This window comes from Streptomyces sp. NPDC047974 (genome assembly GCF_040653375.1).
GTDB lineage: Bacteria > Actinomycetota > Actinomycetes > Streptomycetales > Streptomycetaceae > Streptomyces.
The window spans coordinates 1-56810 of record NZ_JBEZNU010000009.1 but is presented as its reverse complement, the minus strand read 5'-3'; the positions used below and the strand labels follow the sequence as shown (position 1 = coordinate 56810).

At 74.5% G+C, this 56810-nt stretch carries 51 protein-coding genes and 2 pseudogenes (1 of these 53 running past the window's edge); 29 read left to right on the top strand and 24 right to left on the bottom strand.

The genetic code is table 11. The features are described from left to right. From AB0E19_RS15160 to AB0E19_RS15145, 4 genes are all read left to right on the top strand, one after another. A protein-coding gene (locus AB0E19_RS15160) for an MDR family MFS transporter (protein ID WP_362179441.1) crosses the window boundary here: on the top strand, window positions 1-958 show its 3' portion. 605 nt of this gene lie to the left of the window's left edge; 958 of the gene's 1563 nt are visible here — the last part of the coding sequence; its start codon lies beyond the left edge, outside the window; the stop codon is at window positions 956-958. A 177-nt stretch (window positions 959-1135) separates the two neighbouring features. Next, window positions 1136-2410 (top strand): amidohydrolase family protein, encoded by a 1275-nt coding sequence (locus tag AB0E19_RS15155; RefSeq protein ID WP_362178913.1) that lies wholly within the window; start codon window positions 1136-1138, stop codon window positions 2408-2410. Window positions 2411-2504: 94 nt separating this feature from the next. Beyond that, window positions 2505-3836, top strand: a complete 1332-nt coding sequence (locus tag AB0E19_RS15150; RefSeq protein ID WP_362178905.1) for an amidohydrolase — start codon at window positions 2505-2507, stop codon at window positions 3834-3836. A 519-nt stretch (window positions 3837-4355) separates the two neighbouring features. Further along, window positions 4356-5267, top strand: coding sequence for a S1 family peptidase (locus tag AB0E19_RS15145; RefSeq protein WP_362178902.1), 912 nt, complete (start codon window positions 4356-4358; stop codon window positions 5265-5267). A gap of 418 nt (window positions 5268-5685) precedes the next feature. Here the strand turns inward: AB0E19_RS15145 and AB0E19_RS15140 are convergent. From AB0E19_RS15140 to AB0E19_RS15125, 4 genes and pseudogenes are all read right to left on the bottom strand, one after another. Next, a pseudogene (locus AB0E19_RS15140) lies at window positions 5686-6187 on the bottom strand (Scr1 family TA system antitoxin-like transcriptional regulator). 214 nt (window positions 6188-6401) lie between these two features. After that, on the bottom strand, window positions 6402-6755 hold the full coding sequence (locus AB0E19_RS15135) for an ASCH domain-containing protein (protein ID WP_362178899.1): 354 nt from the start codon (window positions 6753-6755) through the stop codon (window positions 6402-6404). Continuing rightward, a complete protein-coding gene (locus tag AB0E19_RS15130; protein WP_362178896.1) occupies window positions 6752-7762 on the bottom strand; it encodes a hypothetical protein in 1011 nt (336 codons plus the stop codon). Before AB0E19_RS15130 ends, AB0E19_RS15135 begins: the two co-directional genes overlap by 4 nt. 26 nt (window positions 7763-7788) lie before the next feature. Continuing rightward, window positions 7789-8130, bottom strand: a complete 342-nt coding sequence (locus AB0E19_RS15125; RefSeq protein WP_362178893.1) for a hypothetical protein — start codon at window positions 8128-8130, stop codon at window positions 7789-7791. Window positions 8131-8476: 346 nt separating this feature from the next. Between AB0E19_RS15125 and AB0E19_RS15120 the strand changes: the two genes are divergently transcribed. Next, complete coding sequence (locus AB0E19_RS15120) at window positions 8477-10249, top strand: amidohydrolase (RefSeq protein ID WP_362178890.1); 1773 nt, start codon at window positions 8477-8479, stop codon at window positions 10247-10249. A gap of 31 nt (window positions 10250-10280) precedes the next feature. Then, a complete protein-coding gene (locus tag AB0E19_RS15115; RefSeq protein WP_362178888.1) occupies window positions 10281-11027 on the top strand; it encodes a LuxR C-terminal-related transcriptional regulator in 747 nt (248 codons plus the stop codon). Between the two features lie 86 nt (window positions 11028-11113). On the opposite strand, the gene AB0E19_RS15110 is transcribed toward AB0E19_RS15115, so the two are convergent. From AB0E19_RS15110 to AB0E19_RS15100, 3 genes are all read right to left on the bottom strand, one after another. Beyond that, on the bottom strand, window positions 11114-12004 hold the full coding sequence (locus tag AB0E19_RS15110) for an NAD-dependent protein deacetylase (RefSeq protein WP_362179438.1): 891 nt from the start codon (window positions 12002-12004) through the stop codon (window positions 11114-11116). Window positions 12005-12049: 45 nt separating this feature from the next. Beyond that, window positions 12050-12460 (bottom strand): VOC family protein, encoded by a 411-nt coding sequence (locus AB0E19_RS15105; RefSeq protein ID WP_362178883.1) that lies wholly within the window; start codon window positions 12458-12460, stop codon window positions 12050-12052. A gap of 124 nt (window positions 12461-12584) precedes the next feature. Beyond that, the gene (locus AB0E19_RS15100; RefSeq protein WP_362178880.1) at window positions 12585-12938 is read right to left on the bottom strand and encodes a hypothetical protein; all 354 of its coding nucleotides are present in this window, start codon (window positions 12936-12938) and stop codon (window positions 12585-12587) included. Window positions 12939-13145: 207 nt separating this feature from the next. On the opposite strand from AB0E19_RS15100, the gene AB0E19_RS15095 reads away from it, so the two are divergent. From AB0E19_RS15095 to AB0E19_RS15085, 3 genes are all read left to right on the top strand, one after another. Further along, window positions 13146-14666 (top strand): carboxylesterase family protein, encoded by a 1521-nt coding sequence (locus tag AB0E19_RS15095; protein ID WP_362178876.1) that lies wholly within the window; start codon window positions 13146-13148, stop codon window positions 14664-14666. A 132-nt stretch (window positions 14667-14798) separates the two neighbouring features. After that, on the top strand, window positions 14799-15002 hold the full coding sequence (locus AB0E19_RS15090) for a hypothetical protein (protein ID WP_362178873.1): 204 nt from the start codon (window positions 14799-14801) through the stop codon (window positions 15000-15002). Window positions 15003-15088: 86 nt separating this feature from the next. Further along, window positions 15089-15622, top strand: coding sequence for a hypothetical protein (locus AB0E19_RS15085; RefSeq protein WP_362178870.1), 534 nt, complete (start codon window positions 15089-15091; stop codon window positions 15620-15622). Between the two features lie 38 nt (window positions 15623-15660). Here the strand turns inward: AB0E19_RS15085 and AB0E19_RS15080 are convergent, their stop codons facing one another. Beyond that, window positions 15661-16917 carry a glycosyltransferase gene (locus AB0E19_RS15080; protein ID WP_362179435.1) on the bottom strand — a complete coding sequence of 419 codons (1257 nt, stop codon included), beginning with the start codon at window positions 16915-16917 and terminating at the stop codon, window positions 15661-15663. A gap of 158 nt (window positions 16918-17075) precedes the next feature. Here AB0E19_RS15080 and AB0E19_RS15075 point away from each other — a divergent pair, with 158 nt between their 5' ends. The 5 genes from AB0E19_RS15075 to AB0E19_RS15055 all read left to right on the top strand — a co-directional run bounded on the left by AB0E19_RS15075 (window position 17076) and on the right by AB0E19_RS15055 (window position 24381). Beyond that, entirely contained in the window at window positions 17076-18053 is a 978-nt protein-coding gene (locus AB0E19_RS15075) for a hypothetical protein (protein ID WP_362178867.1), read from the top strand. A gap of 348 nt (window positions 18054-18401) precedes the next feature. After that, window positions 18402-20303, top strand: coding sequence for an HSP90 family protein (locus AB0E19_RS15070; protein ID WP_362178864.1), 1902 nt, complete (start codon window positions 18402-18404; stop codon window positions 20301-20303). After that, window positions 20304-23432 (top strand): hypothetical protein, encoded by a 3129-nt coding sequence (locus tag AB0E19_RS15065; RefSeq protein WP_362178861.1) that lies wholly within the window; start codon window positions 20304-20306, stop codon window positions 23430-23432. 26 nt (window positions 23433-23458) lie between these two features. Continuing rightward, on the top strand, window positions 23459-23881 hold the full coding sequence (locus tag AB0E19_RS15060; RefSeq protein ID WP_362178858.1) for a hypothetical protein: 423 nt from the start codon (window positions 23459-23461) through the stop codon (window positions 23879-23881). Between the two features lie 41 nt (window positions 23882-23922). After that, window positions 23923-24381 carry a hypothetical protein gene (locus AB0E19_RS15055; protein WP_362178855.1) on the top strand — a complete coding sequence of 153 codons (459 nt, stop codon included), beginning with the start codon at window positions 23923-23925 and terminating at the stop codon, window positions 24379-24381. 22 nt (window positions 24382-24403) lie between these two features. On the opposite strand, the gene AB0E19_RS15050 is transcribed toward AB0E19_RS15055, so the two are convergent. Next, a complete protein-coding gene (locus AB0E19_RS15050; protein ID WP_362178852.1) occupies window positions 24404-25429 on the bottom strand; it encodes a TetR/AcrR family transcriptional regulator C-terminal domain-containing protein in 1026 nt (341 codons plus the stop codon). Window positions 25430-25616: 187 nt separating this feature from the next. On the opposite strand from AB0E19_RS15050, the gene AB0E19_RS15045 reads away from it, so the two are divergent. Beyond that, complete coding sequence (locus tag AB0E19_RS15045) at window positions 25617-26861, top strand: FAD-dependent monooxygenase (protein ID WP_362178849.1); 1245 nt, start codon at window positions 25617-25619, stop codon at window positions 26859-26861. 19 nt (window positions 26862-26880) lie between these two features. Here AB0E19_RS15045 and AB0E19_RS15040 read toward each other — a convergent pair whose 3' ends face one another. From AB0E19_RS15040 to AB0E19_RS15010, 7 genes and pseudogenes are all read right to left on the bottom strand, one after another. Continuing rightward, window positions 26881-27921, bottom strand: coding sequence for a vWA domain-containing protein (locus AB0E19_RS15040; protein WP_362178846.1), 1041 nt, complete (start codon window positions 27919-27921; stop codon window positions 26881-26883). A 226-nt stretch (window positions 27922-28147) separates the two neighbouring features. Beyond that, window positions 28148-28438 (bottom strand): annotated as a pseudogene (locus AB0E19_RS15035) (threonine--tRNA ligase); the annotation flags it as partial. A gap of 233 nt (window positions 28439-28671) precedes the next feature. Continuing rightward, a complete protein-coding gene (locus AB0E19_RS15030; protein ID WP_362178843.1) occupies window positions 28672-29544 on the bottom strand; it encodes a hypothetical protein in 873 nt (290 codons plus the stop codon). Between the two features lie 372 nt (window positions 29545-29916). Next, window positions 29917-30450 (bottom strand): GNAT family N-acetyltransferase, encoded by a 534-nt coding sequence (locus tag AB0E19_RS15025; RefSeq protein ID WP_362178840.1) that lies wholly within the window; start codon window positions 30448-30450, stop codon window positions 29917-29919. 104 nt (window positions 30451-30554) lie between these two features. Continuing rightward, window positions 30555-31412 carry an ABC transporter permease subunit gene (locus tag AB0E19_RS15020; RefSeq protein WP_362178837.1) on the bottom strand — a complete coding sequence of 286 codons (858 nt, stop codon included), beginning with the start codon at window positions 31410-31412 and terminating at the stop codon, window positions 30555-30557. Continuing rightward, window positions 31409-32980, bottom strand: a complete 1572-nt coding sequence (locus AB0E19_RS15015; RefSeq protein ID WP_362178834.1) for an ABC transporter permease subunit — start codon at window positions 32978-32980, stop codon at window positions 31409-31411. Before AB0E19_RS15015 ends, AB0E19_RS15020 begins: the two co-directional genes overlap by 4 nt. Continuing rightward, window positions 32977-33960, bottom strand: coding sequence for an ATP-binding cassette domain-containing protein (locus AB0E19_RS15010; RefSeq protein WP_362178831.1), 984 nt, complete (start codon window positions 33958-33960; stop codon window positions 32977-32979). The genes AB0E19_RS15015 and AB0E19_RS15010 overlap by 4 nt, the downstream gene beginning before the upstream one ends. A gap of 139 nt (window positions 33961-34099) precedes the next feature. Between AB0E19_RS15010 and AB0E19_RS15005 the strand changes: the two genes are divergently transcribed. After that, window positions 34100-35404, top strand: coding sequence for a HAMP domain-containing sensor histidine kinase (locus AB0E19_RS15005; protein WP_362178828.1), 1305 nt, complete (start codon window positions 34100-34102; stop codon window positions 35402-35404). After that, window positions 35401-36081 carry a response regulator transcription factor gene (locus AB0E19_RS15000; RefSeq protein WP_362178825.1) on the top strand — a complete coding sequence of 227 codons (681 nt, stop codon included), beginning with the start codon at window positions 35401-35403 and terminating at the stop codon, window positions 36079-36081. Before AB0E19_RS15005 ends, AB0E19_RS15000 begins: the two co-directional genes overlap by 4 nt. A gap of 94 nt (window positions 36082-36175) precedes the next feature. Here AB0E19_RS15000 and AB0E19_RS14995 read toward each other — a convergent pair whose 3' ends face one another. Continuing rightward, window positions 36176-37609, bottom strand: a complete 1434-nt coding sequence (locus AB0E19_RS14995) for a polysaccharide lyase 6 family protein (RefSeq protein WP_362178822.1) — start codon at window positions 37607-37609, stop codon at window positions 36176-36178. 117 nt (window positions 37610-37726) lie between these two features. Between AB0E19_RS14995 and AB0E19_RS14990 the strand changes: the two genes are divergently transcribed. Continuing rightward, complete coding sequence (locus AB0E19_RS14990; protein ID WP_362178818.1) at window positions 37727-39007, top strand: hypothetical protein; 1281 nt, start codon at window positions 37727-37729, stop codon at window positions 39005-39007. Between the two features lie 52 nt (window positions 39008-39059). Here the strand turns inward: AB0E19_RS14990 and AB0E19_RS14985 are convergent, their stop codons facing one another. Next, window positions 39060-42488 carry a hypothetical protein gene (locus AB0E19_RS14985; RefSeq protein WP_362178815.1) on the bottom strand — a complete coding sequence of 1143 codons (3429 nt, stop codon included), beginning with the start codon at window positions 42486-42488 and terminating at the stop codon, window positions 39060-39062. A 145-nt stretch (window positions 42489-42633) separates the two neighbouring features. Between AB0E19_RS14985 and AB0E19_RS14980 the strand changes: the two genes are divergently transcribed. From AB0E19_RS14980 to AB0E19_RS14965, 4 genes are all read left to right on the top strand, one after another. Further along, window positions 42634-43455: an isocitrate lyase/phosphoenolpyruvate mutase family protein gene (locus AB0E19_RS14980; RefSeq protein WP_362178812.1), complete on the top strand. Its 822-nt coding sequence runs from the start codon at window positions 42634-42636 to the stop codon at window positions 43453-43455. A 118-nt stretch (window positions 43456-43573) separates the two neighbouring features. Next, on the top strand, window positions 43574-44128 hold the full coding sequence (locus AB0E19_RS14975; RefSeq protein WP_362178808.1) for a GNAT family N-acetyltransferase: 555 nt from the start codon (window positions 43574-43576) through the stop codon (window positions 44126-44128). Window positions 44129-44139: 11 nt separating this feature from the next. Beyond that, the gene (locus AB0E19_RS14970; protein WP_362178803.1) at window positions 44140-44934 is read left to right on the top strand and encodes a hypothetical protein; all 795 of its coding nucleotides are present in this window, start codon (window positions 44140-44142) and stop codon (window positions 44932-44934) included. Between the two features lie 74 nt (window positions 44935-45008). Next, window positions 45009-45515: a DinB family protein gene (locus AB0E19_RS14965; protein WP_362178800.1), complete on the top strand. Its 507-nt coding sequence runs from the start codon at window positions 45009-45011 to the stop codon at window positions 45513-45515. Window positions 45516-45545: 30 nt separating this feature from the next. Here AB0E19_RS14965 and AB0E19_RS14960 read toward each other — a convergent pair whose 3' ends face one another. The 3 genes from AB0E19_RS14960 to AB0E19_RS14950 are packed head-to-tail and all read right to left on the bottom strand — an operon-like array spanning window position 45546 to window position 48066. Next, entirely contained in the window at window positions 45546-46637 is a 1092-nt protein-coding gene (locus tag AB0E19_RS14960) for a HAMP domain-containing sensor histidine kinase (protein WP_362178797.1), read from the bottom strand. Further along, window positions 46630-47346 (bottom strand): response regulator transcription factor, encoded by a 717-nt coding sequence (locus AB0E19_RS14955; RefSeq protein WP_362178794.1) that lies wholly within the window; start codon window positions 47344-47346, stop codon window positions 46630-46632. Before AB0E19_RS14955 ends, AB0E19_RS14960 begins: the two co-directional genes overlap by 8 nt. Before the next feature lie 9 nt (window positions 47347-47355). Beyond that, entirely contained in the window at window positions 47356-48066 is a 711-nt protein-coding gene (locus tag AB0E19_RS14950) for a VanZ family protein (protein WP_362178791.1), read from the bottom strand. A gap of 207 nt (window positions 48067-48273) precedes the next feature. Here AB0E19_RS14950 and AB0E19_RS14945 point away from each other — a divergent pair, with 207 nt between their 5' ends. Continuing rightward, complete coding sequence (locus AB0E19_RS14945) at window positions 48274-48459, top strand: hypothetical protein (RefSeq protein WP_362178788.1); 186 nt, start codon at window positions 48274-48276, stop codon at window positions 48457-48459. A gap of 12 nt (window positions 48460-48471) precedes the next feature. On the opposite strand, the gene AB0E19_RS14940 is transcribed toward AB0E19_RS14945, so the two are convergent. Both AB0E19_RS14940 and AB0E19_RS14935 read right to left on the bottom strand, forming a co-directional pair. After that, window positions 48472-48750 carry a hypothetical protein gene (locus AB0E19_RS14940; RefSeq protein WP_362178785.1) on the bottom strand — a complete coding sequence of 93 codons (279 nt, stop codon included), beginning with the start codon at window positions 48748-48750 and terminating at the stop codon, window positions 48472-48474. Continuing rightward, on the bottom strand, window positions 48747-49064 hold the full coding sequence (locus AB0E19_RS14935) for a hypothetical protein (protein ID WP_362178782.1): 318 nt from the start codon (window positions 49062-49064) through the stop codon (window positions 48747-48749). Before AB0E19_RS14935 ends, AB0E19_RS14940 begins: the two co-directional genes overlap by 4 nt. Window positions 49065-49258: 194 nt before the next feature. Here AB0E19_RS14935 and AB0E19_RS14930 point away from each other — a divergent pair, with 194 nt between their 5' ends. The 5 genes from AB0E19_RS14930 to AB0E19_RS14910 all read left to right on the top strand — a co-directional run bounded on the left by AB0E19_RS14930 (window position 49259) and on the right by AB0E19_RS14910 (window position 54435). Then, window positions 49259-49825, top strand: a complete 567-nt coding sequence (locus tag AB0E19_RS14930) for a dihydrofolate reductase family protein (RefSeq protein WP_362178779.1) — start codon at window positions 49259-49261, stop codon at window positions 49823-49825. A gap of 62 nt (window positions 49826-49887) precedes the next feature. Further along, a complete protein-coding gene (locus tag AB0E19_RS14925) occupies window positions 49888-50532 on the top strand; it encodes a hypothetical protein (protein WP_362178776.1) in 645 nt (214 codons plus the stop codon). Window positions 50533-50659: 127 nt separating this feature from the next. Further along, window positions 50660-51766, top strand: coding sequence for a hypothetical protein (locus tag AB0E19_RS14920; RefSeq protein WP_362178773.1), 1107 nt, complete (start codon window positions 50660-50662; stop codon window positions 51764-51766). An 87-nt stretch (window positions 51767-51853) separates the two neighbouring features. After that, window positions 51854-53197, top strand: a complete 1344-nt coding sequence (locus AB0E19_RS14915; RefSeq protein ID WP_362178770.1) for a GH1 family beta-glucosidase — start codon at window positions 51854-51856, stop codon at window positions 53195-53197. Beyond that, window positions 53194-54435: an MFS transporter gene (locus tag AB0E19_RS14910; RefSeq protein ID WP_362178767.1), complete on the top strand. Its 1242-nt coding sequence runs from the start codon at window positions 53194-53196 to the stop codon at window positions 54433-54435. The genes AB0E19_RS14915 and AB0E19_RS14910 overlap by 4 nt, the downstream gene beginning before the upstream one ends. 36 nt (window positions 54436-54471) lie before the next feature. Here AB0E19_RS14910 and AB0E19_RS14905 read toward each other — a convergent pair whose 3' ends face one another. After that, window positions 54472-55188: a flavodoxin family protein gene (locus AB0E19_RS14905; protein ID WP_362178764.1), complete on the bottom strand. Its 717-nt coding sequence runs from the start codon at window positions 55186-55188 to the stop codon at window positions 54472-54474. Between the two features lie 317 nt (window positions 55189-55505). On the opposite strand from AB0E19_RS14905, the gene AB0E19_RS14900 reads away from it, so the two are divergent. Then, a partial coding sequence (locus tag AB0E19_RS14900; protein ID WP_362178761.1) for an aminotransferase class V-fold PLP-dependent enzyme occupies window positions 55506-56810 on the top strand: 1305 nt, incomplete at its 3' end.

Genomic DNA, 56810 nt, shown 5'->3' with positions numbered 1-56810 from the left:
CCTGATCGTCGCCGGCGTCTGCGCCCTCCTCATCTGGGTGTCGCTCGCCGGCAACAGCTTCGACTGGGCCTCCTGGCAGACCGCGGCCCTGACCGGCGGCGGACTGCTCCTGCTCGTCGCGGCGGTCTTCGTCGAGTCCCGGGTCGCCGAGCCGATCATCCCGCTCGGCATCTTCCGCAACCGCACCGTGTCGCTCACGACCGTCGCCAGCCTCTTCGTCGGCCTCGCCATGTTCGGCGGCACGGTCTTCCTCTCGCAGTACTTCCAGATCTCCCTGGGGAAGTCCCCGACGGTCGCCGGCCTCATGAGCCTGCCCATGATCCTCGGCCTCCTGGTCTCCTCCACCGTCGCCGGACAGATCATCAGCAGGACCGGCCGCTGGAAGGTCTACCTGGTCGCCGGTGCCCTCACCATGACGGCCGGTCTCGGGCTCCTCTCCACGATCGACTCCGGCACGCACTTCGGCGTGACCAGCGTCTACATGGCCGTGATGGGCATCGGCGTCGGCATGCTGATGCAGAACCTCGTCCTGGCCGCGCAGAACGACGTGCAGGCCGGCGAGCTCGGCGCCGCCACCTCCGTCCTCTCCTTCTTCCGCAGCCTCGGCGGCACCATCGGCACCAGCGTGCTCGGCGCCATCCTGGCGAACCGCGTCGCCACGGAGACGACCCAGGGCCTCGCGGACGCCGGAGTGCCGGCCGGGGGCGGCTCGGCCGGACACGGCGCGGTGCCCGACATGGCGACCCTCCCGGCCCCGATCCGCGAGATCGTGGAGCACGCCTACGGCGTCGCCACCGCCGAACTCTTCCTCATCGCGACCCCCTTCGCCGCGCTCGCGCTGCTCTGCGTCCTCTTCGTGAAGGAGAAGCCGCTGAAGACCACCAGCGGCATGCAGCGACTCGCCGAGGAGGCCGAGGAAACCGGTCCCGCCCGCACCGCGGCCGACGCTCCGGCGTAGCCCGGGAAGCAGCACCGACAGGACGAACCACATGCGCCGCCGAGCTGAGGCTCGGCGGCGCATTGCGTATACCAAACCACCCTCCGCCTTCGATTCGGAACGAGAACCCTTGTTCCGCATCCTCGATTTGGCATACAAAACAGGGACCCGTGGTCGTCCTGCCACCAAGGAGTCCTCATGTGCGTCGACGCCACCCAGCCCGTCCCCGCCGGCCTGACCCGCCGCGGCGTACTCGTCGGCGCCGCCGTGCTCGCCGGAACCATGACCGCGAGCGGCACCGCCGCGGCCGCTTCCGGAGCCGGGGAAGGCGGAGCCCCCACGGGGGCCGGTGACCTGGTCATCAGGGGAGGTGCGCTGCTCGATCCCGCGACCGGGCACGTCACCGAGGACGCCGTGGTCGTCATCCGGCGCGGCACCGTCACCGCCGTCGGCCGCGCCGGTTCCGTACGGGTTCCGGACGGCCCGCCGGTCCTGGACGCGGACGGGCGCTGGATCCTGCCGGGGCTCACCGACGCCCACACACACCTCGGTACCACCGCCGAGGCGCGCGCCGCGCTCCGCTGCGGAGTGACGAGCGCGCGCAGCGGCTCGACCTCCTTCTACCAGGACATCGCCGTCCGCGATCTGGCCCGGCACAGCCCCCGGCTCGCGCCCCGGCTGCGCGCCGCCGGCGTCTTCGTCACCCCCGAGCTCGGCGACACGGTCCTGGCCGACCCCGACCTCACCCCCCTCGCGCGGTCGAAGGCCGGCGTCCGTTCGGCCGAGGCGCTGCGCCGCGTGGTCGATGTCAACGCCGCCCGCGGCGCCGACGTCATCAAGACGCGGGTCGACGAACGCGCGGGCCTGCCCGACCAGGACCCCCTCACCCAGGTCTACTCGCGCGAGCAGCTGTCCGAGACCGTCGCGGCGGCCCGCCGTCACGGCAAGGGAGTGCTCTGCCACGGCTACAGCGAGAAGGGCTGCCACGACGCCGTCACCGCGGGCGTCCGCTCCCTGGAGCACGGCGTCTTCGTCGGCGAACGCACCCTCCACGAGATGCGACGCCGCGACACGTACCTCACCCCGACGCTCACGGCCATCGCCGGGCTCGCCGACGACCCGGACCCGGTCCTCGCCGAACGCGGCCGCGCCTTCCTGCCGGTCCTGAAGCGGGCCGTGCGCGCCGCGTACGAGCTCGGCGTCCCGCTCGCGGCCGGCACCGACTCCTCGGGCGGCACGGTCGACCCCGTCGGCCGTGAGGTGGAACTCATGCACGCCGCCGGCCTCCCGGCCCTCGACGCCCTCCGCACCGCCACCACCGGCGCCGCCCGCCTCCTCGGCCTCGACCGCACGGTCGGCCGCCTCGCCCGGGGCTACGCCGGTGACGCGATCCTCCTGGACGGCGACCCGCTCGCGGATCTCTCGCTCCTCAGGGCCCCGGTGCGTGTGGTCCGCGCGGGTCTCCTCGTCTGACTGCCTGCCTGACTGCCTTCCTTCCTTCGTTCCTTCGTTCGTTCCTTTCGTCCCTCCTCCCTTCTTCCCTCCTCCCGATCTTCAAGGAGTTCCGATGCAGGAGTCCTCGGCGCCCACGGGTGCTGTGTCGCGCCGTTCGATGCTGGCCGGTGCGGCCGCCGCCGCCGGAACGGTGGCCGCGGGGGTCATGCCCGCCGCCCCCGCCGCTGCCGCCCCCTCCACCGCGGCGGGCCCGGCCGGGCGCCGGGCCCGTACGGTCGTCTTCCGTGACGTCCGGCCGTTCGGCGGGCCGGTCAGGGACCTGGTGGTCGTCGACGGCAGGATCACGGACGGGCCGGCGCCGCGTGGCGCGAGGACCGTCGACGGCGGTGGCCGGATCGCGCTTCCGTCGCTCGTCGACGCCCACATCCACCCCGACAAGACGACGTGGGGAGGCGAGTGGGTGTCGCGGCGGCCCGCCTCGACCATCGCCGACTACGTCGAGCAGGACGTGGAGCTCTTCCGCGCCCAGACCCGTTCGGTCGCGGAGCGCGCGTACGGACTCATGAGCCACGCCGTCAGCCGCGGTACGCGAGGGATGCGCGCCCACGCGGACGTCGCCCCGGCGTACGGCCTGGCGGGTGTCGAGGGCCTGGCGGAGGCCCGCCACCGTCTCCGCCACGCGCTCGACGTGCAGATCGTCGCCTTCCCGCAGCACGGTGTCATCCGGACGCCCGGCACGGCCCGCCTCCTGGAGGAGGGGGCGCGCCGCGGCGTCGTCGACATGATCGGCGGCATCGACCCCATCGGTTTCGACCACGCCCTCGACGAGCACCTGGACACCGTCTTCGGCATCGCCGACCGGCACGGCGTCGGCGTCGACATCCACCTGCACGACGGGGGAGAGGAGGGTGTCCGGGCCATCCGCGGCATCATCGACCGCACCCGGGCCCTCTCCCTCGCCGGCAAGGTGACCATCAGTCACGTCTTCTGCCTGCCGGGCCTGTCCGACCGCGAACTCGGCGTCCTCGCCACCGACCTCGCCGCCCAGGACATCGCCCTCACGACGGTCGCCCCCTCCCGGGACCTCGTCCTCCCGATCGCCCGGCTGCGCGAGCACGGCGTCCGCGTCGGCCTCGGCTCCGACGGCGTCCGCGACTCGTGGAGCCCCTTCGGCAACGCCGACATGCTCCACCGCGCCCACATCCTCGGCTGGGTCACCGACGTCCGTCTCGACGACGAACTGGCCGACTGCTACCGCGCGGCCGCCCACGGCGGTGCCGACGTGATGGGCCTTCCGCACGCCGACCTCACGCCGGGTTCGCCCGCCGACTTCGTCCTCGTCCGGGGCCAGGGGCTGCCCCAGGTCGTGGTCGACATGCCGCAGCGGGACCTGGTCGTCCACGGCGGTGCGGTCGTGGCACGGGACGGGGAGTTCCTGGCCTGACGAAGGGGGCGGCGTACCGCACGGCGCCCGCACGGCGTACCGCACGGCGGCGCGCCGTGCGGTACGCCGTCGCGCGCAAGGGCGCGAACCGGCCAACGCGGGGAACGCCGCAAACACGGACCCACTGCCCCGTACGGCTCCGGCCGCGGCGAGGGCGCCGGGCCGTGGCGCCGGACGCGTCTGCCGATGGCGGTGCCGCCGTGGTGCGAGCGGGAGACGGCGTGACCCTGCCCCGTGAACTGCAACGCGTATCTGAAAGTTTCTGATGGTCCTTCAACGGAGGCTGTGAGGAGGGTGGTTGCGGATGATCTCCGTCAGCGCGGGCAGTGGACGCGCGTAGAGCGGCCGAAAGTGCGCCTTGTCTCGGCTCCCCGCGGAGCCGAGGATTCCTCTCGCAGCCGTCAGTCACCCGTCGTCGGTCACCCGGACTCTCGGTTGTCAGGTTCATGGCGGAAACCCCCGTCGATCCCACTCCACCCGGGCCGCCCACCCAGCGGCTCGCCCCCCTCGGAGGACTCAGTGAACCGTTCGTCCCAGAACCGCCGCCTCACCAAGGGCACCCGCGCCCTCGCCGTCCTCGGTGCGCTCGTCGCCGCTACGGCCCTCGCCGCCCCCACGTCCTCGGCGCAGCCGGTCGACACCGCGCGGGCCGGCGTCGCCGCGCTCGCCGCCACGAGCGACGCCGTCCTCGACGCCGACGTGCCCGGCACCGCCTGGTACACCGACCAGGCCACCGGCAAGGTCGTCGTCACCGCCGACGAGACCGTCTCCTCGGACGAGATCGCCGCGCTCCGCAAGGCCGCGGGTGCGAACGCCGCGCACCTGAAGGTCGAGCGGACCGCCGGCAAGATCAACAAGCTGATCGCGGGAGGCCAGGCCATCTACTCGGGCGGCGGCCGGTGCTCCCTCGGCTTCAACGTCCGCAGCGGCAGCACCTACTACGCGCTGACGGCCGGCCACTGCACCGACTCCGCGAGCACCTGGTACACCAACTCCGCCAACACCACCCTCCTCGGCAGCCGCGCCGGCTCCAGCTTCCCCACCAACGACTACGGCATCATCCGCCACTCCAACGCCGCCGCCGCCGACGGCCGCGTCTACCTCTACAACGGCAGCTACCGGGACATCACCGCCGCCGGCAACGCCTACGTCGGCCAGTCCGTCCAGCGCAGCGGCAGCACCACGGGCCTGCGCGGCGGCACCGTCACCGGCCTCAACGCCACCGTCAACTACGGCAACGGCGACATCGTCTACGGCCTGATCCAGACCAACGTCTGCGCCGAGCCCGGCGACAGCGGCGGCGCCATGTTCGCCGGCTCGACCGCCCTGGGCCTGACCTCCGGCGGCAGCGGCAACTGCTCCACCGGCGGCACCACGTTCTTCCAGCCCGTCACCGAGGCCCTCAGCGCCTACGGCGTCAGCGTCTTCTGAACCCGTGCATGACCGCGCCCATGCCGTATCACGGCGTGGGCGCGGTCATGCGTGGCCGGAAACCGGGGACGCGGATGCCCAGCGGACGAGCACACTTCTCGCCGCGGCCTGGGGCGTCGTACCGATCGGCGGAGCGCCAGGGGGGCGCAGGGCCGACACATCGAGGAGAACCCGTTCGGCCCCGTGCCCGGGCGGTGACGGGCCAGGCCCATGCCTCGGGGCACCGGCTCGACGGGCACGCCACGCGCCCGCCCGAGGGGCGCGGCGGCGGGCGGCGTCAGCTCGTGGAGAGGAGCGGGTGGAGGGTGAAGGAGCCGTGCGTGGCCAGTTCGCCGAGGAAACCGAGGGGTTCCACGACTTGGTCGAGGTGGAACACACCCGGGGTAGTCGCGGCCTCTGCCGCTGGAGTGACGAGGGGCTATTGCTGGAGCGGGGTGTTGGTCCAGAAGGAGTGGGCCTTCTTCAGGAGCTCCTCGGCGGCGTCGCCGTACGATGCCGCAGCGCTCAGCGCGGCGAAGGCTTTGTCGTAGAGGTCGAGTTCGCTCTGTTCCGTGATGTCCACGGAGGAGGAGACGAGTTCGACGTGGGCCCGGTCGCCGTCGCCGTAGATATTGAACGCGTGGACGGGGAACAGGTCCCCCCGTGCGGTGGAGGGAAGGATCCCGAGGGTGAGCGAGGCCAGGCCGAGCTCTCGCAGGAGGCGCTCGATCTGTTCTTGCTTCGGGTCCGCCGATGTTCGTGTAGAGCGCCTGCTCCCCGAGGACGACGTCGTAGTGGTGTTCGCCGTCGTGCAGCACCTGCTGTCGCTGCATGCGTTTGGCGACGCCTGCCGGCACGTCGTTCGGGACGCCGAGGAAGTCGACGACCTGGCCGAGGATCACGGTGGCGTATGCCTCGGTCTGGAGGGTGCCCCAGATCATCGTGGGCACGTACGCCTTGCCTTCGCGCGTGCTCTGGTACCAGCGCACCACGTCGTCCTGAGTCGCTTCCGTACCGGTGGACAGACGATCCGTCCAGGGAACTGAACTGGTCACCGCACCCCCCTGGGTGGTGCCGCCGGGGCGGCTTCGATGGGCGTTGCCGTTCCGGTCGAGGATGGCTCCGAGTGTCCGATCTTGTAAGAGCGGGAATCGGTCAGGCCATGCGCTTGATCTCGATGGCGAGGGCTCCGAGGGCTTCCTTCTCGGGCCCGTAGATGGTGCGGATGTTGGCCAGCTGCTGGTCGCGGGTGGCGGTCGGGTTGACGTTGGAGGGGCCTTCGCCGTCGAGGAGGGCCTCGAAGTCGGGGTACTCCGTGACGCGGAGGACCTCGACTTCGCAGGTCTCGTCGGTGTTCTTGATGCGGAAGCGGATGGTGTCGCCGGCGGCGAGGTCGGCGAGGTGCGGGTACTTGACCCGCACCTCGATGGTCTTGGTGCCCGCGGCGACGAGCTCGAAGTACTGGCGGTAGAGGTTGAGCTCGCGGACGCGGGCGGTGCGGTCGGTCATCGGGAGGGAACGCTCCTGGGGGACGGTGCGGTGATCAGGCGGCCGATCTCGGCGGCCGAGTACGAGCGAAAGAAGTGGCGGGGGTCGGAGAGCAGGGTCTCGGTCATGGTGAGCAGCTGGTCGGCGTACTCGGTGATGGTGCCGGGCCACTGCCGGGTGTCGAGCATCCAAGGGGCGGCGCCCTCGGGCAAGGGGGCGCGGCCTTCTCGTATGAGGGATTTCGACAGCTTGGCACCGGTGTCGGTGACGACCTGCGGGCAGAACAGGCGGGCTGGGAGCTGGGCGCGGGTGAGGCCCGCGGCCTGGAGGGCCTCGTCGACGAGGTGGGAGCCGAAGACCCAGTCGCCGCCCTTGACCATCACGTGCAGGGTGCCCTGGGGGCTGGTCAGGGCGAGTTCCTTGACCAGGTTGCGGTAGAGGGTGGCCAGGTCGAGGTACGCGCCGGCGGTGGGCGTGATTGCGGCCTCGTACGGGCCGTGGTGGAGGCAGACGGCGGAGACCACCGCCGACTCGGGCCCGGTGAGGCGGACCCGGGTGCGTTCGGCGTGCTTCTCCGTCCAGCCGCAGCCGGGGTGCGGGCAGGGGACGCGGAGGTGTGGGGTGCCGGTGGAGGGGGCGAGCCACCAGCGGGCGGCGTCGATGCGGGGGAGGAGCCGGAGCCACGTGCGGCGGTAGTGCTCGCCGGCCTGCTGCCGGGTGTACGTCTCGATGTGGTGCGGGATGCCCAGGCGTCGGGACAGGGCGGTGAAGAGGGGCTGGTAGAGGGCGGTGACGAGGTCGATCAGGGCCTGCTCACCGAGGGCCTGGGCGTAGGCGCGCTGGTAGCGGTGTCCGCTGGTCGGGTCGGTCGCCAGCTCGTGCGGGGCGTTGTCGAGGGCGCTGAAGAGCACCTCGGTGGGGAGGCCGAAGCGGTCGCGCAGTCGGGCGGCCATGGCGAAGGCCAGGGACTGCACGAGCGAGGTGCCGATGTGCGGGGCGCCGTTGATCTGGCCCCCGTCATCGCCCACATGACCTCGTACCGCGCCTGGGCAGATCAGCACGATGTCCCCTTCGACGCGACGATCGAACGGGCACGCATCCTCGTCGCCGACCACATCGCCCGCCACGGCGCGTACGAGATCACATGCCTGGGAGGCATCCTCGTCTGCAGCCGCTGATCGTGGCCCGTGAAGTTGAGGAACCGGCCGCTCGTCCAGGGCTCCGGGTCCTGGAACACACGCTTCTGGAAGGCATGCGCCGCGACGACGGAGACACCCGTCAAGGGGGTGAGCACCGCCAGCATGAAGCGGGCGTCGCGACGGCCGACGGCGTTCGGGTGCGCCGGCCGGCGCGAACGGCCGGACATGGTGACCCGGATCGCCGGAAGCCATTTCACCGGGCCACCCGTTCGCGGGGGAGACACCGACGAGTGGCTGCGGGTGGAGGTCGTCTCCCCCGTGGTCGCAGCGGTCCGCCACCTGCTGCAGTTCGGCACCGACGTCGAGGTCGTCGGTCCCCGCGAGGCGCGCACGGAGATGGCCCGCGCCGTCTCCGAGCCGGCCGGAGTCTACGGCGCTGACGGAACCACGGCCGCGGGGGCCGCGCTCCGAGCGACGTCGGCCCGCTGCCCCTGCCCGTATCGGTGGAATGACCGATGTGCCGCGGGGGTCGGCCCGGAGATAGTCCTCGGGAGATCGTTCGCGGGTGCCCGTGGCGGCGCCCGGTCTTCGAAAGGACCCCCTGTGGACACGTATGCGGATCTGGTGTTCGTCGGCGGCCGTGTGGTCACGGTCGACGCGGAGTTCTCCGTGGCGGAGGCGCTGGCGGTGACCGGATCGGTGATCAGCGCCGTCGGCGGGCGGGAGGACGTGGCGCCGTTCATCGGGCCCGGCACCCGGGTCGTCGATCTGGCGGGGGCGACGCTGCTGCCCGGGATCAACGACTCCCACCTGCACGGCTGCGCCTTCGGGACGGCGAGCCCGCCGCTGTCGCTGGAGGTCGGCCACCCCGCCGTCTCCTCCCTCGCCGACGTGGCCGGGGCCGTACGGGAGGCGGTGGGGCGGACGCCCGCGGGGCAGTGGGTCACCGGGCACGGCTGGGACACCGGCTTCCTCGCCGAGTGCGTCGCCGACCCGTCCCGGCACCCCTCGCGCGGCGACCTCGACGAGGTCAGCCCCGACCACCCCGTCGTCCTCTACTCCTTCTCCGGGCACGCCACCTGGGTCAACTCCAAGGCCCTGGAGCTGATCGGCGTCGACCGGGACACCGTGGCGCCGCCCGGCGGGGCCATCGTCACGGACGAGGCGGGGGAGCCGACCGGCCTGCTCCACGAGGGCGCGCAGGCCCTCGTCCAGAACGCGCTGCCGGCGCTCGGCCGTGAGGAGCGCGCGGACGCCATCCGGTCGACCCTCGCCACGCTCGCCCGGCTCGGCGTCACCAGCTACACCGAGCCCGGGCTCGGCCCCGGCGGCGACGGCATCATGCGCGGCACCATGGGCACGCGGACGCTGGACGTGTACCGCGAGCTGCTCGCCGCGGGCGAGCTGACCGCCCGCGTCGGCGTCCTGCTCCTGCCGACCGGCATGGCGAGCACCGCCGAGGAGTTCGCCCGGAACCTCGACGCCCTCGACGCCTCCGACCCGTCCGGCGGCGCCGACCCGCGCCGCCTCGCGATCCACGGCGTGAAGGTCTTCGCCGACGGCATCGTCCCCAACAAGACGGCCTGGATGCACGAGCCGTACGTCGGCGGCGGCTGCGGCTCCCTCTGCGTCGGCGGCGACATCGACGACGAGCGGGTCGCCGAGATCCGCGCGATGATCCGCCACGCCCACGCCGCCGGACACCAGCTCGGCGTGCACGCCACCGGCGACCGGGCCATCGACACCGTCGCGGACGCCTTCGCCGAGGCCACGGCCGCGCACCCGCGCGACGACGCCCGCCACTACGTCATCCACGGCGACTTCCTCACCCCGCACGCCATGAAGGTGCTGGCCGAGCACGACTTCGGGGTCAACATGAACCCGACCATCAAGTGGACGGTGGCGGACATGGAGGAGGAGTTCGTCGGCGCGGGCAGGGCCGCCTACGCGTGGCCGTACCGTGACGCCCTCGACGCCGGCGTGCGCGTGGCCAGCGGCTCCGACGCACCCGTCACGCACCCCGACTGGCGGCAGGGCGTCGCCACCATGGTGCTGCGGGAGTCGAAGGCCGCGGGCCGGGTCAGCGGACCCGAGCAGCGGATCGCGCTCGCCGAGGCGATCCGTACGTACACGATCGACGCGGCCTGGCAGGACTTCGCCGACGACTGGAAGGGCTCCCTGGAGCCCGGCAAGGTCGCCGACCTGTGCGTCGTCGACGGCGACCTCCTCGGCGCCGACCCGCACGCGATACCGGAGCTGCCCGTCGTCCTCACCGTCCTCGACGGACGGATCGTGTACGAGGCCACGCCCGGCACCGAGGCCGGTGCGGGGTCCGGCGTGGGGGCCGGCGAGGGGGGCGACATCCGGCGCGATTGACGTATGCCGGGCAGATGATCATCCTGGGGGGATGGCGGCACGGCACAGCACAGCGGACATCCTCGACGCCGCCGTCCACGTCCGTGACGCCGCCAGGAGCGCCACGGCCGGTTCGGCGGGCGTCGACACGGTCCTGGCGGCCCTCTCGGAGGTCATGGAGCACGACCACGCCTCCCTGACCCGGTGGGACCCCAGGCGGCGGCGCCACACCACGCTGGCCGGGAGCTATCCCGAGGAGGCCACGGCCTACATCGAGACCCGCCTCCACCGCGACCCGGTCTTCCCGGTGCTGCACAGCCCGGCGCGGGGCGGCCTCTGGCTCGGGGACGTCCCCGGACCGCTGCTCGACGCCTCACCGGGTTTCCAGGACGTGCTCGCCCCGCTGGGCATCGTGGACGGCGTCGCCCAGTGCCTGTTCACCTCCGACGGCCGGTACGTCGGCATGCTGAACGTCAGCATCCGGCGACCGCGCCGCACCCCCGACCCGGCCCGCGCCGTGGTCACCCTCCTCACCGAGGCCCTGGCCGCGACCGTGGCCTCCGGTGAGGCGGGTCCGGCCGTCCCGGCCCGCCCGCCCGGCGGCCTGTCGCCGCGGGAACTGGAGGTACTGGCCGAGCTGACGGCCGGACGCACCAACCGCCAGATCGCCGAGCTGCTCCACGTCACCCCGCGCACGGTGGGGACCCACATCGAGCACATCCTCGCCAAGCTCGACCTCCCCAACCGCGCGGCGGCGGCGGCCCGGGCGGCTGCCTGGGGAATCCGGTCGCCCCACTGAGCGGCGGTCGGGGCGGGGCGGGGCAGGGCGGGGCGGGGCAGGGCAGGGTGGGTACGGGCGCGGGCCCGGGCCCGGGCCCGGGCCGGTCACCCCCCGTCGTGCCCCAGGTCGACGGCCAGCCGCTCCGCGACCGAGGTGAGCGCCTTCCCGAGGGGCAGGGCCACCCGGGCGGCGGCGAGCGTGTCGCCGCGGGTCGGATCCCGGTTGACGATCACCACGGGCGTACCGGCCTGAGCGGCCTGCCGGACGAACCTCAACCCCGACATCACCGTCAGCGACGACCCGAGCACCAGAACCGACGCGGCGCCCCGCACCAGCTCCCGGCAGTGCTCCACGCGCTCGGCCGGCACCGACTCGCCGAAGAACACGACGTCCGGCTTGAGCACCCCGCCGCACACCACACAGGGCATCACGTGGAAGCCCGCGACCTGCTCGTCCGTGAGGTCGGCGTCGCCGTCGGGGTTGATCGCGGCGGGTACGGGGTCGAACCCCGGATTGGCCTCCTCGAGACGCCGTGCGAGCTCCCGCCGGGCGCTCGTGCCGCCGCAGTCCAGACACACGACCCGGTCGAGACCGCCGTGCAGCTCCACGACGCCGTCGCTCCCGGCTGCCTGGTGGAGCCCGTCGACGTTCTGCGTGACGACGCCGCCGAGCAGCCCGGCCCGGCCGAAGGCGGCCACCGCGCGGTGCCCGTCGTTGGGCCGCGCCCGCCCGAAGGTACGCCAGCCGAGGTGGCTGCGCGCCCAGTACCGCCGCCGCGCCCGCGCGTCGCCGGTGAAGTCCTGGTACGTCATGGGCGTGTGGCGGCTGAGGCTTCCGCCCTCGCCGCGGTAGTCCGGGATGCCCGACTCCGTCGAGATCCCGGCCCCGCTGAGGACGAGGACGCCGCCGGCCCGCACCGCGTCGACGACCGGTTCCAGATCGGTCGTCCCCGGCGGCAGCTCCCCGGTCGGTGTCCAGCTCAAAGTAGGCCGCATGCGCATGCCGCCAGCGTACGGAACGTCCACCGGAGGCGCCGTACGTCAGTCGCTGGACCAGTTCCGGGTGGAGAGCACCAGCAGATAGCCGTCCGGGTCCTGGAGCGTCACGCCCCAGGTGTCCCAGTAGGGGTTGTGGGCGGGGACGCGCTTCCCGCCGTGCTCCTCGAGCCGCCGCACGAGCGCGTCCGGCACCTCCTCGTCCAGATAGACCACCAGCAGGTCCTCGGCCGTCGGCCGGGGCTCCGTCGGGGCGGCCGGATCATGGACGAGTTCGAGGTGCCAGCCCGCGCCACGCCAGCCGACCATGAGCAGCGAGTGGACGCCCGGAGTGCCGTCGGCCGCGTGCCGGTACTGCACGTCGAGGCCGAGCCCCGCCACCCAGAAGCGTTCCGCCGCCTCCAGGTCACGCGACGGACGGGCGATACGGATGTGGGCGGTGGCATCGGCGGGCACGGCAGGACCTCCTGATCGACGGGCGTCTCCAACCCTAGGGATCGGACCGGGCGCCCGCCCATACCCCGCTGGACCTACGACCGGCGACGGAGAGGCCGCCGGCCTCGACGCGTGTGCGGGGGCGTCACGCGCTCGCGGAGTCGGCGATCCTGTCCAGTTCGCGCATCGCCTGGGAGTGGGCGCTCATGCGGCGGCTCACCACGCCCGTCGTGAAGAGGCCCACGCCCGCGACCGAGACCGGGACGGAGAGGCCGAGGACGAGCAGCGCCTCGGGCCAGTCGCGTTCGGCCTGACACCAGGAGTTCTGCCTGATGCCCCGGTTGGCGGTGCCGTCATCGGTCAGCAGCCGGGCCTCGCACTCGGCCGGGTACTTGTCGTCGGGCTTGCGGTCGACTTCGTACGGCGTCAGCAGCAGGACCGCGCACCAGGTCCACAGGAGTGCGGCCAGGCCCAGGAGGCCCATGCCCCAGAAGCTCATGGGCGCGCCCGGTCGCGGAAGTCGAGGTCGAAGTCACGTGATCGCATGGCGAACGAACATAGCAGCGGGCGTTCGGACGTTCGACGATCATTGACAACGCAGGCGCGTGGATCGCCGCTCTCCCGGTGTTGGACGGGGCGGGCGCCGCGGAGCGAAGCTGATCACCGACACCCCCTCCCCCCTCACCGGCGAAACGAGGCCTCACCCATGGACGACGACGTCTTCGAGACGACGGGCGGTGCGGTCCGGGGCTTCCGGGTCACGGGCGGCGACGTCGTCGCCGTACGCGGAATCCCTTACGCCGCACCGCCGTTCGGCGCCGACCGGTTCAGGGAGCCGCGCCCGGCCCCGCCGTGGAGCGGCGTCCGGGACGGTACGGAGTTCGGGCCGATCGCCCCGCAGTCGGCGGAGCTCCCCGGCGCGCCGACCTGGTCGCCCGGGGACGAGGACGTCCTCACCGTCAACGTGTGGACGCCGGCGCCCGGCGGCGGCCGTCTCCCCGTGCTGGTCTGGCTCCACGGCGGCGCCTACACCTTCGGCTCCTCCGCCCAGCCCGACTTCGACGGCACGGCGCTGGCCCGGGCCGGCCTGGTGGTCGTGACCGTGAACTACCGTCTGGGGTTCGAGGGCTTCGGGCACGTTCCCGGAGCGCCGGAAGTCCCCGACAACCGGGGGCTGTCGGACCAGATCGCGGCCCTCCGCTGGGTGCGCGACAACATCCGCGCCTTCGGCGGCGACCCCGACGACGTCACCCTCGCCGGCCAGTCCTCCGGTGCCACCTCCGTGGTCTGCCTGATGGTCATGGACGGGGCCCGAGGCCTGTTCCGCCGCGCCATCGCCCACAGCCCCGCGAGCCCGTTCCAGACCAGGGACCTCGCCGCCGCGACCACCCGCGAGATCGCCGCCGCGGCCGGCTGCCCCGCGACCCCCGAAGGCCTGGCGTCGGCCGGCCCGCAGGTCCTGGTCGAGGCGGCGGACCAGGTGGTCGACGCCTACCGGAAGGACCCCGACTCCGGCTCCCGCCACTACGACCCCTCCCTCTTCGCCCCCGTCCTCGACGGCGACACCCTGCCCGCCGACCCGCTCACCGCCCTGGCCGCCGGCGCGGGCCGCGACGTGGACCTGCTGCTCTGCCACACCACGGAGGAGTACTGGCTCCTCGACGCGGTCGGCAGCTGCGCGAAACTCACCACCGAGTCGCAACTCGCCCGCTTCGCCCATGACTTCGGTCTGACTGGGAAGCTCCTCGACGCCTACCGCTCCCCGGATCCGGCGTGCGTCGCGGACACCTACCTCGCGCTCTACGGCGACCTGCTCTTCGTCGAGTTCACCCACCGCCTCGCGGAGGCACACGCGGCCGGCGGCGGCCGGACGCACCTCGCCCGCTTCGACCGGCGCCGCGACCGCGCCGACGGCACGGCCGTCCGCGCCTGGCACTGCGCGGACATCCCCTTCGCCTTCGGCAACCTCGACGACGAACGTCTCCATTTCCTCGTCGGCGGCACCCCCACCCCCGAGGACCACGCCCTGTCCCGCCGCATGGTGGGCGCCTGGGCCGCCTTCGCCGCCACCGGAGACCCGGGCTGGGCCCCGACCCCGGAGGCCGGCACGGACGCGGGGCGGGCCACCCGCGTCTGGACCCCCGACGACCAGCCGGCGACGGACCGCCGGCCCGTCCCTCCCCGCGCCCTCTGGGCCGAGGTCGCCTTGCCGCTCCTGCGCCCGTGACCGACGCGCCGCCGGTCACCCCACCGTGACGGCGGCGGAGCGGAGGACGGCCGAGCCGGGCCGAGGCGGGCGTGCCGTCACGCGACTTCCGGACCACGGTCACAGCCACTGCGCCCAGCCGAACGTGAACACGTGGGCACGCCGAAGCCCCGCCAGGCCCCGGCGGCCCCGAAGGAACACCGCCGCCCCGGCGGCGAACAGCGCGGCGAACGCGCCCGCGACCGCCGCCCCGGCGACGGGACTCACGAAGATCCCGACCGCCAGGGCGACCAGGAGTACGACCCCGAGCCCGAGGTGAGCGGCCGCCGGATCGTCCCGCAACGCCTCCTGGGGTGAAGGCCATGCCGGGCAGCAGCGGTAGCCGGGAGCCGGTCTCGGTGCTGCCCGCGGCGCGGGCGCGCCGGTCGGGTAGCGTCACTTCCGTGACCGAGGACGGCGTCGTCTGGAATCAACTCACCGCCCTGCTGCCCGAGGCCGGGGCGGAGGAGGCCAGGGACTGCTGGTCCCTCGGCGAGCAGGAGGCGGCGCTGGGGCTGCTCGTATCCGGCCTGATGGCCTCTCAGGTGCCGATCGGCGAGCTGGTGCGCGCATGGATCTCCGTGCTCGCGGAGGGCTGGGGCGAGCGGGAGGCGCTGACGCCGCGACTCCGGCAGTGCGTCGGGGACGGTGGGCCGGCCCCGGTGAGGCTGGTGGCGGACGAGGAGGGGGCGGGCGGCCCACGCGGCGGGTCGGCCGACGTCCTCGTGCCCTGGATCGCCTGCGAGCGGTGCGGCGCCGTCCTCGCGAGGGTGCACGCGCGTGAGCCCTGGGGAGGCCTCTCCTACCTCGCCGTGAAGTACGTGGTCGCCCCGGCGGCGGGCGGCGGCCCGGTCACGCGGGAGTTCCCCGCCGAATCCCCGGACCTGGCCTTCACGTACCTGCTGGAGGCCTGCGCTGCGCGGCTTCCGTCCGGTTAGCGCCCCGCCGCGGTCGGCACGGCCTTCGGCCGGTGTCGCTACCGGCCCGCCGTCTCGAACAGCAGGCGGGCCGCCACCGCCGCGCCGTCGTCGCGGATCCGTCCGCGCAGGGCTTCCGCCCGGGCGCGGGTCTCGGGGCGCAGCGCCGTCGCCAGGGCGGCCGACAGGGTCTCCGGGGACGGGGACGGGGACGGGGACGAGGACGGGGTAGGGCGGGCCGTGCCGAGGCCGAGGGCCGCGACACGGTCCGCCCAGTACGGCTGGTCGCCGGCCTGGGGGACGATCACCTGCGGAGTCCCGGCGCGGGCGGCGGTGGCCGTGGTGCCCGCGCCGCCGTGGTGGACCACGGCCGCCACCCGGGCGAACAGGGACCGGTGGTCCACCTCGTCGACCGCGAGGCAGTCGTCACCGTCGTCGATCGGGGTCAGCCCGGCCCAGCCGCGCGCGAGGATCACACGGCGGCCGCGCTCGCGGGCCGCTTCGATCGCCGCCCGGGCGAGGGCGGGCCCGGCCGTACCGAGCGGGGTGCTGCCGAAGCCCACGTACACGGGCGGCGGCCCTGCCGCCAGGAAGGCCGCCACCTCCGGTGGGAGCGGGCGGGCGACGGGACGGAACCACACGCCCGTGCCGACGACGTCGACCGCGCCGTCGGCACCGCCGCCGGCCGTCGGCCAGGGCGACAGGACCGGGTCCGCCGACAGCCAGGGGCGGTCGGTGAAGGCGTAGCCGCGCACGTCGTCCACCGGCGGCAGGCCTGCCGCGTCCCTGAACGCGCCGAGCATCGCGCCGAACATGTCGTTCGCGAGGCGGGCGTCCAGGTCCCACAGCTCGCGGTTGTCCTCGACCTCCCGCGGCAGCGGCCGGCCCCGGCGGCCCGGCGGCGGCCGGTGCGGGGACGGCAGCACGACCGGCGTGTGGGTGGCGTACACGTAGGGGACCCCGAGCCGCTCCGCCACCGACCGAGCCCCCGCCGTCACCGGCAGCGGGCCCGTCGCCAGCACCACGTCACACCCTTCCGCCGCCTCCGCGACGGGCCCGAACTGCGCGGCCATCAGATCGGCCGCCCGCTGCGCCAGACCCACGGCGGACCCGGGCCGCACCGTCGTCACCAGCGGTCGCACCGGCGCGCCCACCGGCACCGCCCGCACCCCCGAGGCGGCCAGCAGCTCCGTGAACTCCCCGTCGGGCGGCGCGCACACCCGCACCTCCGCGCCCCGTTCGCACAGGCGCAGCGCCAGCCCCGCCATGGGCTCCACGCTTCCGCGTGCCCCGTACGTGGACACCACGACACGCATCCCGCGCATTCCGCTTCCCCCTGGCACGACGAGACCCCGGCCGATCCGACCTGCGGGTCATATAGGTGTGCGATTGTCGGTCACGCGTGATAGTCACTACACCCACGGGGTGGGACGATCATCAGCCACCCCGTGCGCACACATCAAGGGGTGGGGACATGGCGTTGCTCCAGGAACTGGGGAACACGCTGGGAAGATGGACGGGCCGGCCCGTCGCGCGGGTGGACGCCGACTCCGGCGACCCGGAGGCACGGACCGTCCGCCAAGCCGCCGAGGCCGGGGACTGGGCCGCCGTCCGGGACGTGCTCGACGCGCGGCCCGAGAGCGAGGACCGCACCGGCCTCCTGTGGGCCGTCGGCGACGTCGCCGGTGTGGAGCGGTGGATCGCCGACGTCATCGCCGCGGAGCCCGATGCCGCGCTGCCGCGCCTCGTGGCCGGCGTCCGGCACATCAGCTGGGCCTGGGAAGCCAGGACCGGCGCCCGCGCCCAGCACGTGTCCCGCGAGCAGTTCGAGGTGTTCTTCGACCGGCTCGGCACCGCCGAGACCCGGCTGTACGAGGTGGCCGAGCGCGAACCCGGATGGACCTCGCCCTGGTACGGCCTCCAGGTCACCGGGCGCGGCCTCCAGGTCGGCCAGGACGTGGCACGGCGCCGCTTCGAGGCGACCGTCCGCCGGGACCCGTACCACCTGGGCGCCCACCAGCAGCAGTTGCAGCAGGTCTGCGAGAAGTGGAGCGGCTCCCACGAGGAGATGCACGACTTCGCCCGCGCCCGTGCCTTCGGCGCGCCCGCCGGGACGCTCCTCGGCCAGCTCGTGGCCGTCGCGCACCTGGAGCACTGGCTCGCCCTCGACTCCGGTCCCGACGCGCGCTACATCCGGCAGCCGCAGGTCGTGGCCTCCCTCAACGAGGCCGCCGACCACTCCTTCCGCCACCCGGACTTCGTGCGCGGACGCGGCTGGCTCCAGGTCCACAACACCTTCGCCATGGCGTTCGCCCTCGCCGGCGACGTCGCCTCCGCGCGCGAGTGCTTCCGGGCCACGGAGGGCCGCGTCACCGAGTTCCCCTGGTACTACCTCGACGGCTCCGACCCCGCCAAGGCCTACAGACAGCACCGCTCGTACGCCGGACGCTGAGGGGGCCGGAAGCGGGCCGGGGCAGGGCGGACCGCCCTCCGGGGCGAAGCCGCCGGGGGAGGCCGCCGGGGGAGGCCCGGGCACCGCCCGTACGGGCCCGCCACGCGGATGCCGCTCCCGACGCAGCTCCCGCTTCCGACGCAGCTCCCGCTTCCGACGCAGCTCCCGCTTCCGACGCAGCTCCCGCTTCCGACGCAGCTCCCGCTCCCGCTTCCGCTTCCGAGGTCGACTCCGCGCGTCGCCGACCTCGGCGGACGTCCACCAGTTCCCCCGCTTCCACCCGCACCCGCACCCGCACCCGCACCCCACCCTCATTCCCACCCGCTCGCACCCGAAGGACTGCGTCAGGTGTCCCACCCTGATTCCCCCGAGACCGCCCACACCTTCCAGGTGGATCTGCGCGGCCTCGTCGACCTGCTCTCCCACCACCTCTACTCCAGCCCCCGCGTCTACCTCCGCGAGCTCCTCCAGAACGCCGTCGACGCGATCACCGCCCGTCAGGCCCTCCACCCCGGCGCGCCCGGCACGATCACCGTGCGGACGGGGGAGACGCTGACCGTCACGGACACCGGCATCGGGCTGTCCGAGGCCGACGTGCACCGGTTCCTCGCCACGATCGGGCGCAGCTCCAAGCGCACCGCCGACGGGGCGCTGGACGGGGCGGGGCTCGACGCGGCCCGGGGCGAGTTCATCGGGCAGTTCGGCATCGGGCTGCTCGCCTGCTTCGTCGTCGCCGACGAGATCACCGTACTCAGCCGGTCCGCCGCCGACCCGGCCGCGCCCACCGTCGAGTGGCGCGGCCACTCCGACGGCCGCTACACCATCCGCACCCTGCCGTCCGCGACGCTCCCCGAGCCCGGCACCACCGTGAAGCTCGTCCCGCGCGCCGACAACGCCGAGTGGACCGGCCCCCAGCAGGTCGTCGCGCTCGCCCGGCACTACGGCGGACTGCTGCGCCACGAGGTCACCGTCGTCGACGCGCGCGGCGACAGCCACCGGATCAACGCGGCGCCGCCGTGGGAGCGGACGCACCGCTCGCCGCTGGCCAAGCGCGAGGCGTACACCGCGTACTGCCGCGAGCTCTTCGACTTCACCCCGCTCGACACCATCGAGCTCGACCTGCCCGCCGCGGGCCTGCGCGGCGTCGCCTACGTCCTGCCGACCGCGGTCAGCCCGGCCCAGCGCGCCGGACACCGCGTGCACCTCAAGGGCATGCTCCTCACCGACCAGGCGCCCGAACTGCTCCCCGAGTGGGCGTTCTTCGTGCGCTGCGTCGTCGACACCACCAGCCTGCGGCCCACCGCTTCGCGCGAGTCGCTGTACGAGGACGGCACGCTCTCCGCCGTACGGGACGCCCTCGGCGACCGGATCCGCGACTGGCTCACCGGGCTCGCCGCCAGCGACCCGGCGCTGCTCCACCGGTTCATCGACACCCACCACCTCGCGGTCAAGGCGCTCGCCCGCTACGACGACGAGCTGCTGCGGGTCGTGCTGCCCTGGCTGCCGTTCGAGACCACGGACGGGAACGTCACCCTGGAGGAGTTCGCGCGCACCCACCCGACGCTCCTCGTGACGCGCAGCGTCGAGGAGTTCCGGCAGGTCGCGCCGATCGCCGCGGCCGCCGGACTCGGCGTCGTCAACGGCGGGTACACGTACGACCGCGACCTCGTCCACCGCCTTCCCGAGATCCGCCCGGGCACCTCCGTCGGCGACCTCGATCCGGCGACCGTCACCGCCCACCTCGACGCCGTCGACCCGAGCGCCGAACTCCGCGCCGCCGCCTTCCTCGCGGTGGCCCGCGAGACCATCGGCGTCCACGACTGCGATGTCGTCCTGCGCGACTTCCAGCCCGTCACGGCCCCCGCGCTGCTCCTCGACAACCGTGACGCCCGGCACGAGCGCACCCGGGCCGGCCTCGCCGCCGACAGCGACGGCCTGTGGGCCGACATCCTCGGCTCGCTCCGCGACGAGGCGCCGCGTGCCCAGCTCGTCCTCAACCACCTCAACCCGCTGGTCCGCCAGGCCCTCACCATCGGCGAGCGCGGCCTGGCCGTCACCACGGCCGAGGCCCTCTACGGCCAGGCCCTGCTGCTCAGCCGCCGCCCCCTGCGCGCGAGCGAGAGCGCCCTGCTCAACCGGGCCTTCATCGGCCTCCTCACCCACGCCATGCACCACCCGGGCGACGCCGGCCCCGGCCCCGGCCCCGACCTCGGCCCCGGCTCCGGTTTCGACCCCCGGAAGGAGAGCTAGATGCTGGACACCCCCGAGGCCGTCGTCGAGGCGCTCCGCGAGAACCACGAGCGCCCCCACGGCCTGCCGCGCACCATCACCGCCGAGGAACTCGTCGAGGCCGCCGAGGTCTTCGAGAAGCCCGACGTGCTCGTCACCGCGCTCCTCGAACTCATGACGGCGTACGAGTTCACCGGCGAACAGCGCAAGTCGCCGGTCGCCTTCGCCCGCATCCTCAAGCTGTGGGACGCCGACCCCGACTCCTTCAGCCCCTACGAGGCCCACCAGGTCTTCTGGCGCTTCAAGTGGGTGACGACCTCCCTCCTCCAGGTGCCCGAGATGCCGCTGGCGACCATCGGCGGCTGGATCGACCGGATGCGCGACCGGTACGAGGCCGCCGGCCACGGTGTGCAGCCCGTCGCCGCCATGCGCTACCACCTCGCGCGGCACACCGGCACCGGCGTCGCCGACGCGTACGACCTCTGGGCCACCCGGCCCCGCACCGACCTCAGCGACTGCGAGGCCTGCGAGACCCGGCACCACGCCTGGCACCAGGTCGCCGCCGGCGACGACACCGCCGCCCTCGACGTCTGGCGCCCGGTCCTCGCCGGCGCGTCCACGTGCAGCGACGAACCGCAGATGAGCCAGGCCCGCGCCCTGCTCCCGCTGCTGCGCACCGGCCGCGCCGACGAAGCCCGCTCCCACCACCTCACCGGCTACCGCAAGGTGCGCGGCAACGCCGCCATGCAGGCCGAGGTCGGTCTCCACCTGGAGTTCTGCGCACTGTCCCGGAACGAGGGCCGGGGCCTGGAGATCCTCGCCGAGAACCGTCCCCTCTTCGAGGCGACCGGCGCCCCGCTCGACCACCTCGCCTTCCTCACCGGCGTCGAGGTCCTCCTCGCCCGCCTCGCCGAGGACGGCCACGACGACACCGCCGTCGCCGGCCCGCCCGGCCGTGAATGGACGGCCGGCGAGCTCCTCGCCCACGTCCGCGCCGAGGCCGGGCCGCTCGTCGCCGCCTTCGACCGCCGCAACGGCACCGAGGCCGTCGGCGACGGCCGCCGGACCCGGCTCGCCCGCCGTCCGCTCCTCGACGAGCCGCTGCCCCTCGGACTCCGGGCCGTCACCGGCGCCGCCCGGAAGGCCGGAGCTGCCGGGGCGAGCGCCCCCGGCACCGCGGGCGCCCCGGTCACCGCCGCCCGGATCGAGATCCCCGAGGACTTCGCGGCGCTGGTACGGGAAGCCCGCCGGCTGTCCCGCGAGGGCCACCCCGGCGAGGCCCGGCTCTGGACGCGCGTCACGGAGCGCCTGGCCGACGGCTCCGCCTCGTACGACGACACCGACGGCCCCGGGGACCTCCTGCGCGCCGAACTCGCCGAACAGCACGGCCAGAAGCTCTGGCTGGACGACCTGCACACCGCAGGCGTCGCCGAACTCGCCACTGCCGTCCGGCACTTCGAGGAACTGCGGCTACCCTGGCACGCGCTCTCCGCCCGGGCCCGCGCCTTCGCCTGGGCGAGCAGCCCGGGTTCCCGGGACGCGGACGGCGCCGTCCCCGACCACGCCTCCACGCGTGCCGGACTCGACGAGCTGCTGCCCACGGCCGAGAAACTGCTCGTCGAGACGCCGTTCGACAGCGAGCCGCTCGGGGACGCGGAGGCGGCGTTCGGCGCCGACCTGCCGGTCGAGCGCGCCCTCGCGTACCTCTCCCTCCGCTACTCCGACGCCTTCGCCGCGTACCAGGCGCTCCTCGACGGGACGAAGCGGTCCCGCCACCGGGAGGACGGCGAGGACGGCGAGGACGGCGAGGCCGACCAGGGCGCCGAGGGCGCCGTCGGCGCCGAGGTCGAGGCGCTCGCCGAGCGGTTCGAGGAGGCCGTCGGCACCCTCGCCGCCGAGGCCGTGCGCCTCGGCTACCCGCACCAGAGCGCCAACGCCCGCCAGTTCCGTGCCGACATGCTCGCCCGGCGCGGCGCGATGGCCGACGCCGAGCGGGAGCTTCGGGCCGCGCTCCAGGACCTGGAAGCCTCCGGGCGCCCCTGGCGCAGGCCGCGCCCGAACGCGCTCCTGGCGCAGGTGCTCCTCGCCCAGGACCGGCCGGAGGAGGCGGTGGAGCTGCTGCACGCCGCGAACGCCGACGCCGTCGCGTACGACGACACCACCTTCCGGCTCGCGCCGACCCATCTGCTGCTCGGCCACGCCTCCACGCACGCCGGGGACCCGACCGGCGCCGTACGCCACCTCTCCGAGGCCGCCGCGCGCTTCGACCAGGACGGCGAGCCCGGTGAGGCGGCCGAGGCGCGGTTCCAGCTCGCCGACGTCCTGGCCCGCTCGGGGCAGCAGGCCGACGCGGTCGCCGTCCTGGAGTCCGTCCTCGCCGACGACGCCGTCTCCGGCGTCGACGCGCGCACGCTCGCCCAGGCCCGCCTGACCTTCGGCCGGGGCCTGCGCGAACTGGAGGAGTACCTCCCGGCCGCCGAGGAACTGCTGCGGCTCGCCGACACCGTCGCCGGCTGGCCGCGGGAGGAGCGCGGCGGGGTCCTCACCCTGGTCGCCGCCGAGGCCGCCATCACCCTCGCCCTGGCCGAACGCCGGGACGCGGCCGACAAGGCGTACGAGCGCGCCGTCGCCGCCCACACCGAGGCGCCCAACCCGCCGCTCATCCTGCAGATGATGCGCGAGTTCGCCCGCCTCACCCCGCAGTCCCGCGAGGACGAGGACGAGGGGAAGGCGGGGGCCGGGGCGCCCGGGGGCGCTTCGGCGACCGACACGGCCCTGGCGCACCTCACGCGGGCCGAGGCGGTCCTCGCCGCCGTCACCGCCGAGGAGGCGGAGGGCTTCGCCGTCTGGTACGAGCGCGGCGAGATCCACTACCGCCGTGCCCGTGTCCTCGCCGAGGCCGGCCGGCACGAGGAGGCCCTGCCGGAGGCCGAGTCCGCCATCGCCGCCCACGAGGAGGGCGGCGAGCAGGGCGAACTCCCGCGCGCCGAAGCCGTCCGCATCGCCGCCCTGGTCGAGGGCAACGGCCTCGACCGCGTCAACGAGGCCATCGCCCGCCTCACCACGGCGGCGGCCCGCTGCCGCAACTCCGGCCACCCGGAGGCGGCGCGGATCCTGGACGCCCTGCGCCAGGAGTTCCTCTCCCGCTGACGGCTCGTCCCCGAAAGGATCACGGCATGACGACTCCCTTGCTCCTCTCCGACATCGAACGGGCCGTGCGCGCCAGCTGGAGCGCCGAGACGGCCACGCCCGAGTTCCGGTCCCGCTGGACCGCGGACAATCCGGCCCGGGACCAGTGCGGGGTGACCGCGATGGTGCTGAACGACCTCCTGGGCGGCGAGCTGCTCCGCGGCGAGGTCCTCGTCGACGGCGAGCGGGTGGACTACCACTGGTGGAACCGCCTGGGCGCGGGCGTCGAGATCGACCTCACGCGCGAGCAGTTCGGGCCCGAGGAGACCGTGACCGCCGGGACGGTCGTCCCCCGGCCGCCGGTGGCCGAGTGGGGCAGGCTCCGTGAGGAGTACGCGCTCCTCCGCGAGCGCGTCCTGCACCGGCTGGACCGCGGGGCCGGCGCGGTGCAGGCCGGCCCCGCGGCGTGAGGCCCGCCGGGCCTTCGGTCCTGCCCGGTCTGCGGGCGTCCATGGCCGAACTGGCCACGCCGGGCCGCGTCTACGTGGCCGCCGGACGCCTCACCGGGCCCGACCCGGATCTTCCGGAGCTGGCGGCGGAGGTCCGCGCCGTGCTCGCCGCCATGGCGGCGGACGAGGCGTGGGCGCGCTTCCTCCCCGGGTACGTCCCGCCTCCCGTCCCGGAGATCTGCGCCGCGCTGGAGCCCCTGGAGACCTACGAGGCCGCCCCGTTCCTGGCCCGGCTCGCGACGGTCGACCTGTACTGGCCGACCCACCGTCACCTGCCGGCCGACGCCGCCGAACGCGTGGCGGACCGGGTGGTGGCGCTCCTGGGCACGGACGCCTCCTGGTGGACCAACCACGACGAGGCGGGAGGTGCCGTCACCGGCGTGAGCCCGTTCTTCGACAGCCTGCTCGCGGGCACGGACGGGGAGCACTTCGCCGTCGCCCTCCAGGTCGCCGACGACTGACCGGCTCCGTAAGGGCTTCGTCTCACGTCCGCGCGGGCGGGGCGTCCTCGTCGAGGAGCACGGCGAGTCCGTCGAGGAGCCGCTGGAGCCCGAACTCGAAGAGACCGTCGAGATCGAAGTCGTACCCGGCCCGTGAGAGGCGGGCGAGCTGCGGGTACCGCCCGTCCTCCAGGGTCGCCCGGAGGGCGGGCTCCTGCGTGTCCATCCACTCCTCGCTGTCGAGGCCGCTCTGCGCCTCCGCCTCCCGCTCCGTCTCCATGTTCAGGGCGAGGCCGCGGATGTAGTTGAGCAGCGTCAGGTGCGCGGTGAAGGCCGACTGGTCGTCGAGCCCGTGCCGGTGCAGGGAACCCAGGACCCACTCGCTGTACACCATCGCCGAGGTGATGAGCTGCGGCCGGGTCAGCGACATGGCCGGCGCCAGCCAGGGGTGGGCGCGGAACAGGCCCCAGAGCTGCCGGGCGGCCACGTCGAGCGGCTCCCGCCAGCCCGGGGGCGGATCGGCGGGCAGCGGGCGTTCGGCGATGGCGGCGTCCATCATCCGTACGAGCAGGTCGTCCTTGTCGGCGACGTGCCGGTACAACGACATGGTCGCCACGCCGAGTTCGGCGGCCACCCGCCGCATCGAGACGGCGGTCAGCCCCTCCGCGTCGGCCACGGTGACGGCGGCGGCCACGATCCGGGAGAGCGTGAGGCCGGTGGAGCCGGCCGGTGCGGCGGCGGGGGAGGGCGTGCTCCGCCGGACGGGAGCGGCCGGAGCCGGGGGAGCGGGAGCGGTCGAAGCCGGAGCGGTCGAAGCAGGAGCGGGAGCAGCGGCCCGCTCCGGAGCCGACACGACCGTCCCGACACCCGGCACGGCATGGACCAGGCCCTCGTGGCGCAGCTCGGTCAGCACCTTGGTGGCGGTCGCCATGGCGACGCCCCACTGCCGGGTGATCTCCCGGGTCGACGGCACCCGCTCGCCCGGTGCCAGTTCCCCGCTCTCGATCCGCCGCCGCAGCTCGCCGACGATCCGGCTGTAGCGGGGTTCCGGCCTCCTGCCGTCGCCCACCGACACCACCCTGCCCTCCGCACTAGTGCACCCGAAGGTGTCCATCGTAGCGGCCGACGGGGCCGGATCGGGCGGGTGCACTGGTCCTCTGCGTGCATGCACTAGTGCACTAGGGCGGAGATAGTGCAGTGAAACCTAGGGATTAAGGCCTTGCGTCCTCCGATGCGTACGGCGTACATTCGTCGTCATGAAGAGCAACGAGATCCTCATCAGCGGCGCCGGCATCGCGGGAACCGCGCTGGCGTACTGGCTACGCACAGCGGGCTTCGCCGTCACCATCGTGGAGCGCGCGCCCGAACCCCGCCCGGGCGGGCAGACCGTGGACCTGCGGGGCGCCGGACGGACCGTCGTCGAGCGCATGGGCCTGACGGACCGGGTCAAGGCCCTCGCCGTCGACCAGCGCGGCCTGGCCCTCGTCGACGGCAAGGGCGGGATCACCGCGCGGGTGCCCGCCGACAGCTTCGGCGGCGAGGGGATCGTCTCCGAGATCGAGATCCTCCGCGGCGACCTCGCCGGACTCCTGTACGAGGCGACCCTGCCGGACACGGAGTACCTCTTCGACGACACCATCACCGGGATCGACCAGGAGTCCGACCCGGACGCCGTCACCGTCACCTTCGAGAAGGCGGCGCCGCGCCGCTTCGCCCTCGTCGTCGGAGCGGACGGGACGCACTCCGTCGTCCGCTCCCTCGCCTTCGGCCCGGAGCGGGACCTCGCCCACCCCATCGGCCTGTACACGGCCTGGTTCACCGCCCTCGACGACGACCTGGACCTCGACGGCTGGTACCTGATGCACAACGCGCCCGGCGGGCTCGTCGCCTCCGCCCGCCCCGGCCGTCTCCCCGGCGAGATCAAGGCCGGCTTCAGCTTCCGCTCGCCGCCGCTGACGTACGACCGCCGGGATGTCGAGGCCCAGCGGGAGATCGTCGCCCGGCGCTTCGCCGGCGTCGGCTGGGAGACCCCCCGCCTGCTGCGGGCCATGCGCACCGCCCCGGACTTCTTCTTCGAGACCATGGCGCAGGTCCGCCTCGACAGCTGGTCGCGCGGCCGGGTGGCGCTGCTCGGCGACGCCGGATACTGCGCCACGCCGCTCACCGGCCTCGGCACCAGCCTCGCCCTCGTCGGCGCGTACGTCCTCGCCGGCGAACTGGCGGCGGCGCGCGGCGCGCACGAGACCGCCTTCCACCGCTACGACGCGGTGATGCGGCCCTACGTCACGCAGGCCCAGGAACTCCCGCCCGGCGGAGCCGCCGGCTTCGCGCCGACGGGCCGCCTCGGCATCCGGATGCGCGACCTCTCGATGCGCTCGATGACCCGCTGGCCCCTGCGCAACCTCCTCGCCGCGCAGTTCGCCAAGGCCGGCGACATCACCCTCCCGGAGTACGACCCGGCCGGGCCCCGCCCGCTGGGCGAGGCCCGCGCGGGGCGGTGACCCGGGGAGTGAGGACGCCTCAGTGCATGAGCAGCAGACGGGTGTTGGGCACCAGCTTGCGGTTGACGCTGGTGCTCTGCACGAAGATGGTGAAGTCCGCGTTCTGATCCGGCTTGACCCGCACCTCCTCGTCCGGCAGGCCCAGCAGGGCGCGGGCCTCGGGCCCGGTGTAGACGCGGTCGGTCTTCTTCTCCAGGACCGCGATGCGCTTCCGCGCCTGGATCTTCTCCGACTTGCTCAGCTGGTAGAAGGCGCACCCGGTCGTGTACGTGTGCCCGGACTCGGTGACCCACTCGCGGATCGCCACGTCCCGGGGCACCGGGATCAGCTGGTATCCGGACGCGTCGACCGGGGTGAGGCCGGCCGCCGCGATCGTCTCCTTGTTGACCGCGTCCGCGCCCACGGAGAAGACGGAACGCGAACCGCGGATGCCCTTGGTGCGCCCCATCATGAACTTCTCCGTCGCCTGCTGGATGACCTGGCCGGCCTCCTCCAGGCCCCGGGTGCTCGTGGCGTCCCAGACGGCGACGTTGTCCTTCGGGAAGCCGCAGTTCATGGCCTCACGCTTGCCCATCTGGTCCGGCACGAGAACGGCCAGCGTCCAGTTGTCGTCCTGCTGCTCGATCATCTCGGCCACGGCCGACACCAGCGCCTTCGGGCTCTTCCCGGCGGCGTCGGGGCAGCGGTGGCTGGCGTTCTCCTGGCCGTCCGTCAGGACGAAGGTGAGGAAGCTGTGGTCGCCGTACAGCTGGGCCGTCTGCGCCAGCTCCCGCTGCGACTTCAGCGCCGCCGCGAGGAGCGCGGTCATCCCCCCGACGTTGTACAGGGCCTTCAGGGACGGCATCCGCAGCACGTCCTTGTCGTAGATGACGCACTGCACGGTGTCCGCGAACACGTACACCGTGACCCGCGTCTCCTGGTCCAGCTCCCGCGACCGTCGGGCGAGGTACTCGATCTGCTGGTCGGCGACCTCGACGACCTTGCCCCGCAGGTGCGACATGGACGAACTGGCGTCCAGCACGAGCGCGACGTGATTGATGTAGTTCTGGTTTCCGGACATGGCCAACTCCCCGTCTTTGCCGGTGTGATGTCTTTACCGTCTCACCCACCACTGACAATCGGTCCGGACGTGATCACCACAGCTCGGTACCGAGGGTGCCCTCGTCAGGGGCGGCGACCTCTGCGCGGGTCGGCGTCGGCGCACCGGCCGGCCAGGACGCGGGCGGCCGCCCGCGCCCTCCACCGCCTCGTACGCGAGCCCGGCGGTGTCGAGGGCCTCGGTCGGCAGGGCAGAGGCTCGGCCGCGGCACCACCTGCTCCCCGCCGAGGTCCATCGGCGGGAACATGTCCTCGCCGTAGTGCGACCAGTGCCCGGAGATCTCGTACAGCTCCCGTTCGCCGAGCACGGGCGCGTACACGTGCCGGCAGCCGGCCCGCCGCTCGGCGTCACGGACGTGCTCCTCCAGGGCGTGGCGCACGGCCGCGCCGTCGGGCAGCCAGTACGGCAGGCCCGCCCCGATCAGCGGATCGGTGTCGAACAGGCCCGGTTCGCGGCCCGGTCGGCGGTGGTCGTGCACGGCGGTCTCCTCGCGGCGGGCGGGCGAGCGACCACGGCACGAAGCCCCGGGGCACTCGCCCCGGGGCTTCGGACCGAGACAACGGTCAGCGCGCCGGGACACTCTCCGGCGTCGTCGTCTCAGCGGCAGGCTTCCTGCGGGAGACGCCGGCGGGGGCCACCGGCCGCCCGCACCTCCCTTTCCCCGGCGGGCGCGGTACGCGGCGGTCCGCCCCGGCGGGTGGCGCCGTCCGGCTAGGCGGCGGGCTCCGAGATGCCACCCTCACCGAACTCGCCCTCGCCGAGCCCGTCTTCGGGGAACTCGCCCTCGGGGAACTCGCCTTCCGGGAACGCGCCGTCCTCGGGCATCATCGCGGCGGCGATGGCGTCCGTCAGCTCCTCCGGCTTCAGCTCGGTGGCTCCGGCCGGGGCCGTCGGGCTGGTGCCGGAGCCCAGCTTCAGGCCGAGGCCCACCTTCTCCGCCTTCGCGCTCTCGGTCAGCTTCGCGAGGTCGACGTACACCTCGGTCAGCTCGCCGTTCTTGAGCGTGAAGTCGGCGGTCACCTTGTCGGCGGGGGCGTCCTTCAGATCGGCGGCCGAAGGCAGCTCCACGCCGGGAGGCAGCTCCTTGGAGAACGGGCGGATCTCGTCGAACAGGTCCGTGACCAGGGTGCGCAGCGGTGCCGTCGCCGAGATGCGCTCCGTGCCGTCCGCGCCGCCGGCCGTCGTGAACTCGACGTCACGGGCGACGACTTCGCGCAGGGCCTCCAGAAGCTTCTTCTGGGTCTTGGCGTCGAGCGTGGGCTCGGGCGACAGCTCGGTCTTCGGAGCCTTCTCGCCCGGCGCCCGGCCCATCTCCTCGCCGGCCTTCTCCAGCGCCTTGTAGTCGACCTTGATCCACTCGCCCTCCAGGACCTTCTTGAAGGCCCCGGCCTCCGGCGGCAGTTCGTCGGTCGACGGCATGGGGGTGCCCATGGCCTCGCCGAGCGCCTCGACGTCGGACCGGAAGTAGGCGTAGTCGCCGACGAGCCGGTACTCGACCAGATCGCCCTCCGGGACGCTGACCTTCATCGCCATCCCGACGAAGTCCTCCTCCCTGGACTCGTCGAACGGCTTCTTCGACTCCATCGTGACGCTGAGCTTCGCCCCGCTGAGCAGCTCGGCGGCCTCGTCCGGGAGTTCCTCGCCGGGCTCGGGGTCGGAGTCGGCGTCCAGCTTCTTGAGGGTCGCGGCATCGACGTCCAGGTCCAGCTCGAAGGAGAGCGTCTTCTCCTTGCCCAGCTTCTCGAACGCCTGGTCCAGCTTCTTCCCGGCGGACAGCTGCTCGACCGTCCCGCAGGCGGCCGAACCCGCCAGGACGGCGCCGACGACGGCGGTGGCGGTGAGGGTCTTGCGTATGGCGCTGATGATGAGCTCCTCAAGAGTTCGATCACATGGTGATCGACTGCGGTCGAAAAGGGAGACTCACAGCTCATCCATAGGGTTGTACGGCGGTCGCGATCAATCCGCCGCGGTGTCGGGCGCCGAACCGCCGCCGCCCCGCAGGCCGTGCCACTGTTCGGCGCCGAACTCCTCGTACCGCTCGACCTCCGTGAAGCCCAGCCTCGCGGCGAGCCGCATCGCCCGGCCGTTGGCGGTCTGCGTGACGAGCGACACCGGCTCGCCGGGCCGCGCGTCCGCGAACCAGCCGAGCACCGCCCCGCACGCCTCGGCGGCATAGCCCTGCCCCCACGCGTGCGGCAGGAACAGATACCCGAGGTCGGTCCGCCCGTCCGTCCCGGGGTCCAGCGTCACCACGCCGATCATCGCGCCGTCGCGCTCGACGACGAAGGAGCCGGGACGTCGTCCCGGCACCTCGGGCATCGCCGCTTCCAGGTCCTCGCGCGGCCGGGCCCCGCCCACGAACGTCCCCACCTCCGGCGAGGCGAACAGCTCGACGAAGGCGGGTCGGTCGCGGGCGTCCGCCTCGCGCAGCACGAGCCGGTCGGTCCGCAGGGGGGCGGGTGGCCAGGAGTCTGCTCCGAGTTCGGTCATGACGCGAAGGCTAGCGCAGGGGCGCCCGGAGCCGGGCGGGTGCGTGGCCTTGGCATCATGTGACGTTTCGTCAGATGTGGTGCGTGAGCGGTGCGTTCACGATGCTAGGCGTCGCGGATCCGCAGCAGCGTGCCACCGAGCAGCAGGGCGGCTCCCGCCCAGGCGGCGAGCACGCCCAGGCCCGCCCACGGCCCGATGGGCAGGTTGTCGACGCCGACCGTCGCCTGGACGGCGAGGCCGGCGGGCATCGGCGCCAGCTGCTGCAGATGGCGCTGCCAGTCCGGATCGTGGACCACCTGGGCGACCACCGGGAAGAGATACAGCAGCCCCAGGACGAGCCCGATGGCCGACGTGGCCTCCCGCACCGCCGTCGCCACGCCGAGGCCGAGCAGGGCGATCAGGCACAGGTAGAGGGCCGAGCCGACGGCCGCGCGCAGGGTCGGGCCGTCGGCCAGGGACAGCGGGGCGTAGCCGTGTGCCTCGGTGAAGCCGCTGCCGGGCAGGAGGAGACCGCCGGCGAGGACGGAGGCCAGGACGGCGGCCGTCCCCGTGACCAGGACGACCGCCGTGAGGACGATCGCCTTGGCGGCGAGGACGGCGATCCGGTTCGGCATCGCCATGAGCGTGGTGGTGATCATGCGGCTGCCGTACTCGCCGCCGACGGCCAGCACCGCGAGGACGGCGACGACCGCCTGGCCGACGGTGACGCCGGTCAGGGCGAGGCGCACGGCGTCCTGGCCGCACCCCGTGTCCGGGCACTTGACCGCCCTGACGGTGCCGCAGCCGACGGCCACGGTGAGCACGAAGGCGAGGAGCAGCAGCCGGCCCGTCCCGCCCGCCGTGCGCAGCTTGGTCCACTCGGCGCGCAGCAGGCGCGACGGGAGGTGCGCGGCGAGCTTCGACGACAGGGGCGTGGGGAGCTTCCGCGGAGGGTGCGCGGTGGGTTTCCGCGTCGGGTTCACGCGTCCCTCCCGCGCAGTCGCGCCGCGGCCAGGGCGAGGGCGAGGGCGGCGTAGCCGCAGAGCACGGCGAGGCCGGTCCACGGCGCCAGCGGGTGGTAGCCGGTCGACGGCTCGTACACGCTGAGCACCTGCGGGTAGTACGGCAGGGTCCGCTGGATCGCGAATCCCGCCGCCGGAGTCAGCCGCAGCAGCCACTCCGAGGCGCCCGGCGGCAGCACGCCGGAGGTGGCGAGCAGGAAGGGCAGCACCAGCGACGCGAGGACGAGGGCGACCGCCGTGGCACCGCGCCGCAGCAGGGTTCCCACGCCGAGCGCGAGCACGGCGGTGGCGGCGCAGAGCAGGCCCGTGCCGACGATGACGCGCGCCTCCGTCGCCGAGCCGACGGGGAGGACGGAGAAGCCCCGGTCGCGCGCGCCGGACTCCCCGAGGGGGAGGACGACCGCGGCCGCCGCCACGCCGACGACGCCCGCGACGCCCCCGGCGACCAGGGCCTTGGCGGCCAGTACCCGGCCCCGCGAGGGAGTCGCCGTCAGGGTCGTGCGCAGCAGGCCGTGCCGGTACTCGCCGGTGACGAACAGCGTGCTCACCGCGATGACGACGACGAGTCCGGCGAAGGTGCCGACGAGGAAGTTCTCGACGGCGTAGCCGACGCCCATGACGGGCCCGCCGACGACCGGCGCGATGTCTCCGGCCCCGGTGACGGTGAACCCGCCGCCGGGGTCCCGGGTGAAGCCGCCCGTGAGGGTGCTCGTGTAGCTGCCGGACGTGCCGGCGCCGCCGCCCACCTGCGTACCGCTCCACGCATCCGCCGGCCCGCCGCCCGCCGACGCACCGCCCGCGGGTCCACCGCCCGCCGACCCACCGCTCTCGGACCAGCCACCCGTGAGCTCGGGGCGTCCGAAGGCGCCGGTGGCCACGGCCGGACTGAAGCCCGCGCCCGTGCCGGTGTCGTGCATCGCCTGAGGCGACGCGGCGAAGAGCCCGGCCCGCACGGTGCGCGGGAGCCCCGGCAGCCGCGTGGCGCCGATCCTCGTGAAGTGCGCGCCGTCGGTGGAGGCGTAACCGGTGAGGGTGTCGCCGGCGCGGACCAGGCGCAGCCAGCGCGGCGACCGCTCCGAGACCTCGCCGGAAGGGCCCGCCACGTCTCGCGTGTAGCCGTACTGCATGCGCACGCCGTGGCCGCCGGTGGCCATGACGGCCGCGTACGGGGAACCCTGGTCGAGGCTCTCCTTCACGATGATCCCGGCCTTCGCCCACGGCTGGACCTCGGCGACCGGCGCGCGGCCGATCCCGGTGTCGGCCAGCCCGGTCAGGGCGCGCAGCGGCACGGTGAGGGTGCCGTCGCCGGTCAGCGTCCGGTGGACGAAGCGGAAGCTGTCGTTGACCGCCTCCCCGCCGGGACCCCTCGGGTACGCGACGGCGCCGGGTCCCGCGGGGGCGGCGGTGCCGAGCAGACCGACCAGGACCGTCAGCAGCAGCGCGCCCGCCGAGCCGAGGACCCAGCCGCGCACCGTGCGGAACTTGGTCCACTCGGCGTGCAGCACGCGGAGGGTGCGGGAGGCCGTCATCGCGTGACCTCCCCGTCCGGCAGCCCCCGGTACTCCACCGCGTCGCGGGTGAGCTCCATGTACGCGTCCTCCAGGCTCGCGCGGTACGCCGACACCTGCGCGAACGGCACCTCGTTCCGGGTGAGCAGGGCCACGGTCTCCTCGTCGGAGAGACCGACGACGTCGAGGCCGTTGGAGCCGTCGGAGCCGTCGGAGCGGACGGTGGCGCCGGCGGCCCGCAGCACCTCGGCCGCGCGCCCGGGCACGGACGTACGCAGCACGACCCGGCCGCCGGACGCCGAGGCGAGCAGCTCGCGTACCCCGGTGTCGGCCACCACCCGCCCGCGCCCGACCACCACGAGGTGGTCCGCGGTGCCTTCGAGCTCGCTCATCAGGTGGCTGGAGACCAGGACGGCACGGCCCTGCCGGGCCAGCGCCACCAGGATCCCGCGCATCCACACGATCCCGTCGGGGTCGAGCCCGTTGAACGGCTCGTCCAGCATGACCACCGGCGGATCACCGAGCAGCGCGGCCGCGATCCCCAGGCGCTGGCGCATGCCGAGGGAGAAGCCGCCCGCCCTGCGGCGTGCCGCCGTACCCAGTCCGGCCTGTTCGATGACCTCGTCCACCCGCCGGGCCGGCAGCCCCTGTGCGTGCGCCAGCCACAGGAGGTGGTTGCGGGCGGTGCGTCCGGGCTGCAGCGCGGAGGCGTCGAGCAGCGCCCCCAGACGCGTGAGCGGACGGAGCAGACTGCGGTACGGCACCCCGCCGACCAGAGCCTTCCCCTCGTCGGGCGCGTCCAGGCCCAGGACGACGCGCATGGTGGTCGACTTTCCCGCGCCGTTCGGGCCGACGAACCCGGTCACCCGTCCCGGGCGCACGGTGAACGTCATCCCGTCCAGGGCCGTCCGCGACCCGAAGCGCTTGCGTACTCCGACGACCTCGATCGTCGCCCTCGTCTCACGGCCGCCGCCCGGGGCGGCCCCACTCTCCTCGTTCATGGGCACCACGCTGGCGCCGCACGGGTTACAGGGGCCGAACGGGCACTGTCATCCCGCTGTTAGGCGCCCCCGCCTAGGCTGGTCACGCGAGTTCGGCGCCGACGGGTCCCGACGTGCGGCGCGGGAAGGGAGCGGGTGGATGCGACGGGGTCGGTCACGACGGCTCACGGGCCGGGAAGCGCGGTCCGGTCCGCGACGCGGCACCGCCCGCACCCGCTTCACCGTCCTGTACGTCGCCCTCTTCCTGCTGTCCGGAGCGGCGGCGCTCACCCTCGCGGCCGTACTGGCCTCCGGGGGATCGAGGGACAGCCGGACCGCGCCCGGGAACGAGCCGGGCGGTGACGGCGGCCGTCCCGTCACGGTGGCGCAGGCCCAGGCGCGGGTCGGGGAGCTGGAGCAGCGGCTGGCCGAGGCGCACGACGACCGGACCCGGCAGATCCTCACCGGCTCCGCGATCGCCCTCGGCGTCATGACCGTGGCGTCGGTCGGCCTCGGGTGGTTCGTCGCGGGGCGGGTGCTGCGTCCGCTGCGCGTGATGACGGCGGCCACCCGCCGGATCACCGCCGACAGCCTGCACGAACGCCTGGCCCTCGCCGGCCCCGCCGACGAGGTGAAGGACCTCGCCGACACCATCGACGACCTCCTCGGCCGCCTGGAGGGCTCCTTCGACGCCCAGCGCCGCTTCGTCGCCAACGCCTCGCACGAACTGCGCACCCCGCTCACCACGATGCGGGCCTCCCTGGACGTGGCCCTCGCCAAGCCGGGCCCGCTACCCGAGGCCACCCTCACCCTGGCCGCCCGGATCCGCGGCGGACTCGACCAGGTGGACCGGCTCCTGGAGGGCTTCCTCGTCCTGGCGCGGGCCCAGCACGGCGAGTTCACCGACTCGGGCCGCCTGTCCCTGGGCGCGCTCACGCGGACCGCCCTGGCCGGCCGGGCCGAGTCCCTCGCGGCCAAGGGCCTGACGGTACGCGACGCCCCGGTCGACGCCTCCGCCGCGACGGAGGTGTGGGGCAGCCGGAGCCTGCTGCGCCGGGTCGCGGACAACGTCATCGACAACGCCATCACCCACAACGAACCCGGGGGCTGGATCTCCGTCGCGGTACGGCCGGAGGAACCCGAAGGGGCGGGGAGCGGCGCGGACGGCGGCCGTGCCGGCGCCACGGTGTCCCTGGTCGTGGAGTCCGGCGGCCCCGTCCTCGACCAGCGGCGGGTCGCGGAGCTCGGGCAGCCCTTCCGCCGCCTCGGCGCCGACCGCACCGGCGGCGGCCGGGGCAGCGGCCTCGGGCTCTCCGTCGTCGCCGCCGTCGTCGAGGCCCACCACGGTACGTGGGACCTGCGCGCCCGTCCCGACGGCGGCCTGCGCGTCACCCTCACCCTGCCCCGCGCGGCCGACGGGCCGGCGGCGTGGGACCCCCGGACGCAGACGGAGGCGGCACGGTGAGGGTCCTGGTGGTCGAGGACGCCCGCGAGCTCGCCGAGGTCGTCGCCGAGGGACTGCGCGACCAGGGCATGGCCGTGGACGTCGCCCACGACGGACTGGAGGCCGCGGCCAAGCTGGACGCCACCGCGTACGAGGTCGTCGTGCTCGACCGGGACCTGCCCGGGATCCACGGCGACACCCTCTGCCGGATGATCACCGAGCGGGACGACCGGGTGATGGTCCTGATGCTGACGGCCGCCGGCTCGCCCGGCGACCGCGTCAGCGGCCTCACCCTGGGCGCCGACGACTACCTCGCCAAGCCCTTCCACTTCCCCGAACTCGTCCTGCGCGTCCGGGCCCTGGCCCGTCGCCGTCCCGGGGCCCGCGCCCTCGTGCTGCGCGCGGCGGACGTCGAACTCGACCCGGTGCGCCGCACCGCCGCCCGGTCCGGACGCCTCCTCGAACTCTCCGGGAAGGAGTTCGCGGTCCTGGAGGCCCTCCTGAGCGCGAGCCCCGCGTTCCTCAGCGCGGAGGACCTCCTCGAACGGGTCTGGGACGAGCACGCCGACCCGTTCACCAACACCGTAACGGTCACCATCAGCCGCCTGCGCCGCAAGCTCGGCGACCCGCCGGTCATCACGACCACGCCCGGCGTCGGCTACCGGATCACGGACCCGGTTACTCCGCCGCGTCCCTGAGCGCGTCCGGCAGCGGCCAGGACCACGTCGGCCGCTCACCCACCGAAGCAGCACGGGCGCCCCCCCCGGAGGAGGGGGCGCCCGGCGGGCGGGTTCAGGACGCGTTCGGGCCGACGTCGGCGGGGGTGAGCGGGCGGCGGACGGGGGCGAGGGCGGAGTACTCGTCGGCGCCGACGTCGCGGGCGGTGCCGCGCGCGTGCCCGTCGGCGTCCTCGGCGAGCGCCAGGGAGCCGAGGGTGGCGGCGTCGACGGCCGGGCTGCCGGCGGTGAGGCGGTGGACCCCGTCGGCGTCCTTGCGGAGCAGGGGGTCGACGCGGCGGAAGCCGGCGGACGGGATGGTGCCGTTCGCGGCCGGGCCCCACAGGATGTTGCCCTGCCAGGTGAAGCCCTCGGCGCTGCCGAGGTCGACCAGGCTGCCGGCGGAGGCGACGAGGACGTTGTCGGCGACGACGACGTCCCGGGGCCCGTAGGTCCGGCTCTCGCCGGAGAGCGTCGCGGCGTTGCCGACGAGCGTGTTGTGCGCGATGACGGCCCGGTCGCAGGCGTCGTTCCCGCGCCGCTCCTCGGTCGTCTCGCCCTCGTGGTGGTCGCGGGTGGTGCCGCTGCCGATGACGATGCCGCGGGAGGTCGTGCCGGAGATGTGGTTGTTCACGACGACGTGGTCGTTGCCGTAGAGGCGGATGCCGTTCGCGCCGCCGAGGACGTGGTTGCCGGCCACGGTCGTGATGTTGCCGTGCCGCAGGACGATGCCGCCCTTGCTGTCGCGGAGGGTGTTGTAGCGGATGGTGTTGCCGGAGGACTTGACCGAGATCGCCTCCGGGTCGCCGTCGCACCGCTCGAAGAGGTTGTACTCCACGAGGGCGTCGGCGACGGACAGGGCGCGGTGGCTGACGCCCAGGCGGATCGCCTCGCCGCCGTTGGCGCCGGTGTACGAGTGGTCGGCGAAGTAGTTGCGGAAGATGTGGGTCCGCTGGGCCATGGTGGTCGTGCCGGGCCCGTCGACGACGAGGAAGATCCCCTGGGAGCTGCGGTGGTGGAAGTAGTTCCGGTCGATCTTGGCGTCGTCGCCGCGCACCGTCAGCCAGTCGAGCCCGGCGCTGTCGGCGAGCTTGAAGTCGTTGCGCGTCAGCCGGATCCGGGAACAGTCGGCGGGGATGGCGAACGTGCCGGTCTGCCGGAACGCGAAACCGCTGATCGTGATGTCGGCGGACGCCGAGAGCACGAATCCGACCGGCCCGTTGAGCACGGCACCCCCGCGGCTCGCCGACACGATCGTGATGGGCGCGGCCGTCGTCCCCCGCTTGCCGGCGATCCGGATGCCGGACGAGGGAACGGTGTACGAACCGTCCGCCAGCACGATGCGGTCACCGGGTACGGCGGCGTCGATCGCGCTCTGCAGCGCGGCGACGCTGCCGACGTTCACGGTCCCGGCCGCCGCGGCCGTCCCCTGCGCCGCCCCGACGACGGGCACGGCCAGAGCGGCGGCCGAGCCCATCAGACTCCCCTTGAGAAACGTACGTCGTCGCATGATCCAAGCCTCCTGAAGTGGTCCCCTCCACCCTGCCCCCGACCCCTGCCGTCCCACTGACGCCTCACTAACGCCCCAGGGCGGCGGTGTCCGTGCCGGGGTCTAGGGTGCTGACACATGAAGATCGAATCCCTGCTCGAAGAGCTGTCCAGTGACGATCCCGTGCGGGCCGGGGCCGCCGCCGAGGAGGTCGTGGCGCGGGGCGAGGAGAGGGTGCCGGACCTGCTGGCCGCGGTCGCCGGGATCAAGTCGACGCCGCCCCTCAGGCCCTACGTGCGCGCCCTCGGGCTCATCGGGCCCGTCGCCTTCGACGCGGTGGTCGCTGCCTGGCGGCGGGAGGAGGTGTCCGGCTGGCTGGCGAACCGCCTCCTCGCGGGGTTCGACGAGCGCTGCGCCGACCGGTACGCCGAGCTCGCCGCCTCCCCGAAGTACGGCGTCTCGGGCGAAGGGTTCGCGGGACTCCTGCGGCTGAGCACCGACTCCGACGCGGGACTGCGGGCACTGGTGACGTGCTACGCGCGCGGCGGCGCCGTCCCGTACAAGGCGGACGACTACGCCCGCGCCCTGCACGACACCTTCCGGCCCCGGCTGCGCGCCCTGCGCCGCGACCCCGCCACGCCGCCGCACCTCCGGCGCGGCGCCATGGCGGCCCTCGTCGCGGGCGGCGGAGCCGAAGCGCTCGACGACCGCGACCGCGCCACCATCGAGCGGCTGATCCGGGTGAAGATCCCGCACGAGACCCCGGCCGTCCCCGACAACGGGCTGAGCGGCTGGTGGATGGCCGTACCGGCGGACTCCTACGAAGGACTCTTCGACGCCCTCGACCTGCACGACCGCCGCCCCGTCACCTGCGCCGCGGGCATCGCGGCCGCCGAGGGACGGCAGGTACGGGTGCCCGGGCAGGGGGACGGCGACCGCGAGCGCTCCGTGGGCCGGGTCTTCGTCACCCCGGAGCTCGACGGCTGGCGGCTGGTCTTCGGCGACTACGCCCTCCTCGTCGGCGACGACTGGTACGACATCTCCGACACGCTGGAGCGGCTCAGCACGCACTGCGGACAGGCCCAGTTCTTCTTCCTGGACGACGCCGGCGGCTCCGACGTGTGGATGGTCGCCGAGAACGGCCGGGTGATCCGCCAGTTCGTCGCCGAGAGCGACCCCGAATGGGAGGGCGACCCGCTGCCCTGGGAGACCCTCGCGACCGACGAGCCCGACTACGACCCGGAGTACGACGACGCCCCGCCCAACGCCGGTACCCTGGGCGCCCGTTCCGCCTGCGCCCACCTCTCCGTCGACCCGAACGGGGTCGGACCGGACACCCGGGTGAGCGGCCACGGCTGGCTGGCCCTCACCGCGCCCGGCGTCGGACACGGCGCCTTCCCGGGACGACTGCCCCTCTGACCCCGAGGCGCGTCCGGCCCCGACGGCCCCCGGACCGGGACACGCCTCGGGTTCAGGGGCCGTCGCCCAGGTCCGGCTCGTACGCCAGCTCGCGGACGTCCGGCTCCGGGTGGCGGCGCAGGGCGAGCACGGCCGCCCGGCACGGCTCCGGCCAGCCCTGCCGGGACCCGAGGGCGGTCGCGAGGGCCGCGGCGAGGAGACCCCGCACGAGGTCGCCGCTGTCGCCGAGGGTCCGTACGGCGGCGAGGACGGCGCTCGGGTCGTCGAGGCGGGCGCGGTACCGATGGGCCTCGTCGAGGTTCTCGGCGGCGGCCGCCGCCAGAACCGGCCGGCCGGCGACGGCGCCCACCAACTCGTCCAGGGACGACGCTAGTTCGACCTCGGTCGAGGCCATGTCGACCGCGTGGACGAGGAGTCCGACACGGGTGGCCGTCGCCAGCGGCTCGTCCGCGAGGCGCCGGGCGAGCGCCGCGCAGTCCCGGGGTTCCTGCCGCGGCGACGACAGCAGGGAGCGCAGCCTGCGCAGCGCCGGCAGGTCGCCGCCCCGCCCGCCGCCCTCCGGCTCACCGGCCGCGACGCGCACCAGCAGGCGGTCCACCGTCTCGCCCAGCAGGCTGCCCGGCGCCACACCGCCGAGGGGGTGCGGGAGCCCGGAGGCGGACAGCTCGTTGAGCGCGGAGCCCACCGACCAGAGCCCGCCCGGCCTCGTCACGTCGGTGTAGACCGTCACGAGCGCGTCGCCCGCCTCCGGCGCGTGACGGGCCCAGTGGGCGAGGCCGGACAGCGCGCGGTCCGCCGTCCGCTCGTCGTCGGCGAACGCCAGCCGGGCGACCAGCGCGCCGAACCGCCGCCGGTGGGCGCGCGCCGGCTCCGCCGGCCCCACGCCCAGGACGGCGAGCCGCGCCGGTTCCGGCCCCTCGGCCACCGCCGCCTCAAGGAGGGCCCACATCTCCTCGGCGGGCAGCAGCGCCGTGGCGAGGCCCACGACGGTGGCGTGCACGTCGGGATGGACCCCCGGCGTCCGGCCCACCCGGGACAGCAGCGCGATGGCGGCGGCCGGGGGGAGGTGCCGGACGGCGAGCCGCGCGGCGGCCTTCCGGACGGTGACCTTCACCCCCGCCTCACGGGTCAGGACGGTCCGGAGCAGGGCCGCGACCTCGGAAGGGCGGGCGTGGAGGGCGGCGCGGCCGGCGGCCGACCAGGCCGCGACGGCCCGGTCGTCGCCCGCGAGGTCGAGCAGGAGGGGGAGGGCCGACGCCGGATCGTCGGTGTGCGCGGCGGCGTCGAGTGCGGCCGCCGCGAGCGTGGGCTCCACGGGAGAGCCGTCCGTCGGCGGCGAGGCGTACCGCCGGAGCAGCGCCCGGCCGTGGACGGGGACCGGCGCCACCGCGCGGAGCAGCGCGGCCCGCTCGTCGACACCCCGGTCGGGGTCCGCGACGGCGGCCGCCGCCAGCCGGACGGCGGCCTCCTGCTGCCGGGGCAGCCACCGGTCGGCGTGCCGGAACGGCGGCAGCGCCCGTGCCGTCCCCGCCACCGGGAACCGGCCGCCGGGGTGCGGGGACGGCGACAGGGCCGGGTCCAGGAGGTCCGTGCGCTCCGCGGCGACGACGGCGAGCACCGGGGGCAGGAAGACCGCCGAGGGCTCCCGGTCCAGGAGCCCGGCGACACGGAGGCCTCGGGCCGCGGGATCGGCGAGCCAGGCGGCGGCGACCTCACCGAAGCTTCCCTCCGGGCAGACGGCCAGCGCCTTCTCCAGACGGTCCTGCAGCTCGGGGACGCCGTACGCGCGGCGTCCGCAGGACGCGACCAGGGCGAGCAGCGGCGCGACGTCGCCACGGGCGGCGCTCCGGTCCAGCCACGGGCCGAGCGCGCCGGCCACCGCACGCACCCCGTCCGCGCGCAACGCCCCTTCGAGCGAGCCGAGTTCGACCGTCCCGGTGTGCGTCGTCAGGGCCTCCAGGAGGCGCGCGGCGAGCGCCACCGGCGCGGTGGGAGTCGCGCCGCAGAGCAGCGTCACGGCCAGCTTGCGGATCGTGTCGCGGGTCATGGAGGAGCAGTCCCGGGCCCGCAGGGCGTCCCGGCAGAGCCGCTCCAGCGAGCCGGTGCCGTCGGTGTCGCGCGCGACCGCGGCGAGCAGCAGCGGGGCGGGGACCAGGGCGAAGGAGTCGAGGACGTCCTGGCGGACGGGGTCGCGCTCGTTGGCGAGACGGCCGGCGGCGTGGTCGAGGACCGCGGCGACCTGCTCCGGGTCACGGCTCAGGGCGGCGTTGAGGATCAGCCGGGACCAGGCCGTACAGCGGTCGTCGGCGTCCCCGGCGGCGAGGGCGGCCCGCAGCCGGGGGCGCGCCTCGGCCGGCGGGAACAGGACGAGCAGGTCCTGGACGTCCCCCGCCGGGCCGTCCTCGGCCTCGACCGCGTCGACGGCGGCACGTGCCCGGGCGTGCCGCTCGGCCGCCGGCAGCAGGCCGAGCACGCCCGTGTGGGCCCGGACGTTCCGGCGCGGCGGAGCCACGGCCACGACCGCGTCCAGGAACGCGCCCCGGCGTGCCGGCGGCAGCGACCGCAGCAGGGTGAGGAAGGCGCGGCGGTGGAACCACAGCGCCCCGAGGGCGGGCAGCGACGGCGGGTCCGCGGCCACCAGCCGGCGCATGACCGCCGGACCGGGCGTCCGCTCCCAGCGCCCCGCCGCCCGGTCCGGGTCGGTGAACCACCGCACCACGCGCTCGGGGTCCACCGCGACGAGTTCGGCCAGCCGGTCGTGGACCGGACCCGGGAGGTCGCCGGGGCCGTACGCCTCCAGGAGTTCCAGTACGCGCTCCGGCGCCGCGGGCAGCGCGGTGGCGATCCCGGTCGCGTACCGCTTCCACCACGCGGCGCGCGACCAGCGGGTGAGCGGGGCGAGTTCGCGTGCGGCGTGGTCGAGCACCGCGATCGGGTGCCGCCGGGCCAGCGTGCTCCAGTCCTCGTACTCCAGGACGCCCGCGACCTCGGGCAGCAGCCGCGCGGCGAACTCCGTGGAACACCCCGGCAGCAGCAGCGCCGCGTCCCGGTCGCCGTACTCGGCGCGCACCCGCGGCACGAGCCGCTCGGCGAGCGAGGCCCTCCGTCCGTCGCGCAGCAGCCGGGCGAGATCGGCGCGGACGACGGCGGGGGCGTCGGCGTAGGCGTCCTCGACGGCGCGGTCGAAGGAGTCGTCGGCCGCGGCGAGGGGCAGGCGGTGGGCCCGGCGGAGCGCGTACCGGCGGACCACGGGATCGAGGTCGCCGAGCCGGGCGAGCAGGTGCGCGGTGTCCCCGGCGGCGAGCGCCGCCAGCGCTCCCAGGCGCCGCTCGTACGCGCCGAGCGCGTCCAGTTCGGCGAGCAGCGGGCGCAGGTCGCCCCGGGCGGCCAGTCGGTGCGCGGTGACGGCGGTGAACCGGAGCCGGGCGGCGTGGGGCAGGGGTTCGAGAGCGGCGAGCAGATCGCCGGCGGTGGAGATCATCGCCGGCATTGTGCCCGACGGCGTCGGCCCGGGCCCAGCGAATATCGCGCCCCGGCGGAGGGCGGAGAGCGCGACGGGCGAACCGATCACGTCGATGTCGGATTCCTGCCGGACAGTGGCGGCCGGTCCTGCTTGGCTGACCTCCATGACCAGCAACGCACCGCACGGATCCGCGCTCTTCCGCTCCCTCCACACCGCCGCCCGCCCGCTCGCGCTCGCCAACGCCTGGGACGCGGCCAGCGCCCGGATCGTCGAAGCCGCGGGCGCTCCCGCGATCGCCACGACCAGCGCCGGGGTCGCCTGGTCGCTGGGAGCCCCCGACGGGGACCGGGTCTCCCGGGACCTCGCGCTGGACGCGGTCGCCCGGATCGCGGCGGCGGTCGCCGTGCCGGTGAGCGCCGACATCGAGGGAGGCCACGGCCGGAGCCCCGAAGAGGTCGGGGACACCGTCACCCGCGTCCTGGAAGCAGGTGCCGTGGGCGTCAACATCGAGGACGGCACCCGTCCGCCGGGCACCCTCGCCGCCCGGATCGAGGCCGCGCGCGCCGCCGCGGGCCGGGCGGGCGCCGACCTCTTCGTCAACGCCCGGGTCGACACCTACCTGCTGGGCCTGGGCGACCCCGTGACCCGGCTGCGGGAGACGCTGGCCCGGGCCCGGTCGTACGTCGACGCCGGAGCGGACGGCATCTTCGTCCCCGGCGTCACCGACCCCGACCTCATCAGGTCCCTCGCCGAGGCCCTGACGGTCCCCCTCAACGTCATGGCGGGCCCCGGCGCACCCTCGGTGCCGGAGCTGGCCGCGCTGGGCGTGGCCCGCGTCAGCCTCGGCTCGGGCATCGCCCAGTCCGCCTACGCGGCGGCCCGGGACGCGGCGCGCGAGCTGTACGGCGAGGGCGTGTACGCGCCTTCGCTGCGGCGGGCCTTGGACTACACGGAGATCAACGACCTTTTCGACAGGGCGGGTTGACGGCGCCGCCGGCGTCGGAGCGCGACGAGGGGGCCCATGCGGGGGACCCGTGGGGGCGGAGGAACCGACGCGAGGACCGTTATGCTGCCTCGACCCCGTGGCCAGGAAGGAACCCCGCATGAGCAGCGCCGTCCCACCGTTCCCCGCTCGGATCGAGCTGTCGGGAGAAGGGCTCGTCCTGCGCGACTGGACGGAGGCGGACGTGTCCGCGATGCCGGACCTCTTCGAGGACCCCGACGTCGCGTACTGGACGCCGATCGTCTCCCCCTTCGACGGGCAGGCCGCCTCCGCGCGCGTGGAGACGGCCCGGAAGCTGCGGTCGGAGGGCAGGACGATCCTGCTCGCGATCACCGTCGACGGCGGCGCGCCGCTCGGCGAGGTGATGCTGCGGCGCCTCCCGGACGGTGCGGAGCTCGGTTACGCCGTCGGCCCCGCCCATCGCGGCCAGGGCCTCGCGGGACGCGCGGTGCGGATCATGACCGCGTACGCCTTCGAGCAGCTCGGCCTGGAGCGGGTCGTCCTGGAGCTGGAGGCCGAGAACGCCGCCAGCGTCGCCGTGGCCACCAGGACGGGCTTCACCCTCCTCGACGTCCCGCTGATCGAGGGCGAGGAGAAGGGCCGCCCCTTCGTCCTCCAGACCTGGGGCCTGTCCCGGGACCCCGAGGCCTCCTGAGGGCCCGGGGGATGGCCCTCCCTCCCGACGAGGCCGTGCTCGACGCGCTGGACGCGTACCTGGAGGCGCGCTGGGACGGCGTCGTCGAGCAGGCTCCGGCGGTGCCCGGGCACCGGGCGGGGGAGGGGGCGCTCGCCGGGTGGGTACGCGGACGGCTCCGGGCCCTGCCGTCCGGCCCGACCGGGGACTCCGCGCTCCACGCGGGCACGCTGCTGCGGGAGTTCCGGAGCCGGCGCTCCGCCTGGAACGCCGCCGCGCTGCGGCTGCTCGACGACACCTACACCTTCGTCGCGACGGGCCCGCGGCACCACGACGACTGGGCGCACGACGTGCGGGCCGTGATGCACCGGTCGGTACGCGACCCACGCGGCTGGATCCGGCTGGACGGCGACCGCGCCGGCGACGTCCGCCACACCCTCCCCGCGTACCCCTTCGACCCTCCGCCCGCGTCCGGCTTCCCCGCCCGCCTCCGCCCGGTGGACGCGGACGCGGCGGTCGGCGCGCTCGCCGTCATGGCCGAGGAATGGCAGGGGGAGCACGCCCCGGTCCGCACCCGCCCCGACCGCGACGCCCTCCTGGCGGACGCCCGCACCCTGCTCGACCGGTACGGTCCCGACGCCCGGTACTGGACCAACGCGACCGCCGACGGGGGCTCCGACTTCGTCGCGGCGGGCCTCGCGGGCACCCGGTCCCACCCCTTCGTCACCGGTGCGTACGTCGGCGGCCTGGACCTCCTCGACGACCTGGGTCTGATCGCGGTGAGCGCCGACGAGGTGGGCGTCTTCTGGTCCGTCGGCGCGTACTGACGACGCACGCCTGCCCTCCTCGTTCGGCGAAAACGCGTCGACAGCGGCCACACGCATCGGAAATGCTGCGCCCGATGACCAGAACCGATGACACACCGCCCGCGTGGGACGAGCGCACCCAGCTCACCACGTTCCTCGACTACGCGCGGGACACCGCCGTCGCCAAGTGCGAGGGAGTCTCCGAGGAGAACGCCCGCAAGGCGCTCCTCCCGCACTCGCCGCTCATGACCGTGAGCGGGCTGATCAACCACCTGCGCTGGGTCGAGTACTACTGGTTCCAGGTGGTCTTCCTGGGCGAGGAGGACGAGGGCCCCTGGACCGAGGAGGACCCCGACCGCGAGATGCGCGTCGCGGTCGACTTCCCGCTCCCCCGACTGCTCGACGAGTACGCCGCGCACAGCGCCCGCTACCGCGAACTGGCCGCCGCGCACGCCCTGGACACCAAGGCCGCCCGGCCCGTCCGCGACGGCCTCCACGTCGACCTGCGCTGGATCCTCCTCCACCTCACCGAGGAGACGGCCCGCCACAACGGCCACCTGGACATCCTGCGGGAGATGCTCGACGGCACCACCGGCTGCTGATCCCCGCCGGTCCGGCGCCCTGCCGTGCGGCTACGCCGCCGCCGGGGGCCGGTCCGGGAGCCGGACCGTGACCACGAGGCCGCCGGCCGGGCGGGCCACGAGGTCCAGGGTGCCGCCGTGTGCCCGGACGACGCTCCGCACCAGCGCCAGGCCGAGCCCGACACCGGCGTGTTCGTCGGTACGGACGCGGTCCGTGCCGCGCCGGAAGGGCTCGGTCAGGGTCGGCACGAGCTCCGCAGGGAGCACGGGCCCCGTGTTCTCGACCCGGACGAGGCCCGTGCCGTCCCGCGCCTCCGTGTGGACGGTCACCGTGCCGCCGACGGGCAGGTTGTGGACGATGGCGTTCTGGACGAGGTTCGTCATCATCCGCAGCAGGAGCTCCGGCGAGCCGCCGCCCCGCGTCGCGCCGCCGGTGACGTCGAGCGTGATCCCGCGCTGTTCGGCGAGCGGCAGCAGCGTCTCGGCGGCCTCCTCCGCGACGAGCGAGAGGTCGACGGGCACGCGGGCGAAGCCCCCGCGGTCGCTGCGGCTCAGCAGCAGAAGGGCCTCCGTGAGGTCGATCGCCCGCCGGTTGACGACCCCGAGGCGTTCGATCAGCTCGTCGCGGTCCCGCGTGGGGTCCTCGCGGGCGACGTCGAGGAGCGCCTGCGAGACGGCGAGCGGCGTGCGCAGCTCGTGCGAGGCGTTCGCCGCGAACCGCCGCTGCTCGTCGACGTGCGACTCAAGGCGCCCGAGCATCGTGTCGAAGGCGTCGGCGAGCTCCCGGAACTCGTCCTGGCGCCCTTCCATCCGGATCCGGTGCGAGAGCGATCCGCCGCCCGCCGCCCGCGTCGCGGCCGTGATCCGGTCGAGCGGCGCGAGCATCCGGCCGGCCAGGAACCAGCCCCCGACGACCCCGAACACCAGCAGGAACCCCAGCGCCACGGCCGCCGCGGGGAAGAAGGTCCGCACCAGGAGGTAGCGGTTGGGCGAGACCCCGAGCAGCCCCTGGTCCTTGTCGGGTACGTACCGCAGCAGGTACACCCACACCACGGCCAGCAGCAGCGCCCCGGCGACGGCGAGGAACCCGGCGTAGCTGAGCGTCAGCCTGAGCCGGACGCTGAGCCCCGGACGCCTAGCCACGCGGGCCACCGCCCCCGGCGGGAGCGCCGGCCCCTCCGGGTGTCCCGGCGCCGGTGTCGATGCGGTAGCCGACGCCCGGCACCGTGGCGATGACCCACGGCTCGCCGAGCCGCTTGCGCAGCGCCGAGACCGTGATGCGCACGGCGTTGGTGAACGGGTCGGCGTGCTCGTCCCAGGCACGGGCCAGCAGCTCCTCGGCGCTGACGACCCCGCCCTCGGCGGCGACGAGGACCTCCAGGACCGCGAACTGCTTGCGGGTGAGCGCCACGTACCGTCCGTCGCGGAAGACCTCCCGGCGGAACGGATCCACCCGCAGCCCGCCGAGCTCACGGACCGGCGGCCGGGCATGCCCCCGCCTGCGGTCGAGCGCGCGCAGCCGCATCACGAGCTCCCGCAGCTCGAACGGCTTGGTGAGGTAGTCGTCGGCCCCGAGGGCGAAGCCGGACTCCTTGTCGTCGATCCGGTCCGCGGCCGTCAGCATCAGGATCGGGATCCCGCTGCCGGACGCCACGATGTGGCGCGCGACCTCGTCGCCGGACGGCCCCGGGATGTCGCGGTCGAGGACCGCGAGGTCGTAGGAGTGGAGCCGGAGCAGCTCCAGGGCGGTGTCCCCGTCGCCCGCGACGTCGGCGGCGATCGCCTCCAGACGGAGCCCGTCGCGGACGGCCTCGGCGAGATACGGCTCGTCCTCCACGATCAGTACGCGCATGCCCGAAGCCTAGGCAACCCGGCCGGTCCCGGCCGCGACCGAGGCCGCGCCCACGGGCGCGCCCGCCCCCGGCCCCGGCCCCGTGCGCGTACGCCACCAGCGGCGGGACGCCAGTCCGGCCAGGACGGCGCCGGTGGCGTTGAGGAGGACGTCGTCCACGGACGTCACCCGGTCGAGGCGCAGGACGTACTGGGCGGTCTCCACCAGCACCGAGCAGCCCGCGCCCAGCGCCAGGACCCGCGGCAGGGTCGCCACGGCGGCGGACCGGACCGGCGCGAAGAACCCGAGCGAGGCGAAGACCAGCAGGTTCCCGACGATCCCGAGCGATCCCATCACGGCCAGGTCCCGCAGCGGCACCAGGCTCACCCGGGGCGGTACGACCCCGGCCCCGCCGCCCGGGATCAGCGTCATCCACAGGAACGGCAGCGTCCCGTGCACCATGCCCACCTCGGCCAGCGACAGCCGCCACGCGGACGCGACCCCCGCCGCCCGCCGGCGCCGCGCGAGCCCCCACGCCACGAGGACCGTCGCCGGCAGGGTGACCAGCGTCATCAGCACGACCCCGTTGAACGTCCCGAAGCACCGCTGCCACTGCCCGGACAGGCACATCGGCGCGCTCATCAGGAGCGGCCCCCGTACGACGAACAGGCCGCCCGCCACCAGCACGGCGGCGAGGGCGGCGAGGCAGAGGCGGACGATCCGGCGCGTGTCGCTGTACATGACGCCCATCGAACAGGGAGGGCGGTTGCGGCGGCGTATGCGGTTTTCGATACGCGCACGATACGGAGGCGGACCCCGGGGCCCGCCGGACGTGCGCCCCGCCGTGCCCGGCCGGAGCGAGCCGTGCTTCGGCGTGCGCCTCCCCGGGGGCCCGCCGGTCCTGGAAGGCTGACGCCGTCCGAAGGTCACCACCAGGGAGGGGAAGGCGTGGCGACGACGCAGTCCAGGTGCGGAGCGCTGACGGAGAAGAACACCAGGTGCCGGCGGCTGGCCATGATCGGGGCCTCCCGCTGCGACCGGCACCGCGGCGACTGGTCCCCCTACACGATCGAGCGGCGCAAGGAGGCCGAGCGCGAGGCGAAGCGCAAGGCGACGGCGAAACGCGGCGCCTGACGAGGGGGCGGGTCACCCCCGGGGGGTGGCCTGCAGCCAGGTGATGCGCGTGAACGTCACCGACTCGGGGTCCCCGGCGAACCACTCGACGAGCACGGGCCGGCCGGGGACGTCGAGGTCGAAGACGTCGCCCCACTCGTCGATGGGGCCGGCCCCGGGCGGCACGGTACCGCGCTCGTGCGCGGCGGTGACGGCCGTGAGGGTCCGTACGGTCGCGGAGAAGGTCTCGGGTGCCTCGGCGGACATGGCGGCGAGCACGGCGGCCGCCTGCTCGCTCAGACCGTGGTTCACCAGGCCCCGCTCAGCGAGGCGAGGACGTCGTCCAGGGGCCGGACCCGCACCCGGCTCCCTTCGCCGACCCGCAGCGCCCCCGCCTGGGCGCGGTCCGCGTCGCTGCGCCGCGTGTCGGCGACGGCCCGCAGATGCCACCGCTCCATCACGGCCAGCTGCGCCTCCCCGGCCTCTGCGGCCAGCAGCTCCTCCAGGAACGGTCCCTTGCGCCCCGGCGCCAGCGCCGCCGCGATCGCGTTGGCGGTACGGGGAAGACCCGGCTCGGCGGACCCCTCGGCCCCACCGGGCCCGCCGCCACGGGACAGGGTGCCCATCGCGGACCCTCCTTCCGTTCGGACGCCGCCGTCTGACGGGGCGTCGACTCCCTGCCTCCACGGTAGGGCAGCGGCCCGCGACCGAGGGAGCGCGCGCGGGCGCGTCGGGAGCGCGGTCGGCGGGGCGCGGGCTGCCAGAATGGCCTCGCCCGGTGTGGAACGGCTGTCGAACCCGTGACTGAGGTGGATTTCTGATGCGCAGTGTGACCTATTCGATGGGCGTCTCGCTCGACGGCTACATCCAGGACGCGGACGGCGACATCAACTGGGGGGAACCGGACGAGGAGGTCTTCCGCTTCGCCATCGAGGAGACCCGGAGGGTCGGCGTCCACCTGCTCGGCCGGCGGCTGTACGAGACGATGCTGTACTGGGAGGGCATGGAGCAGGACCCGACGCTCGACCCCCCGACGCGCGAGTGGGTCGAACTGTGGAACCCGCTGCCCAAGGTGGTCTTCTCCCGGACGCTGACCGAGGTGCGGGGCCGGGCCCGGCTCGCCGGCGGCAGCCTGGCGGAGGAGATCGCACGGCTGCGGGCGGAGCCGGGGGAGGGCGAGATCGCCCTCGGCGGCGCGGCCCTCGCCGCCGAGGCCGCCGCCGCGGACCTGATCGACGAGTACCGGATCAGGGTCTCGCCGGTGCTGCTCGGCGACGGCACCCCCTTCTTCGCCCAGGACGGACGCAGGGTGAAGCTCGAACTCGTCGAGTCCCGCACCTTCCGCTCCTCACAGGTCGTCTACCTCCGCTACCGCGTGGCGCGCTGACGGCGCGGGCGACCGGCCCCGGATACGGGAGGAGCGAGGAGGACGAAGGAGGACGAAGAAGGGTGGCGCACGTGATGCAGGCCGTCCTGGAGGTCTCCGTGCCCGAGGGTTTCGCCCTGTGGCCGGTCGCGGAGGCCGACGCGTCCGGATTCCTCGCGCTGGGCGGCGGGCTCTCCCCGGCGCAGGTCGGGACGGCCGTCGCGGCGCTCGCCGCCTGCAACCGGCCGGCCGACGAAGGCGATGAGGGCGACGACCGGCCGCCGCACGCCGCCGTCGGAACCTTCCTGCGGGGGCTGCTGTCGTACGACGAGGTCTTCGCCGCCGGAGGCCTGCGGGTCATCGACCCCGACACCGGCGCCGGCTTCGCTCCCGGCTGCTGCGACGGGCTGGAGGACTGGCGGGACTGGTACCGGCTCGTCGACGGGGACGGGTCGCTCGGTTTCGGGCACGAACCGGTGGCGCCGCTGGCGGAGCGGTACGGCGACACCCTCCGGCTCACCGTCGACGCCGAGCGGGACGACAGCCCGGTGATCGAGCTGCCCGCCCACGCGCTGCGCGGCATGCTCGCGGGAGTGGAGAGGGACCTGACCGCGTTCCTCGGCCTGGCGGTCGCGTGGGCCGCCGTCCACGCCCCGGGTCAGGACCGCGCCGTCGTCGCCGCCCTCGCCCGCGCCCTCGACGTTCCGCCGCCGCCCGGGCGGACCTGACGGCCCGTCCGGGCGGCACGTCCGCCTGTCGGACGCCTGTGCGATCATGCGAACCGAGCCATCGACCACGGGGCGAGCGGGAACGGGAGTGCGTGTGAGCAGGGCCGGGGGGCAGGACGGGTCGTCCGTGTCGGACGAGGAGTGGGAGCGGTTCCTCCGGGACGCGGAGGCGGGAGCGGGCAGCGCGCCCGTCGAGCCTTCGGCACGGGCCCGCGAGACCGAGCGGCGGCTGCGGGACGGCGCCGGGCGGCCCGAGGGGTGGCGCACCTACACGCCCGCCTCGCCCCGGCCCCGGCCCCGGCGCAGGACCGGCTGGTACGCGACCGGGCTGGTCGCGGCCGTCGCGCTGCTGGCCGTCGCGCTCTTCCCGCAGCGGATCGCGGGCTGGTTCGGCGGCGACTTCGGGCAGGACGCTCCGCCCCTCGCCGCCGAGACCGGGCGGCCGCAGGAGGCGCCGGGGGCCGAGCCGGCCCGGAGGGCGACGCAGGCCGAGCCCTTCCGGGGTTCGCCCGCCGCCCGGTGGGCCGACGGTGCGGCCGGGATCACGGTGCCGGCCGCGAAGGCGACCGGCTGGATGGACGCGGCCCAGGTCGCCCAGGCCCTCGGACGGAGCCGGGACTTCCTGGTGGCCGCCGGGCTCGACCCCCGCGTCCTGGGCGGCGCGCGGCCCACCCAGGCGATCACCCTGCTCAACCCGCACCAGAAGGACGTCAAGGAGTACCTCCGTACCGCCCTGTCCGCCGGGACGCCGACGCCCGACACCGATCCGCTCCTCCTCTTCAGCCGCTTCCGGCCGGATCAGGCCCGGCTGGTCGGCGACGTCGTCAAGACGCGGGGCCGGCTCACGTACCGCGAGGGGAAGCACGGCGCGGTGGAGGTGACGGCGGACGTCACCTTCGTCTACCCGGTCACCCCGGCCACCGCCGACGGCGACGGCGAGGTCATCCGCACGATCGCGCGGCGCCAGATCGTCATGAGCTGGGACGACCCCGACAAGGTCGTCACCGAACCGGGCACGATGAGTCTCGTCTCCTACGCGCTCGACATGACCAACGGCGGCTGCGACGCCCCCACGGGCTACTTCGTGCCGCCCTTCGGCAGGGCCGCCGACGACGACGCGGGGTCCACCGACGCGTCCCGGCAGGTCGACCCGTACGACCGCACCGCTCCGCTCGACCCGAACGGCGGGACGGGCACGGCGGGCGACGGGTGCGCCACCGCCACCCGTTCCTGAGTGCGCCCCACGGCGTCCCAACATGAGGATTTCCGGAGACAATTCACCTCTGTGACCAGGGTGTTGACTTCCTACTGAGCGGTACCGATGATCGCGGCCATGGCAGCTACCACGGACCCGCTCCCGACGTTCCCGCCCGGCTTCCTCTGGGGTGTCTCCACCTCCGCCCACCAGATCGAGGGCGACGTCGCCGGACGCCGCCCCTCGGTGTGGGACGCCTTCAGCGCCGAACCCGGGCGGATCCGGGACGGCTCCACCGCGGACACCGCCTGCGACCACGTGGCCCGCTACCGCGAGGACGTCGGCCTCATCCGCGACTTGGGCGTGGACGCGTACCGCTTCTCCGTCTCCTGGCCGCGCGTCCTCGCCCCCGGCGGGCTGGACTTCTACGACCGGCTCGTCGACGAGCTGTGCGCGCAGGGCGTCCGGCCGGTGCCCACCCTCTTCCACTGGGACCTGCCGCTGGAGGTCGAGGAGGCCGGCGGCTGGCTGGAACGGGACACCGCCCACCGCTTCGCCGCGTACACCGCGACCGTCGCCGAACGGCTCGGCGACCGCGTCCGCACGTGGATCACCCTCAACGAGCCCGCCGAGCACACCCTCCTCGGCCATGCGCTCGGCGCCCACGCGCCCGGCAGGAAGCTGCTGTTCGACGCGCTGCCCGTCGCCCACCACCAGCTCCTCGGCCACGGCCTCGCGGCCGGCGCGCTGCGGGCCGCCGGTGCCACGGACATCGGGATCGCCAACTCGCACGGACCGACCTGGCCCGCCTCCGACGGCCCGGCCGACACCGAGGCCGCCGACCTGTACGACCTCCTCCTCAACCGGCTCTTCGCCGACCCGCTGCTGCTCGGCCGCTACCCCGACGGCTTCGGCGAACTCATGCCGGGCGCAGACGTGGACGCCGACCTCAAGACGATCTCCGAGTCCACGCTCGACTGGTACGGCATCAACTTCTACCAGCCGACGAAGGCGGGCGCGCCCGCCGCTGAGGACGTCGAGTTCTCCGGACTCACCCTGCCCGCCGGACTCCCCTTCTCCGTACGGCCGATCGAGGGCTACCCGCTCACCGACTTCGGCTGGCCGGTCGTCCCCGACGCCTTCACCGAACTCCTCCTCTCCTTCCGCGCACGGTACGGCGACCGCCTTCCCCCGCTGATGATCACCGAGAACGGCTGCGCCTACGAAGGCCTCGACGACCAGGCCCGCATCGCCTACCTCGACGGGCACCTGCGGGCCCTGCACCGGGCCGTCGAGGCGGGCGTCGACGTCCGCGGCTACTTCCACTGGTCGCTCATGGACAACTTCGAATGGGCCGAGGGCTATACGAAGCGGTTCGGCCTCGTCCACGTCGACTACGCCACCGGGGAGCGCACCCCGAAGGCCTCGTACACCTGGCTGCGCGACGCGCTGAGAGCGCAGCGGGGATGACGGCGCTCGCCCTGGAGGAGCCCGCGGAGCGGGTCGGACGCGGGTGGACGGCCGCGCTGTCGCTGGCCAACGGCGCGATCTGGGTCGGCTGGTACGGGCCTCTGCAGATCCTGCTCGCCCAGCAGGCCGAGCGGTTCGCGCCCGGCACCGGACTCTCCAAGGAATCGCTGCTCGCCTGGGTGACCGGTGTCGGAGCGGTGGTGTCGCTGGCCGCGAACCCGCTCTTCGGCGCGCTGTCGGACCGGACCGTGTCGCGGTACGGGCGGCGTACGCCGTGGATCGTGGCCGGCACGGTGGGCGGCGTGCCGGCCCTGCTGCTCCTCGGCTCGGCGGACGCCGTCGGGACGCTGTTCCTCGGCTGGTGCCTGGTGCAGTTGACGCTGAACGCGGCCTTCGCCGCGGTCACCGCCGCCGTCCCCGACCGGGTGCCGCGTGCCCAGCGGGGCGCGGTGGGCGGCTGGCTCGGCGCCGCGCAGCTCCTCGGTGTCGTCGCCGGCACCGGCCTCGCGGCGGCGGCCGGGGGAGTGGGCGCGGGGTACGCGGCCTGCGCGGTGTTCACCCTCGTCGGCGTCGCCCCGTACGTGCTGCGCCACCCGGACCTGAGGCTCGCCCCGGCCGACCGGCCCGCCTGGTCCTGGCGGGGCTTCCTTGCCGGTTTCCGGCTGAGCCCCCGCGCCCACCCCGACTTGGCGTGGGCCTGGCTGACCCGCTTCCTGGTCAACCTGGGCAACGCGCTCGTCCTCCTCTACCTCTTCTACTACCTGCGCGACCGGCTCCACCACCCGGACCCGGAGACCGGCGTCCTCGTCCTGACGGCCGTCAACGGCGTGACCCTCCTCGCCACCGTCGTCGTCGGCGGCGTCTGGTCGGACCGCGTGGGCCGGCGCAAACCGTTCGTCCTGTGGTCCGGAGTCCTGATGGCGGTGGCGACCGGCCTCCTCGCGGGCTGGCAGACCTGGCCCGGCGCCCTCGTCGCCGCGGCCCTCCTGGGCGTCGGCTTCGGGATCTTCACCTCCGTCGACTTCGCCCTGATGACGGACGTCCTCCCGACGGCCGCCGACCGCGGCAAGGACCTCGGCGTCATCAACATCGCCAACTCCCTCCCCCAGGTCGCCGCCCCGGCCCTGGCCGCCCCGCTCGTCAACCACCTCGGCGGCTACCGCACCCTGTACGCCGCGGCGGCGGCCGTCGGCCTGCTGGGCGCGCTGCTGGTGCGGCGCATCAGGGCGGTGGACTGACGGAGCCCGCCCGGTCCGACCGTTCCCGGTCCGCGCTCAGCGGTGTTCGGGGTTCTCGAAGTCGAACCGGCAGCCGGCGTCCCATTCGGAGCGCTGGTTTCCGTGGGCGGGGATGCCGCCGGCGTCCTTGAGCATCCTCGCCAGGTGGAGCTGGTTCCAGGTCATGAAGGTCGTGTTGCGGTTCGTGAAGTCGTTCTCCGGCCCGCCGGAGCCGGGGTCGAGGTACGACGGGCCCGGGCCGGCCGGGCCGACCCAGCCCGCGTCGGCCTGCGGCGGCAGGACGTATCCGAGGTGCTGGAGGCTGTAGAGGACGTTCATCGCGCAGTGCTTGGCGCCGTCCTCGTTGCCGGTGATCAGGCAGCCGCCCACGCGGCCGTAATAGGCGTACTGACCCTGCTCGTTGAGGATCGACGAGCAGGCGTACAGACGCTCGATCACCTTCTTCATGACCGAGGAGTTGTCTCCCAGCCATACCGGCCCCGCCAGGGTGAGGATGTCCGCGGCCATCACCTGCGAGTAGACGACCGGCCACTCGTCCGTCTCCCACCCGTGCTCCGTCATGTCCGGCCAGACGCCGGTCGCGATGTCGAGGTCCACCGCCCTGAGCACCTCGACCCGCACGCCCTGGCGCTCCATGATCCCGGTGCTGATGTCGATCAGCCCCTGTGTGTGGCTGCGCTCCGGGGAACGTTTCAGGGTGCAGTTGATCACCAGGGCGCGCAGGTCGGAGTACGACGTCGTCGGGTCCGGCATGGAATCCTCCTTCATACGCTCCGGGAGTCCGGACGCGAAGGCGCCGGAGAGCTCCCGGTACAGCTCATCAGGCATGCGCGCGGGGCGCTCGCGGAGCTGGGCCGGTCGCCTGACTCGGGGTCCGCGCCGCGCGCGGGGCGGACGGCGGGTGGTTCTGTCCCGTTGACGCGCGGTTTCCGTCGATTCCTCGGGTGGGGAAGGGTGTTCGGTTTTCGCCTTCCCCTCCGTCGAAGCCCTTGTCGAGGCCGTCCCGCCTCTCTAATGTGAACCTTCAAATCCAGGGGAGACCGCATGCCTGGTCCTTTGAGGGATCAATTTTGAACGATCAAATTCATTGGTCGGCACCCCGCGTGCCGCTGCCCGGCTACCTCGACCACGCGCGCGTCGGCCCGCTGTCCCGACCGGCCGCCCGCGCGCTGGCCGGGGCGAACGGGCTCGCCGCACGCATGGCGCCCGCCGACCTGGACCGGCTGTTCGCGCTCGGCGACGCGGCCCGGGCATCCGCGGCCCGGCTGCTCGACGCCCGGCCGCACGAGGTCGCCCTCGCCCCGTCGACCAGCAACGGCCTCTTCACCGTGGCCGCCGCCCTCCAGGGGCCGGGGACCGTGCTCGTGCCCCGGGGCGAGTTCCCCGCCAACGTCTACCCCTGGCTGCGCTTCGAGGGGCGCGGCGGCCCGGACGTCCGGCCGGTCGAGCCGGACGGGGGGCGGCACATCACGCCCGAGTCGCTGCGACGCGGGCTCACCTCCGACGTCGTCGCCCTCACCGTCAGCGCCGTCGACTCGCTCACCGGACACGTCGCGCCGCTCGCCGCGCTCAAGGAGGTCCTCGGGCCGCGCAGGCTGCTGATCGTCGACGCCATCCAGGGGCTCGGCGCCGTACCGCTCGAAGCCGAGGCCGCCGACGTCCTCGTGAGCGGCGGCCAGAAGTGGCTGCGGGCCGGCTGGGGCGCCGCCCTGCTGCTGATCCGCGACCGGTGCGGGGCGCGGCTGTCGCCCGGGCTCGGCGGCTGGGCCGGCGTGGCCGAGCCGTTCGGGGACCGGCATCCGGCGCCGCCCCTCCCCGGAGCGGCGGCGCACCTCGCCACCAACCCGGACTTCCCGGCCGCCGCCGCTCTCGGCGCGGCCCTCGACGACCTCGCGGGCCGGGGCGGGCCGACCGCCGTCGGTGCCCGGATCCGCGCCACCCTCGCCGAGCTGCTCGACCGGGCCGAGCGTGCCGGGGCCGAGGTGCTGCTGAAGGGACTCGGCCCCGCCGAGCGGGCCGGCATCGGCACCTTCCGCCTGCCCGGGCACGACCCGGCGGCCGTGCACCGGGCCCTCGAAGCCGCCGGTGTCGTCACCACCCGCCGCGGCGAGTGGATCCGGCTCTCCCCGCACGCCTCCACCCCGCCCGCCGCGGCGGACCTGTTCGCCGAGGCCCTGGCGCCGTTCGCCCGGCCCGCGGGCGGCGCGCGTACGGCCACCGCCCACCCCGCGACTCCGGAGTCCGTGACCCCCGACCCCGCGACCCCCGACCTCGCGGCGCCCGACCCTGCGACCCCCGACCCCCCGAGGGCGAGGGCCACCGCCGAGGCCGGGACCATCAGCGGCAGGCACAGCACCAGCGCCCAGCCGATCACC

Bases quoted from the DNA above. Each gene is read 5' to 3' on its own strand.
- AB0E19_RS15155 (WP_362178913.1), top strand. From the start codon at position 1,136: ATGTGCGTCGACGCCACCCAGCCCGTCCCCGCCGGCCTGACCCGCCGC.
- AB0E19_RS15150 (WP_362178905.1), top strand. From the start codon at position 2,505: ATGCAGGAGTCCTCGGCGCCCACGGGTGCTGTGTCGCGCCGTTCGATG.
- AB0E19_RS15135 (WP_362178899.1), bottom strand. From the start codon at position 6,755: ATGACCGACCGCACCGCCCGCGTCCGCGAGCTCAACCTCTACCGCCAG.
- AB0E19_RS15115 (WP_362178888.1), top strand. From the start codon at position 10,281: ATGGCGGCACGGCACAGCACAGCGGACATCCTCGACGCCGCCGTCCAC.
- AB0E19_RS15110 (WP_362179438.1), bottom strand. From the start codon at position 12,004: ATGCGGCCTACTTTGAGCTGGACACCGACCGGGGAGCTGCCGCCGGGG.
- AB0E19_RS15100 (WP_362178880.1), bottom strand. From the start codon at position 12,938: ATGAGCTTCTGGGGCATGGGCCTCCTGGGCCTGGCCGCACTCCTGTGG.
- AB0E19_RS15095 (WP_362178876.1), top strand. From the start codon at position 13,146: ATGGACGACGACGTCTTCGAGACGACGGGCGGTGCGGTCCGGGGCTTC.
- AB0E19_RS15080 (WP_362179435.1), bottom strand. From the start codon at position 16,917: ATGCGTGTCGTGGTGTCCACGTACGGGGCACGCGGAAGCGTGGAGCCC.
- AB0E19_RS15075 (WP_362178867.1), top strand. From the start codon at position 17,076: ATGGCGTTGCTCCAGGAACTGGGGAACACGCTGGGAAGATGGACGGGC.
- AB0E19_RS15065 (WP_362178861.1), top strand. From the start codon at position 20,304: ATGCTGGACACCCCCGAGGCCGTCGTCGAGGCGCTCCGCGAGAACCAC.
- AB0E19_RS15060 (WP_362178858.1), top strand. From the start codon at position 23,459: ATGACGACTCCCTTGCTCCTCTCCGACATCGAACGGGCCGTGCGCGCC.
- AB0E19_RS15055 (WP_362178855.1), top strand. From the start codon at position 23,923: ATGGCCGAACTGGCCACGCCGGGCCGCGTCTACGTGGCCGCCGGACGC.
- AB0E19_RS15045 (WP_362178849.1), top strand. From the start codon at position 25,617: ATGAAGAGCAACGAGATCCTCATCAGCGGCGCCGGCATCGCGGGAACC.
- AB0E19_RS15040 (WP_362178846.1), bottom strand. From the start codon at position 27,921: ATGTCCGGAAACCAGAACTACATCAATCACGTCGCGCTCGTGCTGGAC.
- AB0E19_RS15030 (WP_362178843.1), bottom strand. From the start codon at position 29,544: ATGGAGTCGAAGAAGCCGTTCGACGAGTCCAGGGAGGAGGACTTCGTC.
- AB0E19_RS15025 (WP_362178840.1), bottom strand. From the start codon at position 30,450: ATGACCGAACTCGGAGCAGACTCCTGGCCACCCGCCCCCCTGCGGACC.
- AB0E19_RS15015 (WP_362178834.1), bottom strand. From the start codon at position 32,980: ATGACGGCCTCCCGCACCCTCCGCGTGCTGCACGCCGAGTGGACCAAG.
- AB0E19_RS15010 (WP_362178831.1), bottom strand. From the start codon at position 33,960: ATGAACGAGGAGAGTGGGGCCGCCCCGGGCGGCGGCCGTGAGACGAGG.
- AB0E19_RS15005 (WP_362178828.1), top strand. From the start codon at position 34,100: ATGCGACGGGGTCGGTCACGACGGCTCACGGGCCGGGAAGCGCGGTCC.
- AB0E19_RS14995 (WP_362178822.1), bottom strand. From the start codon at position 37,609: ATGCGACGACGTACGTTTCTCAAGGGGAGTCTGATGGGCTCGGCCGCC.
- AB0E19_RS14990 (WP_362178818.1), top strand. From the start codon at position 37,727: ATGAAGATCGAATCCCTGCTCGAAGAGCTGTCCAGTGACGATCCCGTG.
- AB0E19_RS14985 (WP_362178815.1), bottom strand. From the start codon at position 42,488: ATGATCTCCACCGCCGGCGATCTGCTCGCCGCTCTCGAACCCCTGCCC.
- AB0E19_RS14980 (WP_362178812.1), top strand. From the start codon at position 42,634: ATGACCAGCAACGCACCGCACGGATCCGCGCTCTTCCGCTCCCTCCAC.
- AB0E19_RS14975 (WP_362178808.1), top strand. From the start codon at position 43,574: ATGAGCAGCGCCGTCCCACCGTTCCCCGCTCGGATCGAGCTGTCGGGA.
- AB0E19_RS14970 (WP_362178803.1), top strand. From the start codon at position 44,140: ATGGCCCTCCCTCCCGACGAGGCCGTGCTCGACGCGCTGGACGCGTAC.
- AB0E19_RS14965 (WP_362178800.1), top strand. From the start codon at position 45,009: ATGACCAGAACCGATGACACACCGCCCGCGTGGGACGAGCGCACCCAG.
- AB0E19_RS14955 (WP_362178794.1), bottom strand. From the start codon at position 47,346: ATGCGCGTACTGATCGTGGAGGACGAGCCGTATCTCGCCGAGGCCGTC.
- AB0E19_RS14950 (WP_362178791.1), bottom strand. From the start codon at position 48,066: ATGTACAGCGACACGCGCCGGATCGTCCGCCTCTGCCTCGCCGCCCTC.
- AB0E19_RS14935 (WP_362178782.1), bottom strand. From the start codon at position 49,064: ATGGGCACCCTGTCCCGTGGCGGCGGGCCCGGTGGGGCCGAGGGGTCC.
- AB0E19_RS14930 (WP_362178779.1), top strand. From the start codon at position 49,259: ATGCGCAGTGTGACCTATTCGATGGGCGTCTCGCTCGACGGCTACATC.
- AB0E19_RS14915 (WP_362178770.1), top strand. From the start codon at position 51,854: ATGATCGCGGCCATGGCAGCTACCACGGACCCGCTCCCGACGTTCCCG.
- AB0E19_RS14910 (WP_362178767.1), top strand. From the start codon at position 53,194: ATGACGGCGCTCGCCCTGGAGGAGCCCGCGGAGCGGGTCGGACGCGGG.
- AB0E19_RS14905 (WP_362178764.1), bottom strand. From the start codon at position 55,188: ATGCCGGACCCGACGACGTCGTACTCCGACCTGCGCGCCCTGGTGATC.